Below are 40,390 nucleotides of genomic sequence, written 5' to 3' on the forward strand. Positions count from 1 at the left end.
AGCGTCGGGCCGATTCCCGGCATTGCCCAAGAATTTCGCAAGAAGACAAGTTCCCCCAAGAGCCACAAAGAAGGTAGGACACCGTGAACCCGGTTATCAAAAAATTCCAGTTCGGTCAGTCGACCGTTACCCTCGAGACAGGCCGTATCGCCCGTCAAGCCTCCGGCGCAGTGCTGGTTACCGTTGACGACGACGTGACCGTACTGGTGACCGTTGTTGGCGCCAAGACCGCTGACCCGAGCAAGGGCTTCTTCCCTCTGTCCGTTCACTACCAGGAAAAGACTTACGCTGCCGGTAAGATCCCTGGCGGTTTCTTCAAGCGCGAAGGCCGTCCTTCCGAGAAAGAAACCCTGACTTCCCGACTGATCGACCGTCCGATCCGTCCGCTGTTCCCAGAAGGCTTCATGAACGAAGTGCAGGTTGTCTGCACCGTCGTTTCCACCAGCAAGAAGACCGATCCGGACATCGCTGCGATGATCGGTACCTCGGCTGCCCTGGCCATCTCCGGTATTCCTTTCGATGGCCCGATCGGCGCTGCCCGCGTTGCGTTCCACGAAAGCACCGGCTACCTGCTGAACCCGACTTACGAGCAACAGAAAGCCTCGAGCCTGGACATGGTCGTTGCCGGTACGTCCGAAGCCGTATTGATGGTTGAATCGGAAGCCAAAGAGCTGACCGAAGACCAGATGCTGGGTGCCGTACTGTTTGCTCACGACGAGTTCCAGGTTGTGATCAACGCGGTTAAAGAATTGGCTGCCGAAGCTGCCAAGCCGACCTGGACCTGGGCTGCTGCCCCGGAAGCCACCGAACTGCTGGGCGCTATCCGCTCCGAGTTCGGCGCTGCCATCTCCGACGCCTACACCATCACCGTCAAGGCCGACCGCTACGCTCGCCTGGGTGAGCTGAAGGACCAGGTCGTTGCCAAGCTGTCCGGTGAAGAAGGCCAGCCTTCTTCCAGCGAAGTCAAAGCTGCTTTCGGTGAGATCGAATACCGCACCGTTCGCGAAAACATCGTTAACGGCAAGCCACGTATCGACGGTCGCGACACCCGCACCGTGCGTCCGCTGAACATCGAAGTCGGCGTTCTGCCGAAGACTCACGGTTCGGCGCTGTTCACCCGTGGCGAAACCCAGGCCCTGGTCGTTGCGACCCTGGGTACTGCCCGTGACGCACAACTGCTGGACACCCTGGAAGGCGAGAAAAAAGACCCCTTCATGCTGCACTACAACTTCCCTCCGTTCTCGGTGGGCGAGTGTGGTCGTATGGGCGGCGCGGGTCGTCGTGAAATCGGTCACGGCCGTCTGGCTCGTCGTTCGGTTCAGGCCATGCTGCCTGCCGCTGACGTGTTCCCGTACACCATCCGTGTCGTATCGGAAATCACCGAGTCCAACGGTTCCAGCTCCATGGCTTCGGTCTGCGGTGCTTCCCTGGCTCTGATGGACGCCGGTGTGCCAATGAAGGCGCCGGTTGCCGGTATCGCCATGGGCCTGGTTAAAGAAGGCGAGAAGTTCGCCATCCTGACCGACATCCTGGGTGACGAAGACCATCTGGGCGACATGGACTTCAAAGTAGCCGGTACCGCCAAAGGTGTGACCGCGCTGCAGATGGACATCAAGATCAAAGGCATCACCGAAGAGATCATGGAAATCGCCCTGGGCCAAGCCCTGGAAGCGCGCCTGAACATCCTCGGCCAGATGAACCAGATCATTGGTCAGTCCCGCACCGAACTGTCGGAAAATGCTCCGACCATGATCGCGATGAAAATCGACACCGACAAAATCCGTGATGTCATCGGTAAAGGCGGCGCGACCATCCGTGCGATCTGTGAAGAGACCAAGGCTTCGATCGACATCGAAGACGACGGTTCGATCAAGATCTTCGGCGAAACCAAGGAAGCGGCTGAAGCAGCACGCCAGCGCGTCCTGGGTATCACCGCTGAGGCTGAGATCGGCAAGATCTACGTTGGCAAGGTTGAGCGCATCGTCGACTTCGGCGCGTTCGTCAACATCCTCCCGGGCAAAGACGGTCTGGTTCACATCTCCATGCTGAGCGATGCTCGTGTTGAGAAAGTGACCGACATTCTGAAAGAAGGCCAGGAAGTGGAAGTGCTGGTACTGGACGTGGACAACCGCGGCCGTATCAAGCTGTCCATCAAGGACGTAGCAGCAGCCAAGGCTTCGGGCGTTTAATCACCCGCAGGCTTCACGCTGAAAAAAGGACTCCTCGGAGTCCTTTTTTTATGGGCGCGAGAAAATGAAGCAGAATCAGCTGTTTAGCGTCGCCCAAAAGCCGCAACTTGCATGCAGGCACGACGGGCTTCATGCAAGTTGCACGATTTCGAAAATTCATAGATTTCATAACTCGTTGTTTATTAAGGAATTTAATCCGTTCGGCGAGTTGGCACACTGCCTGCAATATCCCTGGTAGCGCTGCAGCATGAAGGTTTACGCCTGCAGACTTTTAATAAAACAGGAGTTACTCGTATGAAGAAGTTCGCTCTCGCTACTGCTACCGCTCTGACCCTGGCCATGGGTGCTAACGTAGCCTTTGCTCAGACTTCCCAAGCCCCTATGACTTTGGCGGCGGGTGAAGCGACCAAGGCTAAGGAAAGCGTTTCGGATACTTGGATCACCACTAAAGTCAAAGCTGACCTGCTGACCGAAAAAGGCATTCCAGGTTCGGACATCAAGGTTGAGACCAACAAAGGTGTGGTTTCCCTGTCCTCCGACGTAGCTATCTCGGATTCGCAGAAAGAAATGGCTGTAGGGATCACCAAGAAAATCAAAGGTGTGACTGCTGTTTCTGCTGACGGCCTGCTGGCTGGCGGCGCTACCAAAGCTGACGGCATCGACAAAACCAAAGGCGCTGCCCACGACGCTAAAGAGACCACCAGCGATACCTGGATCACTACCAAAGTGAAGGCTGACTTGGTAACTGAAAAAGGCATTCCTGGCACCGACATCAAGGTTGAAACCAACAAAGGTGTTGTATCCCTGTCGTCGCCTACCGCTGTGACCGCTTCGCAGAAAGAAACGGCTGTAGCGATCACCAAGAAAATCAAAGGCGTTAAAGCTGTATCGGCCGACGGCCTGAAAGCAGAGTAACGCTGACGTTTCGTTTGAACTGAATAGCGGCGGCTTAGGGTGAGTTAGATATCCACCTGACGCACCTCTGGAGTTCATGCGACCGGCCACACGGATGTGGTCATTACAGGCCCCGGCACTTGTGTCGGGGCCTGTTCTATTTCAGGCTGAAACAGAATGATCAGGCCAAAAAAATGTGGGAGCTGGCTTGCCTGCGATGCTGGCACCTCGGTCATTCAGTTGCACCGAGGTGATGCTATCGCAGGCAAGCCAGCTCCCACATTAGGATGGGCGGTGCTTAGAAGTTACTCAGCGTCCAGGTGCATTGGAGTGATCACTCGGCCATCTTTCTCGGCCTGCCCCAGCTGCGCATCGATGAAGTACACGCGGTCATCTTCCAACTGGCCCTTGTCCACCAGGTAATCCTTGATCGTGCTGGCTCGGTCCTGCCCCAACTGGCGCAGTAGCACGTCACTGCCACTCCAGAACTTGATCACACCGTCCTTGAGCTTCGCCGAGCGCTCATCGCTGCCCAGGTCTTTCCATTCGGCCGGGGGTTGCTGTTTGAGGCGGGTGCGGTAGATGCCTTCCAGCAATGGTGCTTTTTCCTTCTCCGGTACCTCAAGCAACGAGGCCTGGGCTGGCACTTTGTCGCCACGGCGCTGGAGGATCTTGTAATAGTTGTATTGGTATTCACGTTCCAGTCGCTGTGCGGCCAGGAACGGCCCGTCGCTGCTGGCGGCGGCTGTGCCTTCAATTTCCAGGCGCAGGGCTGGACGCTCTTTCAGCGCCTTGGCCAGGGTGTTCAGAGCGCCTTCGGCGTCTTTGTTCAGTTCACTGGAGCCTGCGGCGAACGACACATTGCCCAAGTCTTCAGAGCCACCACCAGTGACCAGCCCGCCAATGAACTTGAAGGGCGCGGTTGCCGCACGCACCACGAGGTTGCGCAGGGTCTGCCACACAATCGGCATCACGCTGAATTGCGGGTTGTTCAGGTCGCCGCTTACCGGCAGTTCGATGGAGATCTTGCCGTCGGAGTCCTTGAGCAGGGCGACAGCCAGGCGAATCGGTAAATCGACGGCATCAGAGCTGTCGACTTTTTCACCCAACTGCAGTTGCTCGACCACCACTTTGTTTTCAGCCTTCAATTGGCCTTTGGTGATCACGTAGTGCAGATCGAGATTCAGGCGGCCCTTGCGGATGCGGAAGCCTGCGAATTTACCTGAGTAAGGCGTCAGGTTGGTCAGCTCGACACGCTTGAAGCTGGTGGCGATGTCCAGCGCGGCCATCGGATCAAACGGGTTCACGCTGCCTTTGATCGTCACTGGCGCGTAACGGTCCACCTTGCCCTTGATATCGACGCTGGCCGGTTTGGCCTGGCGACTGTCGATGGTGCCAATCTGGCCGTTGAGCTGTTGAATCGCGGTGGCAAAGTTGGGGGTGAGGCTGAAGTCGGCAAAGTTGGCCGAACCGTCGTTGATCGCGATCTGGCCGATATGAATGCCCAGGGGCTTGTCGTTACTAGCGGCAGGTTTGGCTGCCGACTTGCTGCCGCTGTCGGCCGGCTGCGGAATCAGCAGGTCGTCGATGTTGGTGGTGCGATCTTCGTTGATCATGAAGCGCGCATACGGCTGCAACAGGTTGACCTTGTCGATCGACAGGCTTTGGCCGTGCTGGTAGTTCATGCCCTCTAGCACCAGGCGCTGCCACTTGAGGAAGTCGCGGGTCTTCAGGGTGTCCAGGGTATGCAACTGGTCAACCTGGGCGCGGCCGGTGACCCGAAGGGCCAGTGGCTCGGTGCTTTTGAGGTTTACGTCCAGGTTGCTGCCGAGCATGCCGCTGCGCAATTCCAGGCGAATAAACGGGCTGATATAGGCCTGGGCGACCCGCAGGTCGATGTCCTGGGTGTTCACTTTCAGCTTGGCGCTGACCGGGTTGAGGTTAACTTCGCCGGTTGCCTGGATCTTGCCTTGCTTGCCCAGGCCGGTGTCGACCTTCAAGGCGAAGGGGCTCTGGTTGAGGCTGTCGAAGTTCTGTACGTCGACATTCAACGGGCCCAGTTCCAGCGCGACCGCAGGTTTAGCCTGGCGGTCGGCCAGGTGCACCTGATAGTTACGCAGTTGCACGTCCTTGAGCAGCACTTGCCACGGCTTGCTCGGGACCGCCGGTTGCGCCGACGGCGCGTCGGCAGCGATTGGTTCCGGAGTCTTGGCCGGTTTGCTCGGTTGGCTGGCGAACAGCTTCTGCCAATCCAGTTGACCATCGGCCTCACGGGCGGCCCAGGTTTCCAGCTTGTTGCTGCGGATCTTGCCGACAATGACCTGCTGCTTGGCCAGGTCTACCGTGGTTTCGCTGACGTCCAGGCGCTCCAGGCGCGCCAGTGGCCGGCCATCGGGGGCCTTTATAGCAAAGGGGGCGATGCTGGCGGCGGTGTTGGTCAGGTTCAGCTCGGTTTTTTTGGCCAGGCTGAATTTGTAGTCAGTGCTGAAGTTGAGCACCCCGTCTTCCAGAACCAGTGGCAGGGCGTCACGTACATACGGCCACCAGGCTTTCATTTTGCCGTCGGTCACCTTCAAGGTGCCTTCGGAGGTGATCGGTACCAGGCTGAAGTTGCCTTTCCAGTCGATCTGGCCACCTTCGGGGCCGGCGGCGACCAGCGTCATGTCGGCATTGTCGTCAGGCAAGGTGCTCAGGTTTTTCAGCTCGAAGTCGAGTTCGTCGTAGAGGAATTCGATGGGCTCGCTGGGGCGTAGGTCCTGGAAGTGCAGGTTGCCGCCCGCCAGCTTGATGCTGTCGATACGCAGTGGGAACGGCTTGGCATCGGGATCGGCCGGGGTTGGCTCGCTCGGTGGCAGTTTGAACAACTGCGCCAGGTTCAGTTGGCCGGACTTGTCGAACAGCAGTTCGGTCTTGGGCTTGTCCAGTTGCACATCGGCCAGGTGCAGGGCGCGGGTCCAGAGGCTGTCGATCTGCAGGTTGGCGTAGAGGCGTTCGAAACCTACTTGCTCTTTGCCTGGCTCGCCGATCTTCAGGCCCCACAGCGTCAGTTCCAGGCTGAAGGGGTTGAGCTCGATGCGCTCGATTCGCGACGGCACCGTGGCGTAATTGGCCAACTGTTGGTTGGCAATGCGAAGGGCGATGCCGGGTAATATCAGAAAGCCCAGCAAGCTGTACAAAGCAAGGGCGGTCAACAAGGCGCCTACGGCGCGGATCAATCCTTTGGGCATGGGTGAACGCCATCTATGTCGAACGAGAGTGCCTTGGAGTATGGCACGGGAATTCGGTTCCGAAGAACCGTGGGCGCTGGGAAACTTCCTACAAATGCAGGATCAGCGTCTTCAGCGGAGGCTGTTGGTCTCTGGAGGGAAAGTCGGCTCCAGGTGTCATAACCTGCCATTCGCGCACCGGGCGCCCGGCTTTTTCTGCGCAGCGCAGCACCTGCTCACGCCAGTCTTCCATGCTGACCTTTGCCAGGTTGTTGCAGCAAATCAGCACGCCATTGTCGGCGGTGGCCAGCAGTGCGGGTTTGAGCAGGCTTTGATAGTCGCGCAACAAATCGACCGTGCCGAAGGCGCTCTTGGCCCAGGCGGGAGGATCGAGCAGTACCAGGTCGTACTGGCGTTGCTCCAGGCGCGGATAGCGCGGCAGCTTCTGCCCGCGCCGCTGGGTGATGGGCAGGCCCGCCAGTTGGCGAATGGCCGGGAAGTAATCGGACTGTACAAATTCCATGCTCGGCAACTGCGGGTTGAGCTGGCCGTTTTCACGCCCCACTGCCAGGTTGCCCTCGGCAAAGTCCAGGTTGCACACCTCGCGTGCGCCGCCCGCTGCCGCGCTCAAACCTACACCGCAGGTATAGGCGAACAGGTTCAGCACGCTTTTGCCGGCGCTGTGGTCCTTGACCCAGCCCCGGGTGTTGCGCAGGTCGAGGAACAGCAGTGGGTCTTGCCCGGCGTGGCGCCCGCGCACACGGTAGTTGAGGCCCCACTCGTGGCCGACCAGGTCTTCCAAGGCGCCAGGCTCCGCACGGTACACCGTGTCTTCGCGGTCGATGCGCGAGTTGCCGCGGGCACGGTCGTTGTACACCAGCAACAATTCCAGGCCCATGTATTGGTTGATCAGTTGGTGCAGGTCCAGCAGGTCTGCCGTTTCCAGGGACTGGTGGAAGCTTTGTACCAGCAATTGCGGGCCGTAGCGGTCGATGGTCAAGCCCCCGGCGCCTTCCTGGCTGCCGTGAAAAAGCCGATAGCAGTCCGTACCCTGGGCGTGCAGCGTGTTGATCAGGTCTTGGCGGTGATCGAGGGCGGCGCGCAGCGCCTGATTCAAGGGAGTCATGGAGCGCGCCTTGCTGGTAGATGAATAAGAAAAATGGGGCGCGAAGTTTAACAGCTAACCCCGGCCTGCACAGGCCGGGGATAATCCTGGCGCTATCGGTTGAGGCGTTTGTCGATCAAACCGTCCACCACGCTGGGGTCGGCCAGGGTCGAGGTGTCGCCCAGGCTGTCCAGTTCGTTACAGGCGATCTTGCGCAAGATGCGCCGCATGATCTTGCCGGAGCGGGTTTTCGGCAGGGCAGGGGCCCATTGGATCAATTCCGGTTTGGCGAAGCTGCCAATCTCCTTGCTGACCAACTCCAGCAGGTGCTTTTTCAACGCGTCGCTGGGTTCGACGCCATTCATGGGGGTGACAAAGGCGTAGATGCCCTGGCCCTTGACGTCGTGGGGGTAGCCCACCACGGCGGCTTCGGCGACCTGATCATGCAGCACCAGCGCATTTTCCACCTCGGCGGTGCCGATGCGATGGCCGGACACGTTGATCACATCGTCGATCCGCCCGGTGATCCAGTAGTCGCCGTCTTCATCGCGCCGTGCGCCATCCCCGGTGAAGTAGTAGCCGGGGTAGGGCTTGAAGTAGGTGTCGATCATGCGCTGCGGGTCGCCGTAGACGCTGCGAATCTGCCCCGGCCAGCTTGATTTGATGGCGAGTACACCGCTGCCGGCGCCGCTGATTTCCTTGCCTTGTTCATCAAGCAACACCGGTTGTACGCCGAACATGGGCTGTGTCGCGCAGCCCGGTTTGATGCGCTGGGCGCTGACCAGCGGGCTGAGCATGATGCCGCCGGTTTCGGTCTGCCACCAGGTATCAACAATCGGGCAGCGCTGTTCGCCGACGGCGTTGAAATACCAGTCCCAGGCTTCCGGGTTGATCGGCTCACCTACGCTGCCCAGCAGGCGCAGGCTGGCGCGCGATGTACTCTGCAGCGGGCCGTGGCCTTCGCGCATCAGGGCGCGCAGGGCGGTGGGCGCTGTGTAGAAGATATTCACCTGGTGTTTATCGATGACCTGCCAGAAGCGCGAACTGTCCGGATAACTCGGCACGCCTTCGAACATCAGCGAGGTGGCGCCATTGGCCAGCGGGCCATAAACGATATAGCTGTGGCCGGTGACCCAGCCCACGTCGGCGGTGCACCAGAACACTTCGCCTTCTTGGTAATCGAGCACGTACTTGAAGGTCATCGCCGCTTGCAGCAGGTAGCCAGCGGTGGTGTGCAACACGCCTTTGGGTTTGCCGGTGCTGCCGGAGGTATAGAGGATGAACAGCGGGTCTTCAGCGTCCATCGGCTCGGGTGGGCAGTTGTCGCTGGCGGCGTCCAGGGCAGCTTGGTACTTGAGGTCGCGGCCCTCGTGCCAATTCACGCTCGCCCCGGTGCGCTCCACTACCAGTACCGTGCTGACGTTCGGACAACTGGCCAGGGCTTTGTCGACGTTATGTTTCAACGCCACGGGCTTGCCACCGCGTACGCCCTCGTCGGCGGTGATCACGGTGCGGCAATCAGCGTCGAGGATGCGGTCGCGCAGGGCGTCAGGAGAGAAACCACCAAACACCACCGAGTGCACTGCGCCAATTCGCGTGCAGGCCAGCATGGCGAAGGCCGCCTCGGGGATCATCGGCATGTAGATGCAAACGCGATCACCTTTGTTCACGCCACGGCTTTTCAACACATTGGCCAGGCGGCTGACGTTTTGGTGCAGTTGACGGTAAGTAATCGTGCAGGATTTTGACGGATCGTCGCCTTCCCAGATGAAGGCCGGCTGATCGGCGCGTTGCGCCAGGTGCCGGTCAATGCAGTTGTAGCTGACGTTCAATTGACCGCCGGCAAACCATTGGGCGGCCCCGGTGTGGATGTCTGACTGCTGCACGCTGTGCCAAGGTTTTATCCAGTCGAGAAAGCCCTTGGCCTGTTCGGCCCAGAAGGTGTCTGGCTGGTCGATGGATTGGCGATAGAGGCGCTGGTAGTCCTCTTGACTGAGCTGCGCAGCCCGGCGGACGGCATCGGCGGTGGGAAAGGTGCTGATATCGAACATGAGCGCTCCTTATTCTTGTTTTTGCGACAAGTCATAAAGATGCACCCTGGGACGGGAGGGTTCAAGGCCAACGTCCAAACGCACGTTGACCTTGAATGAACGGCTTCAGCCGCGGTGACGACCGCGGAAGTAGTTGATCAGGCCCTGGGTCGACGCATCTTCGGCCAAGGTTTCTTCGGCGCCGGTCAGGCGGTTGTACACGCCTTTGCCCAGCTCCTTGCCCAGTTCAACGCCCCATTGGTCGAAGGCGTTGATGCCCCACACCACGCTCTGCACGAACACCTTGTGTTCATACATAGCCACCAGTGCGCCAAGGCGACGCGGGCTGATGCGCTCGACCACCAGGGTGTTGCTCGGACGGTTACCCGGGATCACCTTGTGCGGTGCCAGCTTCTGTACTTCGGCTTCCGGCAGGCCCTTCTCACGCAGCTCGGTTTCGGCCTCGCTGCGGGTCTTGCCGAGCATCAGCGCCTGGCTCTGGGACAGGCAGTTGGCGTACAGCCACTGATGGTGGTCGGACACAGGGTTGAAACTGACGATCGGCACGATGAAGTCGGCCGGGATCAGTTGAGTCCCTTGGTGCAGCAACTGGTGGTAAGCGTGCTGGCCGTTGCAGCCTACGCCGCCCCAGATCACCGGGCCGGTATCGGTGGACACTGGCGTGCCGTCCTGGCGCACGCTCTTGCCATTGGATTCCATGTCCAACTGCTGCAAATGCTTGGTGATGTTACGCAGGTAATGGTCGTACGGCAGGATCGCATGGCTCTGCGCACCCCAGAAGTTGCCGTACCACACCCCCAGCAAGCCCAGCAGCACGGGCATGTTGGCTTCGAACGGCGCGTTCAGGAAGTGCTGGTCCATGGTGTAGGCACCCGACAGCAGTTCCTTGAAGTTGGACATGCCGATAGCCAGGGCAATTGGCAAGCCGATGGCAGACCACAGCGAGTAGCGCCCACCGACCCAGTCCCACATTGGGAAGATGTTTTCTTCGCGAATACCGAAAGCCACGGCCGCGGCATTGTTGCTCGAGACGGCGATGAAGTGGCGATACAGCTCGGCTTCCGAGCCCCCCTGGGCCAGGTACCAGGCGCGGGCGGCCTGGGCGTTTTTCAGGGTTTCCAGGGTGTTGAAGGATTTGGACGAGACGATAAACAGCGTGGTCTCGGCGCGCAGCTTCATGGTCAGTTCGTGGAACTCGCTGCCGTCGATGTTCGCCAGGTAGTGGCAACGCACGCCTTTATGGGCGTAGGACAGCAAGGCCTCCGAGACCAGTTCCGGGCCGAGGAATGAGCCACCGATACCGATGTTCACCACGTCGGTGATCGGCTTCTCGGTGTAGCCGCGCCACAGGCCGTCGTGGATACGGCCGACCAGGTCAGTGATCTGGTTCAGCACCTTGTGCACGTCCGGCATGATGTTCACGCCGTTGACCGACAGCTTGTCGCCCACCGGGCGGCGCAGGGCGGTGTGCAGGGCAGGGCGGCCCTCGGAGGAGTTGACCGGTTCGCCAGCGTACTGCGCGTCGATCGCCGCCTTGAGATTGACTTCCTTGGCCAGGCCCACTAACAGGTCGCGGGTTTCGCTGGTGATCAGGTTTTTCGAGTAATCGAGGAAAAGTCCGCAGCTGCTCAAGGTGAACTGGGAAAAACGCTGAGGATCGGCATTGAACGCCTCGCGCATGCTGAAATCCTGCATGGCTTGGCGATGTTGAACAAGCGCTTGCCAGGCGGGCAGCGCGGTAACGTCATGAGGGGTGCGGTAGTACGCCATCGCTGCGGGTTTCCTTTTATTACGGGGACTGCCTTTAGGACACTTCAAAGCCCGGAACATCCAGTCTTATCGCAAGGATTGGGTTCCAGACAGCGCTAACCATAGCGCAGGGCAGTTACATTAAACCTAGCGTGTGGATATGTCTTGGCTTTGTCTGCGCTGTGGCCGGTACTTTTTTATACCGGCACAGCCGTCGGGGCAACAGGTTGAGGTAAAGCGGGCGTCAGGCGAGGTTCAGGTGCAGGTTATCGATGAGGCGTGTTGCCCCCAGATAAGCGGCGACCAGGATCACCACATCGCGATCTTCAGCCGTGGCCGGGCGCAGATGCACGCCTTGGCGCACTTCCAGGTAGTCCATGCGCAGCCCCGCGGCTTCAATCTGCTGGATGTGCTCGGCGCGAAGCCTGGCAAAATCGTGATCGCCGCTTTTGATGGCCGTGGCGATCTGGCTGAGCGCGCGGTACAGCACTGGCGCGACCGCCCGTTGCTCATCGGTGAGGTAACCGTTGCGTGATGACAGCGCGAGGCCGTCCTCGGCGCGCACGGTGGGCTCGCCGATGATCTGGATCGGCATGTTCAGGTCGCGGACCATGGCGCGGATCACCGCCAACTGCTGGTAGTCCTTCTGGCCAAATACGGCCATGTCCGGCTGGACCATGTTGAACAGCTTGCTGACCACCGTGGCCACCCCTTCAAAGTGCCCTGGGCGGCTGGCGCCGCACAAGCCTTCGGACAGCTGAGGCACGCTGACGCGGGTCTGGCCGTTCATGCCATCGGGGTACATTTCCTCGACCGTGGGCGCGAACAGCAGGTTACAGCCGGCCTGCAGGAGTTTTTCCTGATCGGCGGCCAACGTGCGCGGGTATTTGTCCAGGTCTTCGCCAGCACCGAATTGCAGCGGGTTGACGAAAATGCTCGCCACCACGAAATCCGCTTGCTGCGCGGCCTTGGTCACCAGGGTGGCGTGGCCGCTGTGCAGGTTGCCCATGGTGGGTACAAAGCCGATGCGCTTGCCGGCGCTACGGGCGTGGGTTACGGCAGCCCGCAGTTCGCGGACGGTTTTAACGGTGTTCATGCCGAGAATCCGTGTTCAACGCCTGGGAACGTCACGTTTTTGACTTCGCTGACGTAGGCGCTCAAGGCGGCGTGGATGCTGTCCTGGCCAGCCATGAAGTTCTTCACGAACTTGGGCACGTGGCCGGTGATCGACAGGCCGAGCATGTCGTGCAGGACCAGCACCTGGCCGTCGGTGGCGGAACCGGCGCCAATCCCGATCACGGGCACTTTGACGGCCTGGGTGATTTCGGCAGCCAGTTCGCTAGGCACGCACTCCAGCAGAATCATCGCTGCACCGGCCTGTTCCAGGGCGATGGCATCGGCGCGCATCTGGCGGGCCTGGGCTTCATTGCGGCCCTGAACCTTGTAGCCACCGAGGATATTCACCGACTGCGGTGTCAGGCCCATGTGCGCGCACACTGGCACGCCGCGCTCGGCCAGCAGCCGGATCGACTCGGCCAGCCACACGGCACCTTCGACTTTGATCATGTGCGCGCCGGCCTGCATCAGCTTGCCGGCGTTCAGGAAGGTTTGCTCAAGGGTGGCGTAACCCATGAACGGCAGGTCCGCGATGATAAAGGCGCCATCGTTGCCACGCTTGACGCTGGCGGTGTGGTAGGCGAGTTCATCGGTGGTCACAGGCAGCGTGCTGTCATTCCCTTGAAGAACCATGCCCAAGGAGTCGCCCACCAGCAGCACTTCGACTCCAGCCTGGCAGCTGGCGTGGGCGAAAGTGGCGTCATAGCAGGTCAGCATGGTGATTTTTTCACCTTTGAGCTTGAGGCTCTGCAAGGTGGTCAGGGTAATGTCTGGCATGAAAGGGTCCTCGTTCAGGCGCTTGGAAACAGCGAGTAACGCGCGTGAGTCTTCGTTTATACAGGCGCACTGTCTTGAAAGCAGTGCTTATAAGGCCTGGATTGCGCCCTGTCGCGCCGGGTTGGCGGCAGCGGGACGCCTATAGTCGTGAGGAGGACACGGGAAGTCAATTGGATGTGTTACCGCATTGTTACGATGGCGGTGTTACCGCTGTTACTGACGCGATTGTAGGAGCGAGCTTGCTCGCGAAGAAACCATAGGCGCCGCGTTTAGTCAGGCTGAGCGCGTTATCGTTGGTGATTTTCGCGAGCAAGCTCGCTCCTACAGAGGTAGGCGTTCCAGGCCGACGAACGGGCAGGCGGTGAGCAGGTCGCTCAAACGCTGGCCGTCAGGTAGCTGCAGGTCGGCAGGCGCCAACTCAGCCAACGGATACAGCACAAACGCGCGCAGATGCATCTGGTAATGTGGCACCTTGAGGCGCGGTTCGTCGATCAGGCGATCACCGAACAGCAGGATATCCAGGTCCAAGGTGCGCGGGCCCCAGCGTTCCAGGCGTTCGCGGCCCTGATCGTTCTCGATGGCTTGCAGCGCATCAAGCAGGTCCAATGGCGCCAGGCGACTGTCCAGCGCCGCAACGGCGTTGGTGTAGCGCGGTTGGCCTGGCAGCAGTGAATCGCTTTGATAGAAGGAGGACACACCGGCGAGGTGGGTGCCAGGCAGTTGCGCCAGCGCCTCGATCGCGCTGCGCAATTGTTGTTGCGGGGCAGCCAGGTTGCTGCCCATGCCGATGTAGATACGTTCCACGTTTATTCGCCCGCAGCGCCCGAGGCATCGGCACTGCTGCGTTTACGCTTGGTGCCGCTACGGCGACGCTTTTTCGGCCCTTCGCCGGCGCTATCGCCTTTGCTGCCCAGCTCACGAATCATTTCGCGGCGCTGGCTGTCATTGGCGTCCTGATAATCGGTCCACCATTCGCCCAGGCCATCGGTCTGCTCGCCCGCGCTTTCACGTAGCAGCAGGAAGTCGTAGCCGGCACGGAAACGCGGGTTGTCCAGCAACAGATCGGCGCGCTTGCCGCTGCGGCGTGGCAGGCGCTCCTGCATGTCCCAGATTTCGCGGATCGGCATGGTGAAACGTTTAGGGATGGCGATGCGTTGGCACTGTTCGGCGATCAACTCGTGAGCCGCTTCCTGCATGGCCGGGATCGGCGGCATGCCACGGTCCTGCAGGCGCAGTACGCGTTTGGGCAGGGCCGGCCACAACAAGGCGGCAAACAGGAATGCCGGGGTCACCGGTTTGTTCTGCTTGATGCGCAGGTCGGTGTTGATCAAGGCTTCGCTGATCAAGGTGTGGGTGTACGTCGGGTTGTACTCCAGGGCCTCGGCGCTGGCCGGGAACAGGGGGTCGAACAACTGCAAGTCCACCAGCATTTCAAAGGTGTCGGCGGCGTAGCCCGAAAGGAACAGCTTGAGCACTTCCTCAAACAGGCGTGCCGAGGGGATTTCCCGCAGCATCGGCGCCAGTTCGCGAATCGGCGCGGCGGTGTGTTTTTCGATGCCGAAGTTGAGCTTGGCGGCGAATCGCACGGCACGCAGCATGCGCACCGGGTCTTCCTGGTAGCGCTGCGTAGGATCGCCGATCAGCCGGATCAGGTTGTTGCGAATGTCGTGTACGCCGTTGGCGTAATCGAGGATGCGCTCGCTGACCGGGTCGTAATACAAGGCGTTGATGGTGAAGTCGCGACGTTGCGCGTCCTCTTCCAGGGTGCCATACACGTTATCGCGCAGGATGCGCCCGCTCTCGTTGCGGGAAGACTGGTTAGTGTCCTCCTCTTCATCGTTTTGCGGGTGACCGGCGCGGAACGTTGCGACCTCTATGATTTCGCGACCAAAGTGGATATGCACCAGCTTGAAGCGCCGGCCGATGATTCGTGCATTACGAAACTCGGCGCGCACTTGTTCAGGCGTGGCGCTGGTGGCGACGTCGAAATCCTTGGGCGTGATGTTGAGCAGCATGTCGCGTACGCAACCACCCACCAGGTAGGCCTGGTAGCCGGCGTTCTGCAAACGTTCGACGATGTTCACTGCATAACGGCTGAATTGAGCGCGCTGCAGCGAATGCTGGCTGCTATTGAGCACTTCAGGCGTGCTGCGTTTGTGTTGCGTTCGACGCAAGGGAGAACGGAATGACTGGAACAACTTCTTCAGCATGGGATGCACTGTTTGAAGGAATGTTCGGCCATAACGAAGAATGACCGCATGATGGGCGGGGATTCTAGCATTTAGTCAGGGGATGGTGTAGGAACAAGCTAAAGGCATTGCGCCATAAGCGTTTGAAGGTCAAATCCCGGAAACTACAAGGGGAGCCGAAGCTCCCCCAGAAGTAGTTGCGTGCTCTATTTTTATTATTGATGTCGGGCTTCTTGTTTTTGTTGATCGCCCTCGCCACGAAGCTTCCTTCATGACACTCCCAATCGGGAGCCAAGAGCAAACGGATTGCTTTGGTCGCTGTGTTGCTGATCTACGATCCAACCAGTTCAGGCTCTGCCTTAGGGCAGTTTTTGTTGTTCTCGGCCTGGTTGCGGGGCAAGCCCCAAATGCAACGCCTCTCCAAAAGAATCAGTTAGCTGCGCCTCCGCCGTGTTGTTTTTGTTATGCGTGAGTCGATTCGTCTTATTTTTATTGTCTTGTACAAAGCTTGTTATTGTTTTTGTACTAAGCATATAGCAGGGTGCGTGCCAACTTTTTCGCCGTCCAGCAAAACCGGGGGTTTGGGCTGGTTTCGCCAGATTGAGGGCCAAAAAAAAGCCGGGGCTTCGTTACCGTAAGCCCCGGCTTTTGTTACGTGAAAATTCAGCGGTAACAGTTTTTTCACATCAGCAGGTGTTACCTGTGGGGCTGCACCCTCAGCTTTCGCTGGCCACCCCGGTCTTGCGCCGCGGAATGCCCAGGCGCTGACGCCGTTCCCACAGGCATTTGCGACTCACGCCCAGCTTGCGTGCCAGCTCTGTCTCGGTCATATGGTCCTGATGCTCGAGCACGAAGTGCTGGAAGTAGTCTTCCAGTGACAAATCTTCCGTCGGTTCATGGCTGGTATTGCTACCGCTGCCCTGCTGCGGGGACAGGCCAATGAAGTCGTCGTCATCCAGATCGCTGAGCTCAATGTCGATGCCCAGCAACTCGGCGGAAATCTCCGGGCTCTCCGACAGAATCACGGCGCGCTCGACGGCGTTCTCCAGCTCGCGCACGTTCCCTGGCCACGAGTAGTGACGGATCGCCTGTTCGGCGTCCGCGGCAAACTTCAGGTCGGTGCGGTCAATGCGTGCGCCTTGACGCAACAGGAACGCGTTGGCGATTTCGTTGACGTCGGCGCCACGCTCGCGCAGGGCCGGCAATTTGAGCGCGATGACATGCAGGCGGTAATACAAGTCCTCACGGAACTGGCCGATCTTGGCCAGGCTCTTCAGGTCTCGGTGTGTCGCCGCGATCAATCGAACATCGACCTTCTGCGATTGCACCGAACCCACGCGACGAATTTCGCCTTCCTGCAGCACGCGCAGCAAACGCGCTTGGGCTTCCAGGGGCAGCTCGCCAATTTCATCAAGGAACAAGGTGCCGCCGTCCGCGGCCTCCACCAGGCCCGCACGCCCGGCGCTGGCGCCGGTGAATGCACCTTTCTCGTGGCCGAACAGCTCGGATTCGATCAGGGATTCGGGGATCGCCGCGCAGTTCACCGAGATCATCGGCGCCTTGGCGCGCTTGGACAGGTTGTGCAGGGCGCGGGCCACCAGTTCTTTGCCGGTGCCCGATTCGCCCTGGATCAATACATTGGAGTCGGTCGGCGCCACCTTGCGGATCTTGCTGTACAAGTCCTGCATCGGAGGGCAGGAGCCGATGATGCCGATCTCGCCATTGCTGTTGTTGGCACCTGTTTTTTCGGCGCCGCTGGTCTTGCCGGTGGGGCGTGGCTCGGCAGGCGCACTGCTGGCCGACACACGATCACGCAGGATGCGGGCCACGGCCTGGAGCATCTCGTCGTGATCGAAAGGCTTGGCGATGTAGTCCACCGCGCCCATCTTCATCGAGTCCACCGCCGAGCGCAGGCTGGCGTAGCTGGTCATGATCAGCACCGGGGTGCCCTGGCCCAGCTTGATCAGCTCGGTGCCCGGGGCGCCTGGCAGGCGCAGGTCACTGACAATCAGGTCGAACGTGGGAATGCTGAATCGCTCTTGGGCTTCCTGCACCGAGCCGGCTTCGCTGACCTGGTACTGATTACGTTCAAGCAGGCGACGCAAGGCAGAGCGGATAATGGTTTCGTCTTCGACGATCAAAATGTGCGGCATTGATTCAATTCTCTCGACGGTCTCAGTTCACAGCGGACGTCGCTTCGACATGACGCGGCAAGGTCACCCGGATACGGGTGCCGCGTTGGCTTTGTGTGTCAGCCGGGCTGTCGATGGTGATTTGTCCATAATGCTCTTCAACGATGGAATAGACCAGTGCAAGGCCCAGACCGGTACCTTCACCGGGGTCCTTGGTGGTGAAGAAGGGTTCGAACAATCGGTCCATGATGTTCTGTGGAATGCCGCTGCCTTCGTCTTCCACGATCAGGTCGACCGTGTGCTCGAAAGCCTCGCTCTTGACGCGTACAGCACTGCCGGCCGGCGACGCGTCGCGGGCGTTGGACAGCAGGTTGATCAGCACCTGGGCCAGGCGTTGTGAGTCGCCATCGACCCAATGGTCCGGATCGCACAGGTTAAAGAACTGTACTTCGAAATTGCGCCGGTTCAAGGCCAACAGCCCAATGGCGTCCTGGGCCACTTCGGCCAGGCACACCGCTTCGTCCTGATTCTGATGGGCGCCGGAGTGGGCAAAGCTCATCAACGACTGGACGATGCGTGAAACCCGCTTGGTCTGTTCAAGGATTTGCCCGCTGATTTCGGTGATTTCCCCGTCTTCTTCGCGCTCTTCCCGCAGGTTTTGCGCCAGGCAGGCGATACCGGTGATCGGGTTACCGATTTCATGAGCCACGCCGGCCGCCAGGCGCCCAATGCTGGCCAGGCGTTCGGAGTGCACCAGCTTGTCTTCGAGCATCTGTGTATCGGTCAAGTCTTCTACCAGCAGCACCAGGCCGCTGTTACCCGGCGCCAGAGGTTCGTCGATGGCCGCTTTGTGCAAGTTGAGCCAGCGGGTCTGGCCGTCGAGGGCCAAGTGCTGTTTGTGCAAGTGCTCGTCCGGCAGGTTGATGAAACCCTGCAGCAGCTCTTTCCAGGGATCGCCCAGGGTATTGAGGCGCGAACCCACCACCCGCTGGGCGGCGATGCCGGTGAGTTCTTCCATGGCCTTGTTCCACATCAGGATTTCCTGGTCCTTGGCCAGGGAACACACGCCCATCGGCAGTTCCTGCAGGGTCTGGCGGTGGTAACGGCGCAGGGCATCGAGTTCGGCCGCCAGGCCCGTGAGGCGCGAGTGGTAATCCTCCAGCCGGCTTTCGATGAAGTGGATGTCTTCGGTGACGTAGTTTTCGCCACCGGCCTTGTAGGGCAAGAAGGTTTCCACCATGTCCTGGGACACGCTCGGCCCCATCAAACCGGACAGGTTGGCTTCGATACGGTCACGCAGGCGGCGCAGGGCATAGGGGCGGCGCTCGTCAAATGGCAGGTAGAGGTCGCGCAGCGCCTGTTCGACTTCCTTTTGTGCGGCCTTGGCACCCAGGGGCTTGGCCAGTTGTGTGGCGAACTCTTGGGGCGAGGCCGCATGCAGTTCGCGGCGTTGCGGGCGGCGCACGTTGTCTACCGCACAGGCTTCTGCGGCGCTGGTTTCTTCGGCGCTGGCGTTAGTGAACAGCGAGATCAGGGTGAACATCAGTACGTTGGCGGCCAGCGAGGCGATGGCCGCCATGTGCCAACTGGTGTCGTCCAGCACGTAAATCATGTTCAGCAAGGGGATATAGAAGCCCTGCAAGTTGCCGACCAGCGGTAGCAGCATGGTCACGGTCCACACCAGGATCCCGGCCAGCAGCCCTGCAATAAAGCCACGGCGATTGGCGGTCGGCCAGTACAGCACCGACAACACGCCCGGCAGAAATTGCAAGGTGGCGACAAACGCGACGATGCCGAGGTTGGCCAGGTCTTGCCCGGCGCCCAGCAGCAGATAAAACGCGTAGCCGGCCATGATGATCGCGACGATCAGCGCGCGTCGGGTCCATTTCAACCAACGGTAGATATTGCCCTCGGCCGGCGGCTGGTACAGCGGCAGTACCAAGTGATTGAGCGCCATGCCCGAGAGTGCCAGGGTGGTGACGATGATCAACCCGCTGGCGGCCGACAACCCCCCGACATAGGCCAGCAGCGCCAGAGCCGGGCTGTTGGCGGCAATACCGATGCCCAGGGTGAAATACTCAGGGTTGGTGGTGGCCCCCAGTTTCAGGCCGGCCCACAGGATCAGCGGCACCGCCAGGCTCATCAGCAACAGGAACAGCGGCAAGCCCCAGCTGGCGCTGACCAGCGAGCGCGGGTTGAGGTTCTCGGTGAAGGTCATGTGGTACATGTGCGGCATCACGATCGCCGAGGCGAAGAACACCAGCAGCAGCGTACGCCATGGGCCTTCCTGCAAGGGCGTATGCAAGGCGGCGAGGGCGGTCTGGTTTTGCAGCAGCCACAGCTCCAGCTGTTGGGGGCCGTCGAACACGCCGTAGAGCGCATAAAGACCGACACCGCCGATGGCGATCAGCTTGATGACCGACTCAAAGGCAATCGCAAACACCAGGCCCTGGTGTTTCTCGCGGGTGGCGATATGGCGAGAGCCAAAGAAGATGGTGAACAAGGTGATCAGCGCGCAGAACGCCAGGGCAACCCGATGTTGCACGGGCTCGCGGGTCAGGATGCTGATGGAGTCAGCCACCGCCTGGATCTGCAGGGCCAGCAACGGCAGCACGCCGATCAACATGAAGATCGTGGTCAGCGCGCCGGCCCAGGTGCTGCGAAAGCGAAAGGCGAACAGGTCTGCCAGGGAGGACAGCTGGTAAGTCCGGGTGATTTTCAGGATCGGATACAGTAGCACCGGCGCCAACAGGAACGCGCCGGACACCCCCAGGTAACTGGAGAGAAAGCCGTAGCCGTACTGATAGGCCAGCCCCACCGTGCCGTAGAACGCCCAGGCACTGGCGTAGACGCCCAGGGACAAGGTGTAGGTCAACGGATGGCGAATGATCGCCCGCGGAATCATTCCGCGCTCACTGATCCAGGCCACGCCGAATAACGCAGCCAGGTAGGCGGCGCTGATCAGCAGCATCTGGGTGAGACTAAAGCTCATCGGCATCTTTTTGGCTCTGCAGGATGAAGGTCACGACGATCAGGATCAGCCATAGCAGATAAGGGCGATACCAGGCGCCCGTGGCGTCGATCCACCAATCCATGATGGCGGGGGAGAACAGGTAGATCCCGACGACCAGCAGCAGGACCAAACGATAGATGTACATGTTGGCCTCTGATTAAAAATCTGCCGCGATGTTAACGGATGGCTGGCAACCTGCAAGCGCCTTCAACTCAATTGCGCTTCGGCCAGGGTCAGCGTGCGCGGGATGCGGGTGGCGTCCCAGTGTGCAATGCCCCAATCCAGCAGTTCTCGTGGGCTGGCGTACTGCAACTGCGCGTCTGGCTCTTGGCCAAGGGCACGCAGCGCTCTGAGCAGCAAAGGCGTGGCCTGGTCGGCTGTCAACGGTGGAGAGCGGTAGGACTTGCCCAGCTTGTTGCCGTCTGGCTGCACGATCAGCGGCACGTGCAAGTAACGGGGTTGGCGCAGGCCGAGCAGTTCTTGCAAGTAAAGCTGGCGCGGCGTGGAGTCGAGCAGGTCGGCGCCGCGTACTATATCGGTTACACCTTGCCAGGCGTCGTCGAGCACCACCGCCAGTTGGTAGGCGTAGAGGCCATCGCGCCGACGAATGATGAAGTCGCCGGCATCGCGACCCAGATGCTGCCGGAACTCGCCCTGCACACGGTCGACAAAGTGATACTCCAACTCGGGCACGCGCAGGCGGATGGCGGCGTCTTGCTGGTCGTGGCCGGCATTGCGGCACAAGCCTGGGTAAACCCCGTTGTAGGGCTCCAACTGCTTGCGCGAGCAGGTGCAGGCGTAGGCCAGGCCGTGGTTGAACATATCGTTCAGTACTTTGGCGTAGGCATCATGCCGCTCGCTCTGGCGAACCAGTTCGCCATCCCATTCAAAGCCGTAGCTTTCCAGCGCATGCAGGATCGCCGCCTGAGCGCCGGGCTCTTCACGGGGAGGGTCAAGGTCTTCCATGCGCATCAACCAACGGCCGTGGTGGGCGCGTGCATCGAGGTAGGAGGCGAGGGCGGCAACCAGGGAACCGAAGTGCAAATGGCCGCTGGGTGTGGGGGCGAAACGCCCAATATAGGTAGAGGCTGTCATGGCCCGGATACTACTGCATAACCGGTAAACGCCAGAAACAAAAATGGAGCGTTCGCACGCTCCACTCGTTCAACTCGGCAAAGTTACTTGCCGACCTGTTTTTCCTTGATTTCAGCCAAGGTCTTGCAGTCTACGCACAGGTCCGCGGTTGGACGGGCTTCCAGTCGGCGAATACCGATTTCGACGCCGCAGGATTCACACCAGCCGTATTCTTCGTCTTTGATCAGTTGCAGGGTCTTGTCGATCTTCTTGATCAACTTGCGCTCGCGATCGCGGGCGCGCAGTTCGAGGGCGAACTCTTCTTCCTGGCTGGCGCGATCGGCCGGGTCAGGGAAGTTGGCCGCTTCATCCTTCATATGGTCAACCGTACGGTCGACTTCCTGCATCAAGTCCTGTTTCCACTTGTTGAGGATCTTGGTGAAGTGCTCGCGCATGGGCTCGCCCATGTACTCCTCGCCCTTTTTTTCGACATAGGGTTCGAAGCCGCCGAGGCCTTGAGTCTGCTGTTGCTTTGCTTGGGTGGACATGAATAGACCGCCTCTCACTCTTCTAATCCATTGCGCAGGATTGCAACGTCACCGACACCTGCCGGCCCTGCGGCTGCAAGCGGGCGAACTTACCAGATAGATTCAGGGTGCGCTACTCCCGGTTGTCGAGGCCCAAGGCAAAGGGGTTGTAAACCGCAGCAGCCCGCCATGACTGGGTATGTATCGCCTCGAATGTTGATTTTAGCTGTTTTACGAGCGCGCGCAGGGTGCACTTGCAGCCCCAATCAGGCAATAGAGCATGTTTTACCGTGAGGGTTCGGTAGAATCCAGATTTTGTCCTCACCGTCTAAGGAAGGCTAATGGCTCAGCCCTACAGTGCGCGTAGTCGCGCCATCGAACCTTTTCATGTCATGGCGTTACTGGCGCGTGCCAATGAGCTGCAGGCAGCCGGTCACGACGTGATCCACCTGGAAATCGGCGAGCCGGACTTCACCACCGCCGAGCCGATCATACAGGCCGGCCAAGCGGCGTTGGCAAACGGTAAAACGCGCTACACCGCCGCCCGCGGCTTGCCCGAGTTGCGCGAGGCCATCAGTGGTTTCTACCAGCAACGCTACGGATTGAGCATCGACCCGCAGCGCATTCTGGTCACCCCCGGTGGCTCCGGCGCGTTATTGCTGGCCAGCAGTTTGCTGGTGGATCCGGGTAAGCATTGGCTGCTGGCGGACCCAGGCTACCCCTGCAACCGGCACTTCCTGCGCCTTGTGGAAGGCGCGGCGCAGTTGGTGCCGGTCGGCCCAGACGTACGCTACCAGTTGACCGCCGATCTGGTGGCCAGGCATTGGGACCAGGACAGTGTCGGTGCATTGGTGGCATCGCCCGCCAACCCCACCGGCACGATCCTCACCCGGGACGAGTTGGCTGGGCTGTCGGGCGCCATCAAGGCGCGCAACGGTCACCTGGTGGTCGACGAGATTTATCACGGACTCACCTACGGCACCGACGCCGCCAGCGTGCTGGAAGTCGATGATGACGCCTTTGTCCTGAATAGTTTTTCGAAGTATTTCGGCATGACCGGCTGGCGCCTCGGTTGGCTGGTGGCCCCCCCTGAAGCGGTGGGTGAACTGGAGAAATTGGCGCAGAACCTCTACATCAGTGCGCCAAGCATGGCCCAGCATGCCGCCTTGGCCTGTTTCACCCCGCAAACCCTGGAGATTCTGGAGCAGCGCCGTGCCGAATTTGGTCGCCGCCGTGACTTCCTGCTGCCGGCCCTGCGTGAGCTGGGGTTCGGTATCGCCGTGGAGCCCGAAGGTGCTTTTTATCTGTATGCCGATATCAGCGCGTTCGGCGGCGATGCCTTCGCGTTTTGCCGGCATTTCCTCGAAACCGAACATGTGGCCTTTACGCCCGGGTTGGATTTCGGTCGCTACCAGGCGGGGCACCATGTGCGTTTTGCCTACACGCAAAACCTTGATCGGCTGCAAGAAGCGGTGGAGCGGATTGCCCGTGGTTTGCGGAGTTGGCAAGGCTGATGCGTTTTAATCCTCCTCTTGAAGAAGGGCGGCTGATCCGCCGCTACAAGCGCTTTCTCACCGATATCGAAACCGTTACCGGCGAGTTGCTTACCATTCACTGCCCTAACACCGGTTCGATGCTCAACTGCATGGTCGAAGGTGGCCAGGTCTGGTTCAGCCGTTCCACTGACCCCAAGCGCAAGCTGCCGGGCACGTGGGAAATTGCCGAAACGCCCCAGGGCCGGCTGGCGTGCGTCAACACCGCGCGTGCCAATCAATTGGTGGAAGAAGCCCTGCTGGCCGGTGTGATCACTGAACTCAACGGCTTTACCGCGTTGAAGCGTGAGGTGCCTTATGGCCAGGAGAAAAGCCGCATCGACTTTCGCCTGGATTACCCCCAAGGCGCTGCGTTTGTCGAGGTCAAAAGCGTCACCCTGGGCTTTGATGGCAGCTCAGTGGCGGCTTTCCCCGATGCGGTGACGCAGCGCGGTGCCAAGCACTTGCGTGAGCTGGCTCATCTGGCTCGCGACGGTATACGGGCGGCGCAGTTGTATTGCGTGAACCTGTCGGGGATCGACGCGGTCCGCCCGGCTGTGGAAATCGACGCCGGTTATGCGGCGGCGCTACGTGAGGCCAAGGCTGCAGGTGTGGAGGTGCTCGCCTACGGCGTACGGGTCACGCCGCAGGAGATTTACGTCGAGCGTCGGTTGAAGGTGCTGCTGGGCGACTAGAGATCGACCCACAATCCCTGTTCGTCTTCGCGACCGGGCAGGGCCGTGAGGTGTTGGCCTGCGCAGGGCCCGGCGATGCACTCGCCGCTTTCAATCAGGAACAACGCGCCATGGGTGGCGCATTGGATCAGGCTGGCGCTGTCGTCGAGGAAGCGATCAGGTTGCCATTCCAGCGGGATGCCGCGATGAGGGCAGCGGTTGAGATAGAAGTACGCAATGCCGTCCCGACGCACCGCCAACAGCCTGTGGCCATCGATATCAAAACCGCGGCTGCTGTTGGGGGCGAGGTCGCCTGAGGTGCAGAGAAACTTCATTTCAATCCTTAAGTGCCTTGACGTTCAAATGCAAACAATTATCAAATGCCCGCTTCGCCCGTCAGCTGACTGGGTGCTCAATACGATGCCTGGCAGGGGTTATCTGTCACATCAATGAGTGCTTGAGTGGCCCTGCCCTAGGAAGGAAACCCTGTTATGCGCCTGAGTACCAGCGCTATTGCGCTTGTTGCCTCACTGCTGATCAACACTGGGGCGCACGCCTCTGAACTGCCGCAACGCTGGGTCAGTGCCGGCGGGGCGCTATCGGAATGGGTGGTGGCCATGGGCGGTGAAGCGAAGTTGGTCGGGGTGGATACCACCACTCAGCATCCCGCCTCGCTCAAGGCCTTGCCGAGCATTGGTTACCAGCGGCAGTTGTCGGCCGAAGGCATTCTCAGCCTGCGCCCGCAAATCCTTGTGGGCACGGAGGAAATGGGGCCACCGCCGGTGCTGGCGCAGATTCGCAGTGCAGGGGTGCAGGTGGAGATGTTCTCGGCCCAGCCGGATTTGCCCACGCTCAAAGGCAACCTCGAACACTTGGGGAAACTGCTCGGCAGTGAGGCCCAGGCTGATGCCCTGTTTGCCGGGTATGAGCAGGCGCTGGCACAGCAAAAAAATTGGGTGGCCAAGGCCCAGGCCACGCAAAAGGCTCCAGGCGTGCTGTTGCTGCTCGGCCATGCCGGTGGCAAGCCGCTGATCGCGGGCAAGGACACCGCCGCTGATTGGATGTTGCAGCAGGCTGGGGGGCGTAATCTCGCCACGCATGTGGGATACAAGCCGTTTTCCGTCGAATCGCTGGGAGGGTTGAGCCCTGAGGTGCTGGTATTTGCCGATCGCGCCTTGACCGGTGACGCGGCGCGCGCAGCCTTGTTCAAAGAAAACCCGATCCTTGCCTCTACGCCGGCAGCCAAGAGTGGCCGCGTGTTTCAGTTGGATCCGACCTTGCTGGTAGGCGGCCTTGGGCCCCGATTGCCGCAAAGCCTGGAAAAACTGTCTGCCGGTTTTTATCCGTCCCAGCCTAAGCCTGCTCCATGACCACTCTGGTTAAGCCAAAAACGCTGTTTATCGGGCTGTCGCTGCTGTGTGTATTGGCGATCTGGCTCTCATTGGCACTGGGGCCGGTCAGCCTGCCGTTAGTGGACACCCTCAGGGCTGCGTTAAGGCTGATGGGCGTACCGATTGAGGCCCAGGGGTTGGAGCAGGCCGAGTTGATCCTGGGGCAGATTCGCCTGCCGCGAACCCTGTTGGGGCTGGCGGTCGGCGGTGTGCTGGCGTTGTCGGGCGTGGCGATGCAGGGGTTGTTCCGCAACCCGCTGGCCGACCCTGGCTTAGTCGGCGTGTCCAGCGGGGCGGCGCTGGGAGCGGCGGTGGCGATTGTCGGTGGCTCGCTCTTTGGCGGGCTGCCGGATGCTTTCGGGCCGTATCTGTTGTCGCTGTGCGCATTTCTCGGTGGCCTGGGCGTCACGGCACTGGTCTATCGCCTGGGGCGTCGCAATGGCCAGACCAATGTCGCGACGATGTTGCTTGCCGGTATCGCGCTGACGGCCCTGGCCAGTTCGACCGTGGGCCTGTTTACCTATCTGGCGGACGATGCCACCTTGCGCACCCTGACGTTCTGGAACCTGGGCAGCCTCAATGGCGCAAGTTATTCGCGGTTGTGGCCCTTGCTGCTGGTGAGTGCGGGCGTGGCGCTATGGTTGCCGCGCCGCGCCAAGGCGCTGAACGCGCTGCTGTTGGGGGAGTCCGAGGCCAACCATCTAGGTATTGATGTCGAGGGGCTCAAGCGCGAGTTGGTGTTTTGCACGGCCCTGGGTGTTGGCGCCGCAGTGGCGGCGGCGGGAATGATTGGTTTTGTCGGTTTGGTGGTACCACATCTGGTGCGGCTGCTGGCGGGGCCGGATCATCGGGTGTTGTTACCGGCCTCGGTGTTGGCGGGCGCGAGCCTGCTGTTGTTTGCGGACCTGGTGGCGCGCCTGGCGTTGGCGCCGGCGGAACTGCCGATCGGTATTGTCACTGCGTTTATCGGTGCGCCGTTTTTCCTCTATTTATTGTTACGAGGGCGCGCCTGATGTTGCGGGTAGAAGCATTGCAGATCCGGCGCGGTGGTAAGACTGTGCTGGCCGATGTCACCTTGGACCTATTGCCGGGCGAAGTGCTGGGCGTGCTGGGCCCCAATGGCGCCGGCAAAAGTACCTTGCTTGGGGCGCTGTGCGGGGAGTTGCAGCCGGATCAGGGCAAGGTCTGGCTGGATCAGCAGGCGCTCAAGCACATGACCGGTGTGCAACGTGCCCAGCGCCTGGCGGTGCTGCCACAATCCTCCACCCTGGACTTTGCCTTTCGTGTCGAAGAGGTGGTGGGCATGGGCCGCTTGCCTCATCAGACCGGGCGAGTGCGCGACGACGAAATCATCAACGCCGCGCTGCAGGCTGCTGATGTAGGCCATCTGAGTGGCCGCAGTTACCTGGCTTTGTCGGGTGGCGAGCGGCAGCGTGTGCACCTGGCACGGGTATTGGCGCAGTTATGGCCGGGTGAGGCAGGGCAGACGTTGCTGCTGGATGAGCCCACATCAATGCTCGACCCTCTGCACCAACACACCACCTTGCAAGCTATCCGACATTTTGCCGACAGAGGCGCTGCGGTGCTGGTCATCCTGCATGATTTGAACCTGGCGGCGCGCTACTGCGACCGGATCCTGTTGCTGGAAAACGGCCGCCCCCACGCGTTGGATACGCCCTCTAAAGTCCTGCAACCAGAGCCACTGAAGGCTGTATTCGGTCTGGATGTATTGGTACAGCCGCATCCGGAGCGTGGGCATCCGTTGATCATTGCGCGTTAAGGCCGGTTAATTCGCGGGCAAAAAAAGACCCGGCAAGAGCCGGGTCAAATAACCGTGATTAGCCTGATGAGGAGATAATCTGAGAGTCCGAACCAATGGTCTTTCAGTTATCGGCTGATCTCGCGACCAGTTGTGATAATCATAACGATTCTCATTTGAGAGTCAACATTTGTTTTCCTGCTTCATCCAGTTTTCTCAAACGCTCGTTTGCAATGCCCATCAACACTGGGTTTGAGTGCCGCTCTAGTTCTTCTGATGTACTGAGATCGCTTCCAACTGACGGTTCAAGGCCTCCTTGCGCTCCGTGGGTATGTCGTTCCAGTGCACATCCATCAATGCCCCTTCAATGGCATACAGCAGAACCTTCGAAGCTCGAAACCCGCGCGTGCGCACGGCTCGGTAGGCATCGACCGCCCCTAGCCGACGCAAGTCGGACGCGCTGTGGATGCCCACCGCATGCAGCCACTGCGCTGACGTCTTGCCAAGGTTTTTCAGGTGTTGCAGCTCATCGTTCATCAAGCCTCCTTGCGTTGGCCGAATGGTGCGGTGGGTGTCGTGACCAGGCAGCCTGAAAATGAGTGTAGCGCTCAGTAGGAAAAGCGTGGTTCTTTGGTCAGAAAGGGCTGAAAAGCTTATAAGGATGGCGCGACGGCGCTTGCTCGCAGGCAGGCGCAAAGTGCCCGGCAGGCAGGGGGGCTGGCCGGAACTCGGTGTGTGGGGTTACTTGGTGCGGTAGCGCAGGCGAGTGCCGAAATTGACCGACATGAGTATTTCGTCAGCCGTGAGTTCGGGCGGGAAATAAACCCCCGAAATCTGCGCATGGGCTAGGCTGGCGCCTTCCAGTGAGCAGCCACGCAAGTCCAGGCCGCGTAGGTCGGCAGAGCGAAAATAGGCGTCGGTGAAGTCAATACCGGTGGTGTTAAGGTCGCGCAGGTCCAGCCCTCGAAAGTCGCCGCCGCGCATGTCGATCGTGCCGTTTTCAGGGCGCTTCTGGTTGAAGCCGTGGATGTCGTCCTTGTGCAGGAGGGCATAGAGCGGGGTATCAAGAAGCTTGGGCTGACTCATGATCGCGACTCTGGTTGGCGTTATGTGGCCAGTATAGTGCCACTATCGCTGGGTCGCGCGCCGAAGACGACGACGCGACCAAGAAATATTTCTTACAGGCCCGGCAGGTGCTGACGGATATGCCCGACCAACGCGTCGAGCGTCCCGCTTTCATTGGTCTCCACACGCTTGCTGAGCAGCAGCTCCTCGGCAGTCAGCGGATCACGACTGGCTTGTTGTTCTTCGATAACGGCCAGTGTGGCGTCAGACGGATCGTTTTTATCCGCCTGGCGTTGTGCCAGCCAACTGGTGATAACGGCTTGCGGGGCGTTGCAGTCGAGGATCAGGAACGGCGCGCCAGTGGCTTCGGCAACCTGGGCGGCAGCGTCACGCTGTGCGCGTTTCAGGAAAGTGGCATCCAGCACCACCGGGTAGCCGGCGCGCAGCACGGTGTCGGCAATCTCGTTCAGACGTGTGTAGGTGGCAGCGCTGGCGTCCTGATTGTAGATACCGGCCTGCAGGGTGTTCTCTACCTGTTGTTCGCCAAACAGGCGCTTGCGCTCTACATCCGAACGCAGGCGCACCGCGCCCAGGGCTTCGACCAGGCGCATGGCCACGTGGCTCTTGCCCACCGCTGAAACGCCATGGGTGATTGCCAGGAAGCGCGAGGGGATGGTGCTGTAGCTTTCCGCCAGGTTGGCGTAGTTGCGGTACTGGCGCAGGGTGGTAGCGCGTTGCACGGGGTTGGCTTCGCTCGGCATGCTGAACAGCGCAACCTTGGCGCGCACCAATGCACGGTAGGCTTTATAGAAGTTCAGGAGCTCCAGGCCCTGGTAGTCGCCGGTCAATTCCAGATACTGGCTTATGAAGCGCCGTGCCAGGCATTTCAGGCCGCGATCTTCCAGGTCCATCGCCAAAAAAGCGGTGTCGGCGTACACGTCGGTAAAGCGGAAAGGCTCGTTGAACTCGATGCAGTCGAAGATCACCACGCGGCCATCGATCAGCGTGGCGTTGCCCAGGTGAATGTCGCCGTGGCATTCGCGGGTATAGCCATCGAGCTTGCGCTGCGCAAGCAAAGGCTTGAGGCGTTCGAAGCTGCTTTCAGCCCAGGCTTGCAGAGCCTCCAGCTGAGTCAGGTCGGCCTTGTCGCTGAGGAACGGGCGGATCTGGTCAAAGTTCTGGCGTACCGGAGCCATCACCTCTTCCGGCGTGCCGGCGGGGTGATCTTGCGGGACTTTGGGGGCGTTGAGGTGGAACTGGGCGATCTGCTTGGCCATCTCATCGATGTGCGCGCAGGTCAGTTCGCCGTTGGCTTGCAGGGTGCTGAGCATCTGGCTTTGCGGGAACTGGCGCATTTTCAGCGCGTACTCGATGGCCGGGCCGTCGCCACCCAGTTGCGGCGCCTCGGCAGTGCCGGTAATCGGCAACACTTCAAGATACAAATCTTCGGTCAGGCGCTGGTTGAGGCGCAGTTCCTCGCGGCAGAAATGCCCGCGGTCGTCCAGATTGGTGAAGTCCAGGAAGCCGAAGTTCATCGGTTTCTTCAGCTTATAAGCGTAGGGCCCCGTCAGTATCACCCAGGAAATATGGGTCTCGATGACTTGAAACGCTTCAACCGGATGAGGGTACAAGGCCGGGTTTTGCAGGGCAGCGATCAGGGTCTGGCTCACGGGCGATCCTTCAAAGTCTGGGGAAAATCATGGGGGGCATTATGGCTGCTGATGCCAGTCGTGCAAACCGCTGTCCGGCTCATGTTGATCATCAATAAAGTGCGTATAATCCGCCGCCATGACTCGAACCCGATCTCCCCGTTCCCGTAAAAAACCTCCTTCCCGCGGCCCGCGCCCTTGGCTGGGCTGGGTGATCAAGCTTGGCCTGGTGGGCCTTGTGGCGGTCGCCGGCCTTGCGGTGTACCTCGATGCCGTGGTGCAGGAAAAATTCTCCGGCAAGCGCTGGACGATTCCGGCCAAGGTGTATGCACGCCCGCTGGAGCTGTTCTCCGGCCAGAAGCTGAGCAAGGATGACTTCCTTACCGAGCTCGATGCGCTGGGCTACCGCCGCGAACCCGTGAGCAATGGCCCTGGCGCTGCGGCGGTCAGCGGTAATACCGTCGACCTGAACACCCGTGGCTTCCAGTTCTACGAAGGCCTGGAAAAAGCCCAGCCGGTGCGCGTGCGTTTCTCTGGCGACTATGTGGCTGAGCTGTCGTCGCTCAATGGCTCCAAGCTGCCGGTGGTGCGTCTTGAACCGTTGCTGATCGGCGGTATTTACCCGAAAAATCTTGAAGATCGCATCCTGATCAAGCTCGATCAGGTACCGCCGTATCTGCTGGAAACCCTGGTCGCTGTCGAAGACCGCGATTTCTATAGCCACTGGGGTGTGTCGCCGAAGTCGATCGCCCGTGCTATCTGGGTCAACACGTCCGGCGGCAAGATGACCCAGGGCGGCAGTACGCTGACCCAGCAACTGGTCAAGAACTTCTACCTGACCAACGAACGCAGCCTGACCCGTAAACTCACCGAAGCCATGATGGCGATGTTGCTGGAGCTGCATTACAGCAAGCAGGAAATCCTCGAGGCTTACCTCAACGAGGTATTCGTCGGTCAGGATGGCCAGCGCGCCGTGCACGGTTTCGGCCTGGCCAGCCAGTTCTTCTTCGGGCAGCCGTTGTCCGAGTTGAAATTGCATCAGGTTGCGTTGCTGGTGGGGATGGTCAAGGGGCCGTCCTATTACAACCCGCGCCGCAACCCGGAGCGTGCGCTTGAACGTCGCAACCTGGTGCTCGATGTATTGGAGCAGCAGGGTGTCGCCACCGCTGAGCAAGTGGCCGCTGCCAAGAAAATGCCACTGGGTGTGACAACCCGCGGCAAGCTGGCGGATAGCTCATTCCCGGGCTTTATCGACCTGGTCAAGCGCCAACTGCGCGAAGACTACCGCGACGAAGACTTGACCGAAGAGGGGCTGCGGATCTTCACCAGCTTCGACCCCATCTTGCAGATGAAGGCCGAAGCGTCGGTCAACGACACCTTCAAGCGCCTGACTGGCCGTAAGGGCTCGGATGAAGTCGAGGCCGCCATGGTCGTGACCAATCCGGAAACCGGGGAGGTCCAGGCCATGATCGGCAGCCGCCAGGCCAGTTTCGCCGGTTTCAACCGCGCACTGGATGCCGTGCGGCCGATTGGCTCGCTGGTCAAGCCTGCGGTTTATCTCACTGCACTGGAAAAACCCAGCAAGTACACGCTGACCAGTTGGCTGTCCGATGACCCGCTGTCGATCAAAGGCGCGGATGGCCAGGTATGGACGCCCAAGAACTTCGACCGTCGTTCCCATGGCACGGTGTTCCTGTATCAAGGATTGGCGCATTCCTACAACATCTCGACCTCGCGTCTGGGGCTTGAAGTGGGTGTGCCGAACGTGCTGAAGACTCTGGCGCGACTGGGAGTCGAACGTGAATTCCCGGCGTTCCCGTCCATGCTCCTGGGCGCTGCGGCCATGACGCCGATGGAAGTGACCACCATGTACCAGACCCTGGCCAATGGTGGCTTCAATACGCCGATGCGCGGTATTCGCAGTGTGCTGACCGCCGATGGCGAACCGCTCAAGCGTTACCCGTTCCAGATTCAGCAGCGCTTCGACGCGGGCTCCATCTACCTGATCCAGAACGCCATGCAGCGCGTGATGCGCGAGGGTACCGGGCGTTCGGTCTACAGCGTGCTGCCGTCGAACCTGACCCTGGCGGGCAAGACCGGTACCAGCAACGACTCCCGCGACAGCTGGTTCGCAGGGTTCGGCCAGGATGTACTGGCCGTGGTATGGCTGGGGCGCGACGACAATGGCAAGACGCCGTTCACCGGTGCCACCGGCGCGCTGCAGGTATGGACCAGTTTCATGCGCAAGGCTGACCCGTTGCCGCTCAACATGCCGCAGCCGGACAATATTGTGCAGGCCTGGATTGATCCGCACACCGGCCAAGGCTCCGATGCCAACTGTCCGGGCGCGGTGCAGATGCCGTATATTCGCGGCAGCGAACCACCACCCGGTGCCGCGTGCGGTGGCAGTACACCTGCTGACGCGGAATCGGTGATGGATTGGGTCAAGGGCTGGATGAATTAAGCAAAGAGGGTTTCAAGTGAACAAGTTGTGGATTCCAGCAATTACGGCTCTGGTTTTGCTCGGCGGTTGCTCCAGCGTGCAGCGCGGCTCTATCCCTGTGGTGGACTCAAGCACGTCCGTTTCCAATAACGACCGCATTTCGGCCAATGGCGGCTTCCGTCAGACCGTGGTCAAACGGCCTGCCCAAGCTGCAACCCAGGCAATTCCCCAGGATTCCGGCGTCGTAGTGATGGTGCCCGGCAGTGGGGCTGCAACCTCGGCGCCTATCAGTGCCGAGCCATGGACCCCAGGCCCAAGCACTTCCGGGCCGGTGAACTCCACGCCGATTCAAACCGCGCCGGTCAATCAGGGCACCTACAACATGCCTTCGACGCCGAGCGGTATTCCGTCATCGTCCAGTGCGGGCGGGTTGTCGGCGGACGAACAACTTGATGGCCCGGTGCTGGCGTTGCTCACCACCGCTCAGCAGCAGCAGGCGGGTGGCGATTTGAATGGCGCCTCGTCGAGCCTTGAACGTGCCCAGCGCGTGGCGCCGCGTGAGCCACAAGTGCTCTATCGCCTGGCCCAGGTGCGCATGGCTCAGGGCGATGCGCCCCAGGCGGAGCAATTCGCTCGCCGTGGCCTGAGCCTGGCCAATGGGCGCCCAGACCTGCAAGCCAGCCTGTGGGCGTTGATCGGGGATGCGCGTGCCGCCCAGGGCGATGCAGCGGGTGCCGCCCAGGCGCGGCAAAAAGCCAAGGTCAGCCTCTGATGGATGCGCGTTTTCCCGCGATTGCCGAGCAGTTATTGTTGATCGAGCGCGAACTGCGCGTTCAGGGCTGGTGGGATGAAGTCTCCCCCAGTGCTGAAGCGCTCAGCAGTGTCGAGCCCTTTTCCGTCGATACCCTGGACTTCCACCAGTGGCTGCAGTGGATCTTCCTTGCGCGTATGAAGCAGATCCTGGAACAGGACCTGCCCTTGCCGAATGCGTCGGGGATCCTGGAAATGGCCGAGATGGTCTACGCCGACCGGCCGCGGGAGAGCCTCGGCTTGCGTAACGCGCTGAAAAAGTTCGATCAATTGATCGTCGACGCTCGTTAATTGCCTGACTGCCGGTTTTTCCGGCAGTCTTGCGCACATTTCTACCGCTTGACGACATTCAGGCGAGTTTTATCCCTCCTCAAAGCCCTTTCTTCTGCGTTCTCATGCGCTTAGTTGGAAAAAAGCGCAATTATTGCTTGACTTGAAGGGCGTGAAACAGAAGAATCCAAAGTCCGCTGTATCGGGACTGCCAGAAGCAGGCCCGCTCAGCAGATCATGAGGCGCACATCCGCGCCGACCTGTAACACCCGCAACGCGTTACCTCGCGCTGGGTGGGAAAAGCCCGCAACACTTGGGACGATCCCAATACTTGCTCAGTCAGTGCTGACGTAGTCGGCGACCACCGTCGCTCATGCTCTGTTGAGAAGTAAACCTATTAAGACCCGTCGGTTTTTTAACGGACGGTATTCTGGCGTTTTAGAGGTGAACAACGTGGAGCTTTTATCTGGCGGTGAGATGCTCGTCCGCTTTTTGCGTGACGAAGGCGTCGACTATATCTACGGGTACCCAGGTGGTGCTCTGCTGCATGTCTACGACGCACTGTTCAAGGAACCGGCTGTTACCCACATCCTGGTTCGCCACGAACAGGCCGCGACCCATATGGCTGACGGTTACGCCCGTGCCACCGGTAAAGCCGGCGTGGTACTGGTAACCTCCGGCCCAGGCGCAACCAATGCCATCACCGGCATCGCGACTGCGTATATGGACTCCATCCCGATGGTGATCATCTCTGGCCAGGTGCCTAGCACCATGGTCGGCACCGACGCTTTCCAGGAAACCGACATGATCGGTATTTCCCGCCCGATCGTGAAACACAGCTTCATGATCAAGCACGCGTCGGAAATCCCGGAAGTCATGAAAAAGGCGTTTTACCTCGCACAGTCCGGTCGCCCGGGCCCTGTGGTGGTCGATATCCCGAAAGACATGACCAACCCGGCCGAAAAATTCGAATACGTTTTTCCCAAGAAAGCCAAGCTGCGTTCCTACAGTCCGGCCGTCCGTGGGCACTCGGGGCAGATCCGCAAGGCGGCAGAAATGCTCCTGGCGGCCAAGCGCCCCGTGTTGTACTCCGGCGGTGGCGTGATTCTGGGCGGCGGTTCCGCGCCACTCACCGAACTGGCCAAGCTGCTCAACCTGCCGGTGACCAACACCCTGATGGGCCTCGGCGCATTCCCGGGTTCGGACCGTCAGTTTGTCGGCATGCTCGGCATGCACGGCAGCTACACCGCCAACCTCACCATGCACCACGCCGATGTGATCCTCGCCGTGGGCGCGCGGTTCGATGACCGAGTGATCAACGGCGCGAGCAAATTCTGCCCGAATGCCAAGATCATCCACATCGACATCGACCCGGCGTCCATCTCCAAGACCATCAAGGCCGATGTGCCAATCGTGGGGCCTGTAGAAAGTGTACTGACCGAAATGGTCGCTGCACTCAAGGACATCGGCGAAACGCCGAACAAGGAGTCCGTTGCCAGCTGGTGGAAGCAGATCGACGAATGGCGCGGTGATCGTGGCCTGTTCCCTTATGACAAGGGCGACGGCAGCATCATCAAGCCACAAACCGTGATCGAAACCCTGTGCGAAGTGACCAAGGGCGACGCCTTTGTGACCTCCGACGTGGGCCAGCACCAGATGTTCGCGGCGCAGTACTACAAGTTCGACAAGCCTAACCGCTGGATCAACTCCGGTGGCCTCGGCACGATGGGCTTTGGTTTCCCTGCGGCCATGGGGGTGAAACTGAGCTTCCCGGATGCCGACGTTGCCTGCGTCACCGGCGAAGGCAGCATCCAGATGAACATCCAGGAACTGTCGACGTGCCTGCAATACGGTCTTCCCGTGAAGATCGTCTGCTTGAACAACGGCGTGCTCGGCATGGTTCGTCAATGGCAGGACATGAGCTACGATAGCCGTCACTCCCATTCCTACATGGAATCGTTGCCGGATTTCATCAAGTTGGTTGAAGCCTATGGCCACGTCGGCATTCGCATCACTGATTTGAAAGATCTGAAGCCGAAGATGGAAGAAGCGTTCGCCATGAAGGACCGCCTGGTGTTCATCGATATTCAGGTGGATACCAGCGAGCACGTCTACCCGATGCAGATCAAAGACGGCTCTATGCGCGACATGTGGCTGAACAAGACGGAGCGTACTTAATCATGCGGCATATTATCTCCCTGCTTCTGGAGAACGAACCCGGCGCCTTGTCCCGTGTTGTCGGCCTGTTTTCGCAACGCAACTACAACATTGAAAGCCTGACCGTGGCCCCGACCGAAGACCCGACCCTGTCGCGCCTGACGTTGACCACCGTAGGCCACGATGAGGTGATCGAGCAGATCACCAAGAACCTCAACAAGCTGATCGAAGTGGTCAAGCTGGTCGACCTGTCGGAAAGCGCCCACATCGAGCGCGAACTGATGCTGGTCAAGGTCAAGGCCACGGGTGCCCAGCGTGCCGAGATCAAGCGCACTACCGATATTTATCGCGGGCAGATCGTCGATGTGAGCGCCAGCGTTTATACCGTTCAACTGACCGGTACCAGCGACAAACTGGACAGCTTCATCCAGTCGATCGGGACGGCCTCGATTCTGGAAACCGTACGCAGTGGTGTCACCGGGATTGCCCGTGGCGACAAAGTACTCAGCATCTAACCCAATTAGCGAATGGCCTTACGGCCTGGATATATAGAGGAACCTCATGAAAGTTTATTACGATAAAGATTGTGACCTGTCGATCATCCAGGGCAAGAAAGTCGCCATCATCGGCTACGGTTCCCAGGGTCACGCTCAAGCGTGCAACCTGAAAGATTCCGGCGTTGACGTGACCGTTGGCCTGCGTAAAGGCTCGGCCACTGTCGCCAAGGCTGAAGCCCATGGCCTGAAAGTGACCGACGTTGCTTCTGCTGTTGCGGCTGCCGACCTGGTCATGATCCTGACCCCGGACGAGTTCCAGTCCTCGCTGTACAAGAACGAAATCGAGCCGAACATCAAGAAGGGCGCTACCCTGGCCTTCTCACACGGCTTCGCGATTCACTACAACCAGGTCGTGCCGCGCGCTGACCTCGACGTGATCATGATCGCGCCGAAAGCACCGGGCCACACCGTGCGTTCCGAGTTCGTCAAAGGCGGCGGTATCCCTGACCTGATCGCGATCTACCAGGATGCGTCGGGCAACGCCAAGAACGTTGCACTGTCCTACGCTGCTGGCGTGGGTGGCGGTCGTACCGGCATCATCGAAACTACCTTCAAGGACGAGACCGAAACCGACCTGTTCGGTGAGCAAGCCGTTCTGTGCGGCGGTACCGTTGAGCTGGTAAAAGCTGGTTTCGAAACCCTGGTTGAAGCTGGCTACGCGCCGGAAATGGCCTACTTCGAATGCCTGCACGAACTCAAGCTGATCGTTGACCTCATGTACGAAGGCGGTATCGCCAACATGAACTACTCGATCTCCAACAACGCCGAGTACGGCGAGTACGTGACCGGTCCGGAAGTGATCAACGCCGAGTCCCGTCAGGCCATGCGCAACGCCCTGAAACGTATTCAGGACGGCGAATACGCCAAAATGTTCATCAGCGAAGGCGCTACCGGCTACCCTTCGATGACCGCCAAGCGTCGTAATAACGCCGCTCACGGTATCGAAGTCATCGGCGAGCAACTGCGCTCCATGATGCCGTGGATCGGTGCCAACAAGATCGTCGACAAAGCCAAGAACTAAGTCGTACGCATCAAGGGAAAACGCGGCTTAGGCCGCGTTTTTTCGTTTGAGGGGTTGGTTCTGGTATAAAGCTGCATCGTTTGCAGGCGAACACTCGCTGCAAGTATCTGTCGAATTTTTTCACACCGTTGCAAGGTAAAGTCCATGAGCGAACGTCCCGAAGAGCCAAACCAGGCTTCCGACGCCGAAAGCATGCTGCCGATTGATGAACATGTCGAAGAAGGGCATGACGCCGAAGGCCGCAAGGTCCGGCATCGTGGCATCTATCTGCTGCCCAACCTGTTCACCACGGCGAATCTGTTCGCCGGCTTCTACTCCATCATCAACTCCATGAGTGCCCAGAGCGCGCTGGCGGCGGGTGATGCGGCGAGTGCCAGCAAATACTTTGGCTTTGCTGCTATCGCAATTTTCGTGGCCATGGTGCTCGACGGCCTGGATGGTCGCGTGGCGCGTATGACCAATACTCAAAGTGCTTTTGGCGCCGAGTACGACTCGTTGTCGGACATGGTTGCCTTTGGTGTTGCCCCCGCACTGCTGGCGTTTGCCTGGGCATTGGGTGACATGGGCAAGGTCGGCTGGATGGTTGCCTTCATCTATGTCGCGGGTGCCGCTTTGCGCCTGGCGCGCTTCAACACCCAGGTAGGGACTGCCGACAAGCGCTACTTCATCGGCCTTGCCAGCCCGGCAGCGGCGGGTGTTGTCGCGGGGATTGTATGGGCGTTCAGTGACTACGGGATTCAGGGATCGAAGATGTCGTTCCTGGTTGCCCTGATGGTGGCAGCGGCCGGCATGCTGATGGTCAGCAACATCAAGTACAACAGCTTCAAGGAATTTGACCTCAAGGGGCGCGTGCCTTTCGTGGCCATCCTTGTGGTGGTGCTGGTGTTCGCGGTCGTGTTCAGTGATCCACCGCGTATCCTGCTGCTGGCGTTCCTGGCCTATGCGGCTTCTGGCCCGATTCAGTACTTGTTGCGTCTGCGTCGGGACAAAACATTGTCTTAATGTAATTTCCCCCATACTCCGCAGTCTATTGGTGCATCAGTTCTCCAACGCTGCGGAGTTACCATGTTAATCAAATTACCCAAAGCGTCCGATTGTCACGAATCGGATGTCACGCCTGAATCTTTCTATCTCTCTCGCCGCAGCCTGCTCGGTGGTGCGCTTGCCGGTGTTGCCGCCAGCAGCTTGCCGCGTTGGGCCAGTGCCGGCGATGCTTCGCGGTATGCCGACGTCGAGCCGGGCAGTGCGCCCAACTGGTTTACGGAAAAACTTCCGAATGCGAAGTGGCAGTCGGTGACGGTCAAAGATGAGGCCATCACGCCATTCAAGGATGCAACTCACTACAACAACTTCTATGAGTTCGGGACAGGCAAGGGCGACCCGGCAACGAATGCGGGCTCGCTCAAGACGCAGCCCTGGAGTGTGGTGATTGATGGTGAAGTCGCAAAACCTGGGCGCTATGCCCTGGAGGACTTCATGAAACCCTATGCGCTGGAAGAGCGCATCTACCGCCTGCGTTGCGTCGAGGCATGGTCCATGGTGATTCCGTGGATAGGCTTTCCCATCTCGGCGTTGCTCAAGCAGGTCGAGCCAACCTCCAAAGCCAAGTACATCCGTTTTGAAACCCTTCAGGATCCCAAGAGCATGCCTGGGCAACGCTCAAGTTTCGGCTTGATCGATTGGCCTTATGTGGAAGGGCTGCGCCTGGATGAGGCGATGAATCCGTTGGCGATCCTCGCTGTGGGCATGTACGGGCGGGAGTTGCCTAACCAGAACGGTGCACCGTTGCGCTTGGTGGTGCCGTGGAAGTATGGCTTCAAGAGTGTGAAGTCCATCGTGCGTATCAGTCTGGTCAGTGAGCAGCCGAAAACGACCTGGCAGAGTATTGCATCTGATGAGTATGGGTTTTATGCGAATGTGAATCCTACGGTCGATCACCCGCGCTGGACCCAGGCGCGGGAGCGCCGTCTGCCGAGCGGCCTGTTTAGTCCGAATGTGCGCGAGACGCAGATGTTCAATGGCTATTCGGATGAGGTCGCTTCTTTATATACAGGCCTCGATCTGCGGAAGAACTACTGATGCGCTATCCCATCTGGCGCATCGGCGTGTTTGTAGCCGCAGCAGTGTGGCCATTGCTCTGGTTGTATGAAGCGTGGAGTTCTGCGCTGGGGCCTGATCCAGGCAAGGTGCTCGTTGATCGCCTGGGTTTGGGGACGCTCATTTTATTGCTGATCACGCTTGCTATGACGCCGCTGCAGAAGTTGAGCGGTTGGGCGGGGTGGATAGCAGTGCGACGACAGTTGGGGCTGTGGTGCTTTGCTTATGTTGTGCTGCACCTGGCGGCCTATTGTGTGTTTGTCCTGGGGCTGGATTGGTCGCAGCTCGGCGTAGAGTTGAGCAAGCGGCCCTACATCATTGTGGGGGCGCTGGGGTTTGTTGCTCTCCTTATGTTGGCCGTTACGTCGAACCGCTATAGCCAGCGTCGGTTGGGGAGTCGATGGAAGAAGCTGCATCGTCTGGTCTATGTGATTCTTGGGCTCGGTTTGCTGCACATGCTATGGATAGTGCGGGCGGATCTGAAGGAGTGGGCTATCTACGCTTCTATAGGTGCGCTACTTCTGTTGATGCGGGTGCCGCCGGTAATGCGTCGAATCCCTCGCCTTATTGCTAAAAAAGCGCCTTCTGCCACAAAAGCGTAATTAAGCCTTGACGCCAGATTCTGGAAGCCTATAATTCGCCCCACTTCCGGCGCAGTCGAAACGGAAAACTCCTTGGTAAACAATGAGTTACGCAGTTTTCGGCAGCAAGTTGCTTCAGTTCATCGAAGCCAAAAGGAAGTTGAAAAAGAGGTGTTGACAGCAGCGTGTAACGCTGTAGAATTCGCCTCCCGCTTACGAGAGATCGCAAGCGCAAGTGGTTGAAGTTGTTGAAGAAATCTTCGAAAAATTCTGAAAATAACCACTTGACAGCAAATGAGGCTGCTGTAGAATGCGCGCCTCGGTTGAGACGAAAGATCTTAACCAACCGCTCTTTAACAACT

General features: G+C 59.7%; 34 protein-coding genes. 16 read left to right on the forward strand and 18 right to left on the reverse strand.

Features of this window, described 5'->3' with window-relative positions:
- Positions 1 to 83: 83 nt before the first annotated feature.
- Positions 84 to 2,189 (forward strand): polyribonucleotide nucleotidyltransferase, encoded by a 2,106-nt coding sequence (gene pnp / locus BT204_RS22625; RefSeq protein ID WP_003194180.1) that lies wholly within the window; start codon positions 84 to 86, stop codon positions 2,187 to 2,189.
- Between the two features lie 294 nt (positions 2,190 to 2,483).
- Positions 2,484 to 3,104: a BON domain-containing protein gene (locus BT204_RS22630; RefSeq protein ID WP_054898021.1), complete on the forward strand. Its 621-nt coding sequence runs from the start codon at positions 2,484 to 2,486 to the stop codon at positions 3,102 to 3,104.
- Positions 3,105 to 3,388: 284 nt separating this feature from the next.
- Here the strand turns inward: BT204_RS22630 and BT204_RS22635 are convergent, their stop codons facing one another.
- From BT204_RS22635 to dksA, 13 genes are all read right to left on the reverse strand, one after another.
- Positions 3,389 to 6,310, reverse strand: a complete 2,922-nt coding sequence (locus BT204_RS22635; RefSeq protein ID WP_072448342.1) for a DUF748 domain-containing protein — start codon at positions 6,308 to 6,310, stop codon at positions 3,389 to 3,391.
- 88 nt (positions 6,311 to 6,398) lie between these two features.
- Positions 6,399 to 7,415 (reverse strand): class I SAM-dependent rRNA methyltransferase, encoded by a 1,017-nt coding sequence (locus BT204_RS22640; protein WP_072448344.1) that lies wholly within the window; start codon positions 7,413 to 7,415, stop codon positions 6,399 to 6,401.
- Between the two features lie 92 nt (positions 7,416 to 7,507).
- Positions 7,508 to 9,445, reverse strand: a complete 1,938-nt coding sequence (acs, locus tag BT204_RS22645) for an acetate--CoA ligase (protein WP_072448346.1) — start codon at positions 9,443 to 9,445, stop codon at positions 7,508 to 7,510.
- A gap of 105 nt (positions 9,446 to 9,550) precedes the next feature.
- Positions 9,551 to 11,215 carry a glucose-6-phosphate isomerase gene (gene pgi / locus BT204_RS22650; RefSeq protein WP_034127010.1) on the reverse strand — a complete coding sequence of 555 codons (1,665 nt, stop codon included), beginning with the start codon at positions 11,213 to 11,215 and terminating at the stop codon, positions 9,551 to 9,553.
- Between the two features lie 223 nt (positions 11,216 to 11,438).
- Positions 11,439 to 12,290 carry a pantoate--beta-alanine ligase gene (gene panC / locus BT204_RS22655; protein WP_057975465.1) on the reverse strand — a complete coding sequence of 284 codons (852 nt, stop codon included), beginning with the start codon at positions 12,288 to 12,290 and terminating at the stop codon, positions 11,439 to 11,441.
- Complete coding sequence (panB, locus tag BT204_RS22660) at positions 12,287 to 13,087, reverse strand: 3-methyl-2-oxobutanoate hydroxymethyltransferase (protein ID WP_034127012.1); 801 nt, start codon at positions 13,085 to 13,087, stop codon at positions 12,287 to 12,289. The genes panC and panB overlap by 4 nt, the downstream gene beginning before the upstream one ends.
- Before the next feature lie 321 nt (positions 13,088 to 13,408).
- Positions 13,409 to 13,891 carry a 2-amino-4-hydroxy-6-hydroxymethyldihydropteridine diphosphokinase gene (gene folK, locus BT204_RS22665; RefSeq protein WP_072448349.1) on the reverse strand — a complete coding sequence of 161 codons (483 nt, stop codon included), beginning with the start codon at positions 13,889 to 13,891 and terminating at the stop codon, positions 13,409 to 13,411.
- A gap of 2 nt (positions 13,892 to 13,893) precedes the next feature.
- A complete protein-coding gene (locus BT204_RS22670; protein WP_003194157.1) occupies positions 13,894 to 15,297 on the reverse strand; it encodes a polynucleotide adenylyltransferase PcnB in 1,404 nt (467 codons plus the stop codon).
- A gap of 695 nt (positions 15,298 to 15,992) precedes the next feature.
- Positions 15,993 to 17,429, reverse strand: a complete 1,437-nt coding sequence (locus BT204_RS22675; RefSeq protein ID WP_072448351.1) for a sigma-54-dependent transcriptional regulator — start codon at positions 17,427 to 17,429, stop codon at positions 15,993 to 15,995.
- Between the two features lie 22 nt (positions 17,430 to 17,451).
- Positions 17,452 to 20,406 carry a sensor histidine kinase gene (locus BT204_RS22680; RefSeq protein WP_003194154.1) on the reverse strand — a complete coding sequence of 985 codons (2,955 nt, stop codon included), beginning with the start codon at positions 20,404 to 20,406 and terminating at the stop codon, positions 17,452 to 17,454.
- Positions 20,390 to 20,566 carry a hypothetical protein gene (locus BT204_RS27690; protein WP_003176118.1) on the reverse strand — a complete coding sequence of 59 codons (177 nt, stop codon included), beginning with the start codon at positions 20,564 to 20,566 and terminating at the stop codon, positions 20,390 to 20,392. The genes BT204_RS22680 and BT204_RS27690 overlap by 17 nt, the downstream gene beginning before the upstream one ends.
- A gap of 62 nt (positions 20,567 to 20,628) precedes the next feature.
- Complete coding sequence (gene gluQRS, locus BT204_RS22685) at positions 20,629 to 21,516, reverse strand: tRNA glutamyl-Q(34) synthetase GluQRS (protein ID WP_072448353.1); 888 nt, start codon at positions 21,514 to 21,516, stop codon at positions 20,629 to 20,631.
- An 83-nt stretch (positions 21,517 to 21,599) separates the two neighbouring features.
- A complete protein-coding gene (gene dksA, locus BT204_RS22690) occupies positions 21,600 to 22,043 on the reverse strand; it encodes an RNA polymerase-binding protein DksA (RefSeq protein ID WP_003194150.1) in 444 nt (147 codons plus the stop codon).
- Between the two features lie 320 nt (positions 22,044 to 22,363).
- Between dksA and BT204_RS22695 the strand changes: the two genes are divergently transcribed.
- On the forward strand, positions 22,364 to 23,536 hold the full coding sequence (locus tag BT204_RS22695) for a pyridoxal phosphate-dependent aminotransferase (RefSeq protein ID WP_054898029.1): 1,173 nt from the start codon (positions 22,364 to 22,366) through the stop codon (positions 23,534 to 23,536).
- Entirely contained in the window at positions 23,536 to 24,249 is a 714-nt protein-coding gene (gene sfsA, locus BT204_RS22700; protein ID WP_072448355.1) for a DNA/RNA nuclease SfsA, read from the forward strand. The genes BT204_RS22695 and sfsA overlap by 1 nt, the downstream gene beginning before the upstream one ends.
- Here the strand turns inward: sfsA and BT204_RS22705 are convergent.
- Positions 24,246 to 24,563 carry a Rieske (2Fe-2S) protein gene (locus tag BT204_RS22705; RefSeq protein WP_034127019.1) on the reverse strand — a complete coding sequence of 106 codons (318 nt, stop codon included), beginning with the start codon at positions 24,561 to 24,563 and terminating at the stop codon, positions 24,246 to 24,248. The two genes, sfsA and BT204_RS22705, sit on opposite strands and share 4 nt — an antisense overlap.
- A gap of 156 nt (positions 24,564 to 24,719) precedes the next feature.
- On the opposite strand from BT204_RS22705, the gene BT204_RS22710 reads away from it, so the two are divergent.
- The 3 genes from BT204_RS22710 to BT204_RS22720 are packed head-to-tail and all read left to right on the forward strand — an operon-like array spanning position 24,720 to position 27,399.
- The gene (locus tag BT204_RS22710; RefSeq protein WP_072448357.1) at positions 24,720 to 25,598 is read left to right on the forward strand and encodes a heme/hemin ABC transporter substrate-binding protein; all 879 of its coding nucleotides are present in this window, start codon (positions 24,720 to 24,722) and stop codon (positions 25,596 to 25,598) included.
- Positions 25,595 to 26,632, forward strand: a complete 1,038-nt coding sequence (locus BT204_RS22715) for a FecCD family ABC transporter permease (protein ID WP_057975459.1) — start codon at positions 25,595 to 25,597, stop codon at positions 26,630 to 26,632. The genes BT204_RS22710 and BT204_RS22715 overlap by 4 nt, the downstream gene beginning before the upstream one ends.
- The gene (locus tag BT204_RS22720) at positions 26,632 to 27,399 is read left to right on the forward strand and encodes a heme ABC transporter ATP-binding protein (RefSeq protein ID WP_072448359.1); all 768 of its coding nucleotides are present in this window, start codon (positions 26,632 to 26,634) and stop codon (positions 27,397 to 27,399) included. The genes BT204_RS22715 and BT204_RS22720 overlap by 1 nt, the downstream gene beginning before the upstream one ends.
- 243 nt (positions 27,400 to 27,642) lie before the next feature.
- Here BT204_RS22720 and BT204_RS22725 read toward each other — a convergent pair whose 3' ends face one another.
- The 3 genes from BT204_RS22725 to BT204_RS22735 all read right to left on the reverse strand — a co-directional run bounded on the left by BT204_RS22725 (position 27,643) and on the right by BT204_RS22735 (position 30,113).
- Positions 27,643 to 27,915: a TfoX/Sxy family protein gene (locus BT204_RS22725; protein WP_003194139.1), complete on the reverse strand. Its 273-nt coding sequence runs from the start codon at positions 27,913 to 27,915 to the stop codon at positions 27,643 to 27,645.
- Between the two features lie 204 nt (positions 27,916 to 28,119).
- Entirely contained in the window at positions 28,120 to 28,464 is a 345-nt protein-coding gene (locus BT204_RS22730) for a pentapeptide repeat-containing protein (RefSeq protein WP_072448361.1), read from the reverse strand.
- A gap of 92 nt (positions 28,465 to 28,556) precedes the next feature.
- Entirely contained in the window at positions 28,557 to 30,113 is a 1,557-nt protein-coding gene (locus BT204_RS22735; protein WP_072448363.1) for a bifunctional aminoglycoside phosphotransferase/ATP-binding protein, read from the reverse strand.
- A gap of 118 nt (positions 30,114 to 30,231) precedes the next feature.
- On the opposite strand from BT204_RS22735, the gene mrcB reads away from it, so the two are divergent.
- The 9 genes from mrcB (at position 30,232) to msrQ (ending at position 40,049) form a co-directional block, all read left to right on the forward strand.
- Positions 30,232 to 32,556 carry a penicillin-binding protein 1B gene (mrcB, locus tag BT204_RS22740; protein WP_057975455.1) on the forward strand — a complete coding sequence of 775 codons (2,325 nt, stop codon included), beginning with the start codon at positions 30,232 to 30,234 and terminating at the stop codon, positions 32,554 to 32,556.
- A gap of 16 nt (positions 32,557 to 32,572) precedes the next feature.
- The gene (locus tag BT204_RS22745) at positions 32,573 to 33,307 is read left to right on the forward strand and encodes a tetratricopeptide repeat protein (RefSeq protein WP_034127026.1); all 735 of its coding nucleotides are present in this window, start codon (positions 32,573 to 32,575) and stop codon (positions 33,305 to 33,307) included.
- Complete coding sequence (locus tag BT204_RS22750) at positions 33,307 to 33,636, forward strand: YqcC family protein (protein ID WP_014719929.1); 330 nt, start codon at positions 33,307 to 33,309, stop codon at positions 33,634 to 33,636. Before BT204_RS22745 ends, BT204_RS22750 begins: the two co-directional genes overlap by 1 nt.
- Positions 33,637 to 34,068: 432 nt before the next feature.
- Complete coding sequence (locus BT204_RS22755; protein ID WP_072448367.1) at positions 34,069 to 35,793, forward strand: acetolactate synthase 3 large subunit; 1,725 nt, start codon at positions 34,069 to 34,071, stop codon at positions 35,791 to 35,793.
- Positions 35,794 to 35,795: 2 nt separating this feature from the next.
- A complete protein-coding gene (gene ilvN / locus BT204_RS22760) occupies positions 35,796 to 36,287 on the forward strand; it encodes an acetolactate synthase small subunit (RefSeq protein WP_003176102.1) in 492 nt (163 codons plus the stop codon).
- 46 nt (positions 36,288 to 36,333) lie between these two features.
- The gene (gene ilvC / locus BT204_RS22765; protein ID WP_003194132.1) at positions 36,334 to 37,350 is read left to right on the forward strand and encodes a ketol-acid reductoisomerase; all 1,017 of its coding nucleotides are present in this window, start codon (positions 36,334 to 36,336) and stop codon (positions 37,348 to 37,350) included.
- 144 nt (positions 37,351 to 37,494) lie between these two features.
- Positions 37,495 to 38,352, forward strand: a complete 858-nt coding sequence (pssA, locus tag BT204_RS22770; RefSeq protein ID WP_014719927.1) for a CDP-diacylglycerol--serine O-phosphatidyltransferase — start codon at positions 37,495 to 37,497, stop codon at positions 38,350 to 38,352.
- Positions 38,353 to 38,415: 63 nt separating this feature from the next.
- Positions 38,416 to 39,429: a protein-methionine-sulfoxide reductase catalytic subunit MsrP gene (gene msrP / locus BT204_RS22775; protein WP_054917937.1), complete on the forward strand. Its 1,014-nt coding sequence runs from the start codon at positions 38,416 to 38,418 to the stop codon at positions 39,427 to 39,429.
- A complete protein-coding gene (gene msrQ, locus BT204_RS22780) occupies positions 39,429 to 40,049 on the forward strand; it encodes a protein-methionine-sulfoxide reductase heme-binding subunit MsrQ (protein ID WP_034127029.1) in 621 nt (206 codons plus the stop codon). The genes msrP and msrQ overlap by 1 nt, the downstream gene beginning before the upstream one ends.
- 28 nt (positions 40,050 to 40,077) lie before the next feature.
- On the opposite strand, the gene BT204_RS28005 is transcribed toward msrQ, so the two are convergent.
- A partial coding sequence (locus BT204_RS28005) for a hypothetical protein (protein WP_204840108.1) occupies positions 40,078 to 40,390 on the reverse strand: 313 nt, incomplete at its 5' end.

It is taken from the genome of Pseudomonas sp. NFPP02, assembly GCF_900119355.1.
Classification (GTDB): domain Bacteria; phylum Pseudomonadota; class Gammaproteobacteria; order Pseudomonadales; family Pseudomonadaceae; genus Aquipseudomonas; species Aquipseudomonas paracarnis.

What these genes read in the sequence shown, in the direction of transcription:
- BT204_RS22630 (WP_054898021.1), top strand. Translation starts at nt 2,484, where the DNA reads ATGAAGAAGTTCGCTCTCGCTACTGCTACCGCTCTGACCCTGGCCATG.
- BT204_RS22635 (WP_072448342.1), bottom strand. Translation starts at nt 6,310, where the DNA reads ATGCCCAAAGGATTGATCCGCGCCGTAGGCGCCTTGTTGACCGCCCTT.
- BT204_RS22640 (WP_072448344.1), bottom strand. Translation starts at nt 7,415, where the DNA reads ATGACTCCCTTGAATCAGGCGCTGCGCGCCGCCCTCGATCACCGCCAA.
- acs (WP_072448346.1), bottom strand. Translation starts at nt 9,445, where the DNA reads ATGTTCGATATCAGCACCTTTCCCACCGCCGATGCCGTCCGCCGGGCT.
- pgi (WP_034127010.1), bottom strand. Translation starts at nt 11,215, where the DNA reads ATGGCGTACTACCGCACCCCTCATGACGTTACCGCGCTGCCCGCCTGG.
- panC (WP_057975465.1), bottom strand. Translation starts at nt 12,290, where the DNA reads ATGAACACCGTTAAAACCGTCCGCGAACTGCGGGCTGCCGTAACCCAC.
- panB (WP_034127012.1), bottom strand. Translation starts at nt 13,087, where the DNA reads ATGCCAGACATTACCCTGACCACCTTGCAGAGCCTCAAGCTCAAAGGT.
- BT204_RS22670 (WP_003194157.1), bottom strand. Translation starts at nt 15,297, where the DNA reads ATGCTGAAGAAGTTGTTCCAGTCATTCCGTTCTCCCTTGCGTCGAACG.
- BT204_RS22675 (WP_072448351.1), bottom strand. Translation starts at nt 17,429, where the DNA reads ATGCCGCACATTTTGATCGTCGAAGACGAAACCATTATCCGCTCTGCC.
- BT204_RS22680 (WP_003194154.1), bottom strand. Translation starts at nt 20,406, where the DNA reads ATGCCGATGAGCTTTAGTCTCACCCAGATGCTGCTGATCAGCGCCGCC.
- BT204_RS27690 (WP_003176118.1), bottom strand. Translation starts at nt 20,566, where the DNA reads ATGTACATCTATCGTTTGGTCCTGCTGCTGGTCGTCGGGATCTACCTG.
- gluQRS (WP_072448353.1), bottom strand. Translation starts at nt 21,516, where the DNA reads ATGACAGCCTCTACCTATATTGGGCGTTTCGCCCCCACACCCAGCGGC.
- dksA (WP_003194150.1), bottom strand. Translation starts at nt 22,043, where the DNA reads ATGTCCACCCAAGCAAAGCAACAGCAGACTCAAGGCCTCGGCGGCTTC.
- BT204_RS22695 (WP_054898029.1), top strand. Translation starts at nt 22,364, where the DNA reads ATGGCTCAGCCCTACAGTGCGCGTAGTCGCGCCATCGAACCTTTTCAT.
- sfsA (WP_072448355.1), top strand. Translation starts at nt 23,536, where the DNA reads ATGCGTTTTAATCCTCCTCTTGAAGAAGGGCGGCTGATCCGCCGCTAC.
- BT204_RS22705 (WP_034127019.1), bottom strand. Translation starts at nt 24,563, where the DNA reads ATGAAGTTTCTCTGCACCTCAGGCGACCTCGCCCCCAACAGCAGCCGC.
- BT204_RS22710 (WP_072448357.1), top strand. Translation starts at nt 24,720, where the DNA reads ATGCGCCTGAGTACCAGCGCTATTGCGCTTGTTGCCTCACTGCTGATC.
- BT204_RS22715 (WP_057975459.1), top strand. Translation starts at nt 25,595, where the DNA reads ATGACCACTCTGGTTAAGCCAAAAACGCTGTTTATCGGGCTGTCGCTG.
- BT204_RS22720 (WP_072448359.1), top strand. Translation starts at nt 26,632, where the DNA reads ATGTTGCGGGTAGAAGCATTGCAGATCCGGCGCGGTGGTAAGACTGTG.
- BT204_RS22725 (WP_003194139.1), bottom strand. Translation starts at nt 27,915, where the DNA reads ATGAACGATGAGCTGCAACACCTGAAAAACCTTGGCAAGACGTCAGCG.
- BT204_RS22730 (WP_072448361.1), bottom strand. Translation starts at nt 28,464, where the DNA reads ATGAGTCAGCCCAAGCTTCTTGATACCCCGCTCTATGCCCTCCTGCAC.
- mrcB (WP_057975455.1), top strand. Translation starts at nt 30,232, where the DNA reads ATGACTCGAACCCGATCTCCCCGTTCCCGTAAAAAACCTCCTTCCCGC.
- BT204_RS22750 (WP_014719929.1), top strand. Translation starts at nt 33,307, where the DNA reads ATGGATGCGCGTTTTCCCGCGATTGCCGAGCAGTTATTGTTGATCGAG.
- ilvN (WP_003176102.1), top strand. Translation starts at nt 35,796, where the DNA reads ATGCGGCATATTATCTCCCTGCTTCTGGAGAACGAACCCGGCGCCTTG.
- ilvC (WP_003194132.1), top strand. Translation starts at nt 36,334, where the DNA reads ATGAAAGTTTATTACGATAAAGATTGTGACCTGTCGATCATCCAGGGC.
- pssA (WP_014719927.1), top strand. Translation starts at nt 37,495, where the DNA reads ATGAGCGAACGTCCCGAAGAGCCAAACCAGGCTTCCGACGCCGAAAGC.
- msrP (WP_054917937.1), top strand. Translation starts at nt 38,416, where the DNA reads ATGTTAATCAAATTACCCAAAGCGTCCGATTGTCACGAATCGGATGTC.
- msrQ (WP_034127029.1), top strand. Translation starts at nt 39,429, where the DNA reads ATGCGCTATCCCATCTGGCGCATCGGCGTGTTTGTAGCCGCAGCAGTG.